Source organism: Billgrantia sp. Q4P2, from assembly GCF_052806135.1.
Genome location: NZ_JBRBAI010000002.1, coordinates 223869 through 281414 on the forward strand (window position 1 = coordinate 223869; position 57546 = coordinate 281414).

Annotated in this window: 50 protein-coding genes (2 of these 50 running past the window's edge); 16 read left to right on the forward strand and 34 right to left on the reverse strand. The window is 64.0% G+C overall.

From position 1 onward, the window contains the following. From ACUY1T_RS03885 to ACUY1T_RS03935, 11 genes are all read right to left on the reverse strand, one after another. Nucleotides 1-869 carry the 5' portion of a glycosyltransferase family 2 protein gene (locus ACUY1T_RS03885; RefSeq protein WP_446020414.1) on the reverse strand. Its footprint begins 82 nt before the window's first position, so 869 of the gene's 951 nt are visible here — the first part of the coding sequence; its start codon is at nt 867-869; its stop codon lies off the left edge, out of view. A 437-nt stretch (nt 870-1306) separates the two neighbouring features. After that, complete coding sequence (gene sthA, locus ACUY1T_RS03890) at nt 1307-2698, reverse strand: Si-specific NAD(P)(+) transhydrogenase (RefSeq protein WP_446020415.1); 1392 nt, start codon at nt 2696-2698, stop codon at nt 1307-1309. A 51-nt stretch (nt 2699-2749) separates the two neighbouring features. After that, nucleotides 2750-3016 carry a (Na+)-NQR maturation NqrM gene (nqrM, locus tag ACUY1T_RS03895; protein WP_446020416.1) on the reverse strand — a complete coding sequence of 89 codons (267 nt, stop codon included), beginning with the start codon at nt 3014-3016 and terminating at the stop codon, nt 2750-2752. A gap of 19 nt (nt 3017-3035) precedes the next feature. Continuing rightward, the gene (locus tag ACUY1T_RS03900) at nt 3036-3812 is read right to left on the reverse strand and encodes a hypothetical protein (RefSeq protein WP_446020417.1); all 777 of its coding nucleotides are present in this window, start codon (nt 3810-3812) and stop codon (nt 3036-3038) included. After that, nucleotides 3809-5041 (reverse strand): NADH:ubiquinone reductase (Na(+)-transporting) subunit F, encoded by a 1233-nt coding sequence (nqrF, locus tag ACUY1T_RS03905; RefSeq protein WP_446020418.1) that lies wholly within the window; start codon nt 5039-5041, stop codon nt 3809-3811. Before nqrF ends, ACUY1T_RS03900 begins: the two co-directional genes overlap by 4 nt. A 68-nt stretch (nt 5042-5109) precedes the next feature. After that, nucleotides 5110-5727 carry an NADH:ubiquinone reductase (Na(+)-transporting) subunit E gene (nqrE, locus tag ACUY1T_RS03910; RefSeq protein ID WP_446020419.1) on the reverse strand — a complete coding sequence of 206 codons (618 nt, stop codon included), beginning with the start codon at nt 5725-5727 and terminating at the stop codon, nt 5110-5112. Next, nucleotides 5728-6396: an NADH:ubiquinone reductase (Na(+)-transporting) subunit D gene (locus ACUY1T_RS03915; RefSeq protein ID WP_446020420.1), complete on the reverse strand. Its 669-nt coding sequence runs from the start codon at nt 6394-6396 to the stop codon at nt 5728-5730. A gap of 11 nt (nt 6397-6407) precedes the next feature. Continuing rightward, entirely contained in the window at nt 6408-7220 is an 813-nt protein-coding gene (locus ACUY1T_RS03920) for a Na(+)-translocating NADH-quinone reductase subunit C (protein WP_446020421.1), read from the reverse strand. Beyond that, nucleotides 7220-8446 (reverse strand): NADH:ubiquinone reductase (Na(+)-transporting) subunit B, encoded by a 1227-nt coding sequence (locus ACUY1T_RS03925; RefSeq protein WP_446020422.1) that lies wholly within the window; start codon nt 8444-8446, stop codon nt 7220-7222. Before ACUY1T_RS03925 ends, ACUY1T_RS03920 begins: the two co-directional genes overlap by 1 nt. Further along, nucleotides 8446-9795, reverse strand: coding sequence for a Na(+)-translocating NADH-quinone reductase subunit A (locus ACUY1T_RS03930; RefSeq protein ID WP_446020423.1), 1350 nt, complete (start codon nt 9793-9795; stop codon nt 8446-8448). Before ACUY1T_RS03930 ends, ACUY1T_RS03925 begins: the two co-directional genes overlap by 1 nt. 363 nt (nt 9796-10158) lie before the next feature. Beyond that, entirely contained in the window at nt 10159-11622 is a 1464-nt protein-coding gene (locus ACUY1T_RS03935) for a glyceraldehyde-3-phosphate dehydrogenase (protein ID WP_446020424.1), read from the reverse strand. A gap of 233 nt (nt 11623-11855) precedes the next feature. Between ACUY1T_RS03935 and mfd the strand changes: the two genes are divergently transcribed. Together mfd and ACUY1T_RS03945 are read left to right on the forward strand one after the other, a co-directional pair. Next, complete coding sequence (gene mfd, locus ACUY1T_RS03940; RefSeq protein WP_446020425.1) at nt 11856-15305, forward strand: transcription-repair coupling factor; 3450 nt, start codon at nt 11856-11858, stop codon at nt 15303-15305. A gap of 197 nt (nt 15306-15502) precedes the next feature. Next, a complete protein-coding gene (locus ACUY1T_RS03945) occupies nt 15503-16588 on the forward strand; it encodes a L,D-transpeptidase family protein (protein WP_446020426.1) in 1086 nt (361 codons plus the stop codon). Nucleotides 16589-16699: 111 nt separating this feature from the next. On the opposite strand, the gene ACUY1T_RS03950 is transcribed toward ACUY1T_RS03945, so the two are convergent. The 8 genes from ACUY1T_RS03950 to ACUY1T_RS03985 form a co-directional block, all read right to left on the reverse strand. Continuing rightward, nucleotides 16700-16963 (reverse strand): Lpp/OprI family alanine-zipper lipoprotein, encoded by a 264-nt coding sequence (locus ACUY1T_RS03950; RefSeq protein ID WP_010629080.1) that lies wholly within the window; start codon nt 16961-16963, stop codon nt 16700-16702. 191 nt (nt 16964-17154) lie between these two features. Next, nucleotides 17155-17769, reverse strand: coding sequence for a L,D-transpeptidase family protein (locus ACUY1T_RS03955; protein ID WP_446020427.1), 615 nt, complete (start codon nt 17767-17769; stop codon nt 17155-17157). Nucleotides 17770-18020: 251 nt separating this feature from the next. Further along, nucleotides 18021-19265, reverse strand: coding sequence for a GspE/PulE family protein (locus tag ACUY1T_RS03960; protein ID WP_446020428.1), 1245 nt, complete (start codon nt 19263-19265; stop codon nt 18021-18023). Between the two features lie 173 nt (nt 19266-19438). Beyond that, a complete protein-coding gene (locus ACUY1T_RS03965) occupies nt 19439-19870 on the reverse strand; it encodes a hypothetical protein (protein ID WP_446020429.1) in 432 nt (143 codons plus the stop codon). 272 nt (nt 19871-20142) lie between these two features. Continuing rightward, on the reverse strand, nt 20143-20607 hold the full coding sequence (locus ACUY1T_RS03970; protein ID WP_446020430.1) for a DUF6586 family protein: 465 nt from the start codon (nt 20605-20607) through the stop codon (nt 20143-20145). After that, a complete protein-coding gene (gene topA, locus ACUY1T_RS03975; protein WP_446020431.1) occupies nt 20604-23231 on the reverse strand; it encodes a type I DNA topoisomerase in 2628 nt (875 codons plus the stop codon). The genes ACUY1T_RS03970 and topA overlap by 4 nt, the downstream gene beginning before the upstream one ends. Before the next feature lie 274 nt (nt 23232-23505). Beyond that, the gene (locus ACUY1T_RS03980; protein ID WP_446020432.1) at nt 23506-25977 is read right to left on the reverse strand and encodes a DUF3141 domain-containing protein; all 2472 of its coding nucleotides are present in this window, start codon (nt 25975-25977) and stop codon (nt 23506-23508) included. A gap of 135 nt (nt 25978-26112) precedes the next feature. Further along, the gene (locus tag ACUY1T_RS03985) at nt 26113-27147 is read right to left on the reverse strand and encodes an ATP-binding protein (protein WP_446020433.1); all 1035 of its coding nucleotides are present in this window, start codon (nt 27145-27147) and stop codon (nt 26113-26115) included. Nucleotides 27148-27179: 32 nt separating this feature from the next. Between ACUY1T_RS03985 and ACUY1T_RS03990 the strand changes: the two genes are divergently transcribed. After that, nucleotides 27180-28193, forward strand: coding sequence for a LysR family transcriptional regulator (locus ACUY1T_RS03990; protein WP_446020434.1), 1014 nt, complete (start codon nt 27180-27182; stop codon nt 28191-28193). 171 nt (nt 28194-28364) lie between these two features. Continuing rightward, complete coding sequence (lipA, locus tag ACUY1T_RS03995) at nt 28365-29417, forward strand: lipoyl synthase (protein WP_446020435.1); 1053 nt, start codon at nt 28365-28367, stop codon at nt 29415-29417. Between the two features lie 97 nt (nt 29418-29514). Here lipA and lipB read toward each other — a convergent pair whose 3' ends face one another. The 11 genes from lipB to ACUY1T_RS04050 all read right to left on the reverse strand — a co-directional run bounded on the left by lipB (nt 29515) and on the right by ACUY1T_RS04050 (nt 39974). Then, complete coding sequence (gene lipB / locus ACUY1T_RS04000) at nt 29515-30210, reverse strand: lipoyl(octanoyl) transferase LipB (RefSeq protein WP_446020436.1); 696 nt, start codon at nt 30208-30210, stop codon at nt 29515-29517. A 1-nt stretch (nt 30211) separates the two neighbouring features. Next, complete coding sequence (locus ACUY1T_RS04005; RefSeq protein ID WP_446020437.1) at nt 30212-30520, reverse strand: HP0495 family protein; 309 nt, start codon at nt 30518-30520, stop codon at nt 30212-30214. 85 nt (nt 30521-30605) lie between these two features. After that, the gene (locus ACUY1T_RS04010; RefSeq protein ID WP_446020744.1) at nt 30606-31811 is read right to left on the reverse strand and encodes a D-alanyl-D-alanine carboxypeptidase family protein; all 1206 of its coding nucleotides are present in this window, start codon (nt 31809-31811) and stop codon (nt 30606-30608) included. Nucleotides 31812-31864: 53 nt separating this feature from the next. Beyond that, nucleotides 31865-32854, reverse strand: a complete 990-nt coding sequence (locus ACUY1T_RS04015; protein ID WP_446020438.1) for a septal ring lytic transglycosylase RlpA family protein — start codon at nt 32852-32854, stop codon at nt 31865-31867. Then, complete coding sequence (gene mltB, locus ACUY1T_RS04020; RefSeq protein ID WP_446020439.1) at nt 32851-33918, reverse strand: lytic murein transglycosylase B; 1068 nt, start codon at nt 33916-33918, stop codon at nt 32851-32853. Before mltB ends, ACUY1T_RS04015 begins: the two co-directional genes overlap by 4 nt. Nucleotides 33919-33968: 50 nt before the next feature. Continuing rightward, nucleotides 33969-35132: a rod shape-determining protein RodA gene (gene rodA / locus ACUY1T_RS04025; protein ID WP_446020440.1), complete on the reverse strand. Its 1164-nt coding sequence runs from the start codon at nt 35130-35132 to the stop codon at nt 33969-33971. Continuing rightward, nucleotides 35133-37040 carry a penicillin-binding protein 2 gene (gene mrdA / locus ACUY1T_RS04030; RefSeq protein WP_446020441.1) on the reverse strand — a complete coding sequence of 636 codons (1908 nt, stop codon included), beginning with the start codon at nt 37038-37040 and terminating at the stop codon, nt 35133-35135. It lies immediately after the preceding gene. A 42-nt stretch (nt 37041-37082) separates the two neighbouring features. Further along, on the reverse strand, nt 37083-37550 hold the full coding sequence (gene rlmH / locus ACUY1T_RS04035; RefSeq protein ID WP_446020442.1) for a 23S rRNA (pseudouridine(1915)-N(3))-methyltransferase RlmH: 468 nt from the start codon (nt 37548-37550) through the stop codon (nt 37083-37085). Further along, nucleotides 37547-37909 (reverse strand): ribosome silencing factor, encoded by a 363-nt coding sequence (gene rsfS / locus ACUY1T_RS04040; protein WP_446020443.1) that lies wholly within the window; start codon nt 37907-37909, stop codon nt 37547-37549. The genes rlmH and rsfS overlap by 4 nt, the downstream gene beginning before the upstream one ends. A gap of 65 nt (nt 37910-37974) precedes the next feature. Further along, nucleotides 37975-38604 (reverse strand): nicotinate-nucleotide adenylyltransferase, encoded by a 630-nt coding sequence (gene nadD / locus ACUY1T_RS04045; protein ID WP_446020746.1) that lies wholly within the window; start codon nt 38602-38604, stop codon nt 37975-37977. 68 nt (nt 38605-38672) lie between these two features. Further along, a complete protein-coding gene (locus ACUY1T_RS04050; RefSeq protein ID WP_446020444.1) occupies nt 38673-39974 on the reverse strand; it encodes a glutamate-5-semialdehyde dehydrogenase in 1302 nt (433 codons plus the stop codon). Between the two features lie 90 nt (nt 39975-40064). Between ACUY1T_RS04050 and ACUY1T_RS04055 the strand changes: the two genes are divergently transcribed. The 3 genes from ACUY1T_RS04055 to ACUY1T_RS04065 are packed head-to-tail and all read left to right on the forward strand — an operon-like array spanning nt 40065 to nt 43303. Continuing rightward, a complete protein-coding gene (locus tag ACUY1T_RS04055) occupies nt 40065-40934 on the forward strand; it encodes a hypothetical protein (RefSeq protein ID WP_446020445.1) in 870 nt (289 codons plus the stop codon). Continuing rightward, nucleotides 40927-41859 carry a diguanylate cyclase domain-containing protein gene (locus ACUY1T_RS04060; protein WP_446020446.1) on the forward strand — a complete coding sequence of 311 codons (933 nt, stop codon included), beginning with the start codon at nt 40927-40929 and terminating at the stop codon, nt 41857-41859. Before ACUY1T_RS04055 ends, ACUY1T_RS04060 begins: the two co-directional genes overlap by 8 nt. A gap of 43 nt (nt 41860-41902) precedes the next feature. Beyond that, nucleotides 41903-43303 (forward strand): bifunctional DedA family/phosphatase PAP2 family protein, encoded by a 1401-nt coding sequence (locus ACUY1T_RS04065; protein WP_446020447.1) that lies wholly within the window; start codon nt 41903-41905, stop codon nt 43301-43303. A gap of 22 nt (nt 43304-43325) precedes the next feature. Here the strand turns inward: ACUY1T_RS04065 and ACUY1T_RS04070 are convergent, their stop codons facing one another. From ACUY1T_RS04070 to mpl, 3 genes are all read right to left on the reverse strand, one after another. Next, complete coding sequence (locus ACUY1T_RS04070; RefSeq protein ID WP_446020448.1) at nt 43326-43949, reverse strand: LysE family translocator; 624 nt, start codon at nt 43947-43949, stop codon at nt 43326-43328. A 75-nt stretch (nt 43950-44024) separates the two neighbouring features. After that, nucleotides 44025-44642, reverse strand: coding sequence for a flavin prenyltransferase UbiX (locus tag ACUY1T_RS04075; RefSeq protein ID WP_446020449.1), 618 nt, complete (start codon nt 44640-44642; stop codon nt 44025-44027). Beyond that, a complete protein-coding gene (mpl, locus tag ACUY1T_RS04080; RefSeq protein ID WP_446020450.1) occupies nt 44635-46014 on the reverse strand; it encodes a UDP-N-acetylmuramate:L-alanyl-gamma-D-glutamyl-meso-diaminopimelate ligase in 1380 nt (459 codons plus the stop codon). Before mpl ends, ACUY1T_RS04075 begins: the two co-directional genes overlap by 8 nt. Before the next feature lie 182 nt (nt 46015-46196). Here mpl and ACUY1T_RS04085 point away from each other — a divergent pair, with 182 nt between their 5' ends. Continuing rightward, nucleotides 46197-47456 carry a 6-phosphofructokinase gene (locus ACUY1T_RS04085; RefSeq protein WP_446020451.1) on the forward strand — a complete coding sequence of 420 codons (1260 nt, stop codon included), beginning with the start codon at nt 46197-46199 and terminating at the stop codon, nt 47454-47456. A 75-nt stretch (nt 47457-47531) separates the two neighbouring features. Here ACUY1T_RS04085 and ACUY1T_RS04090 read toward each other — a convergent pair whose 3' ends face one another. Continuing rightward, nucleotides 47532-49187 (reverse strand): protein kinase domain-containing protein, encoded by a 1656-nt coding sequence (locus tag ACUY1T_RS04090; protein WP_446020748.1) that lies wholly within the window; start codon nt 49185-49187, stop codon nt 47532-47534. A gap of 310 nt (nt 49188-49497) precedes the next feature. Here ACUY1T_RS04090 and ppa point away from each other — a divergent pair, with 310 nt between their 5' ends. The 8 genes from ppa to purH form a co-directional block, all read left to right on the forward strand. After that, nucleotides 49498-50028 carry an inorganic diphosphatase gene (gene ppa, locus ACUY1T_RS04095; protein ID WP_446020452.1) on the forward strand — a complete coding sequence of 177 codons (531 nt, stop codon included), beginning with the start codon at nt 49498-49500 and terminating at the stop codon, nt 50026-50028. A 233-nt stretch (nt 50029-50261) separates the two neighbouring features. Then, the gene (dsbD, locus tag ACUY1T_RS04100) at nt 50262-52100 is read left to right on the forward strand and encodes a protein-disulfide reductase DsbD (protein ID WP_446020749.1); all 1839 of its coding nucleotides are present in this window, start codon (nt 50262-50264) and stop codon (nt 52098-52100) included. 210 nt (nt 52101-52310) lie between these two features. Then, nucleotides 52311-52775 (forward strand): acetyl-CoA carboxylase biotin carboxyl carrier protein, encoded by a 465-nt coding sequence (accB, locus tag ACUY1T_RS04105; protein ID WP_446020453.1) that lies wholly within the window; start codon nt 52311-52313, stop codon nt 52773-52775. Between the two features lie 27 nt (nt 52776-52802). Beyond that, on the forward strand, nt 52803-54143 hold the full coding sequence (gene accC, locus ACUY1T_RS04110; protein WP_446020454.1) for an acetyl-CoA carboxylase biotin carboxylase subunit: 1341 nt from the start codon (nt 52803-52805) through the stop codon (nt 54141-54143). Between the two features lie 77 nt (nt 54144-54220). Further along, nucleotides 54221-55135 carry a 50S ribosomal protein L11 methyltransferase gene (gene prmA, locus ACUY1T_RS04115; RefSeq protein WP_446020455.1) on the forward strand — a complete coding sequence of 305 codons (915 nt, stop codon included), beginning with the start codon at nt 54221-54223 and terminating at the stop codon, nt 55133-55135. Between the two features lie 76 nt (nt 55136-55211). Continuing rightward, the gene (dusB, locus tag ACUY1T_RS04120) at nt 55212-56255 is read left to right on the forward strand and encodes a tRNA dihydrouridine synthase DusB (RefSeq protein ID WP_446020456.1); all 1044 of its coding nucleotides are present in this window, start codon (nt 55212-55214) and stop codon (nt 56253-56255) included. Continuing rightward, nucleotides 56252-56590 (forward strand): DNA-binding transcriptional regulator Fis, encoded by a 339-nt coding sequence (fis, locus tag ACUY1T_RS04125; RefSeq protein ID WP_446020457.1) that lies wholly within the window; start codon nt 56252-56254, stop codon nt 56588-56590. The genes dusB and fis overlap by 4 nt, the downstream gene beginning before the upstream one ends. Nucleotides 56591-56664: 74 nt before the next feature. After that, nucleotides 56665-57546: the 5' portion of a bifunctional phosphoribosylaminoimidazolecarboxamide formyltransferase/IMP cyclohydrolase gene (gene purH / locus ACUY1T_RS04130; protein ID WP_446020458.1), read on the forward strand. It continues 699 nt past the right edge of the window; the window shows 882 of its 1581 coding nt (coding positions 1-882); the start codon lies at nt 56665-56667; its stop codon lies off the right edge, out of view.

The following is a 57546-nucleotide window of genomic DNA, read 5'->3' on the forward strand; positions in this document are numbered from 1 at the left end:
CTGAAGGATAAGGCCTCAAGATGGAGAGCTTTGATATCCTCGGCAATCGCCATACCGTGGCGTTTCTTCTCTACCCCCCATGAAATCAGCTTCCGATTGATGGCCTTCTTGGCATAATAGACCTCCTTCCATGTCAGGTCGTGAGGCAACCCTTCCAGAGCGTCTCTTGCAGGGTGAGTATTGACGAGGTTGCTCAGATTATTGCTGATTCCGCAATTATCTATCTTCCAATGGCTCGTAACTTTACGGTTGTAATGGGTCCTGCGCATCGAAGCCAATGTGCGAATCCAGTAATAGACATCGCCTCCTCTTCGATAGATACCCTCTGGAAAACCTCCGCTATCCAGGAAGAACTGTCTTTCTATGCAGGCTCCATTCATATGAATATAATCGGAGCGCGCGAATAGCTCGAGGCCTTGCTGCCGGGTTAGCTCTCCATGATGAGGAAAAGCGATCGCCGGGTGAACGGTATCGCCCCACTGCTTTGCATAGGCATTGACATAAAGATTGATCTCACGGGCTTCGGTGCTCTTCATACTGGCATGGAATTCCGCCAGATGATCATCCGCACACCAATCATCTGCATCTTGAAAGACCAGCCACTTTCCCCGCGCCATACTCGCGCCATGATTTCTCGCCGCATACCCACCGGGACCAGGTCGATCTCGACGATATAGGCGAATCCTGCCCTGATCCCGGTGGCGCTCGAGCAATTCCCACGATCCATCGGTCGAGCCATCGTCGACGGCAATGATTTCTAAATTGGCGTAACGTTGGGCATAGAGAGACTCGAGCGCTTCTTCCAAATACTTGGCCTTGTTGTAAACAGGCACCACAACCGAGAAGAAGGGATTGATCTCATGCTCCATGGGTCGACTCCCAAGCAGAATATCCATGGACACAAAGCGAAACATACCCAGAGCCAAGCCACGCTACCGCCCAGGAGTCTGGGGGGCTTTCTCCGTGCCGTTTTCCATCCTTGTTTCACACCGAGCGACAACAATGATCTCGGAGCCTGCCTCTGCCAATAAAGCAGTCATCACAGTTACACAAGATCACATATATCGATCACGGCTGCGTATATCATTTTTCTGATATATTTTTGTCATCTTCCCGCAACCTTTAAGGACGATAGAAAACCATGTCGCGGAGCAAGGAAGCCAACTCCATGCTGTCGCATAGCGGGTGAGAAAAAATGAAAGAAAAGGAGACAAAAATCAGACACACATAGCGAAAACGCCGGTCTTTCGACCGGCGCGGAATGAGAAGAATTGATGCTTAAAACAGGAGAAAAGTAAGGAGAAAGTCAGAAGACCCGATTCAGGCCATTCTGGGCAGCGACCCGATAGGCCTCGGCCATGGTGGGGTAGTTGAATGTCGTGTTGACAAAATACTTGAGAGTGTTGGCTTCACCCTTCTGCTGCATGATCGCCTGGCCGATATGAACGATCTCGGAGGCCTGGTCGCCGAAGCAGTGAATGCCGTATATCTCCAACGTATCCTGATGGAACAGGATCTTGAGCATGCCTACCGTATCGCCGGTGATCTGGGCACGGGCAGTGTCCTTGAAGAACGCCTGGGCCACTTCGTAGGGCACCTTGGCTTCGGTGAGCTCACGTTCGCTGCGCCCGAAGGAGCTTATCTCGGGGATGGTATAGATACCCGTCGGCACCTCGTTGACAAAGCGGTAGTCCCGCTCGAGCAACTCGTCGCAGGCATTCAGCCCCTGGTCGTAGGCGGCGCTTGCCAGGCTCGGCCAGCCGATGACATCGCCAGCGGCGTAGATGTGGGGTATGACGGTACGGTAATGATCGTCGACCTGCAACTGGCCGCGGCCGTTGGCCTCCAGGCCAATATTCTCCAGGCCCAGCTCATCGGTATTGCCGGTGCGGCCGTTGGCCCACAGGAAGGCATCGGCGCGCAGTTTCTTGCCCGACTTGAGATAGACCACGACCCCCGATTCATCCCCTTCGACGCGCTCGTATTCCTCGTTGTGGCGAATCAACACGCCGTGCTTGCGCAGGTGATAGGAGAGCGCGTCGGATATCTCGTCGTCGAGGAACGACAACAGCCGATCGCGACTGTTGATCAGATCGACCTTGACGCCGAGCCCCGAGAAAATCGAGGCATACTCGCAGCCGATCACGCCCGCACCGAAGATGACCAGCGTGCGCGGCGTATGCGACAGGCTGAGGATAGTGTCGGAATCGTAGATGCGCGGATGGCGGAAGTTGATGTCAGCCGGTCGGTAGGGGCGCGAGCCGGTGGCAATGATGACCTTCTGTGCCACCAGCTCTTCCAGCGCCTCCTGGCGATCGCGTACCAGCAGGGTGTGTTCGTCCTTGAAGCGCGCCACACCGCTGTAGAGATCGATGCGATTGCGGGCATAGAACTTGGTGCGCATCTCGACCTGCTGGTCGATGGTGATACGTGAGCGCTCCATCACCCTGGGGAAGGAGAACCAGCGCGGCTCGCCGATATCGCGGAACATGCGGTTGGTATTGAACTGCATGATCTGCTTGACCTGATGACGCAGTGCCTTGGAGGGAATGGTGCCCCAGTGTGTGCAGTTGCCCCCAAGGACCGGCTGCTTCTCCACTACCGCAACCCGCTTGCCGTGCTTGGCGGCATTGATGGCGGCACTCTCGCCGGCGGGCCCTGTGCCAATTACCACCACGTCATAGTTATGGACTGCCATGAGCTCTCGCGTCTCCTTTCCCTTGTCGTGTAAGTCGTCCGGCTCCCGTGCTCAGCGCTTGGTAGCGTCATAACCCAGATCAGCGCCACGACTCTCGTCGCTCGAGCGACGTGCACTGACCCGCCCACCGCTGCGCTTGCGGTTCTCCTCCTCGCAAACCTCATCCTTGCCGCCACAAATGTCGCAACCTTCCTTGAGGCCAAGCCGGTTGAGCCCGCCACAGGAGCCAGCGATGGGCTTGCGCCCTGCGATCACGCCAATGGCCATGGCAGCCATGATCAACAGCATGAAGCCCAGAACGACGAGAAAAGTAGTCATGTGGTCACACTCCTTGCGGCTACGACTCGAACCATGGCTCGAGGGCCGCGGTATGATGGATTTCGATACCCTGTGGTGTCTTGACAACAACCCTGGCAGCACTATCCATGACTTCAGCCAGGTGCACTGCATCCTCCGGGGTGGCATGCATCAGTCGGCTGGCCTGCCGCATGGCCTCACTGGCACTCGGTGCCACGACACTCACGGCCAGCGGCGTCGTCAACGTGACCAGCGGCACTCCATTCTGCTGCGCAAAGCGATGTACCAGTGCGGCATCCTGCAGGCGTATGTGCCGGCCGCCTTCCGGATCGGGCAGGCCAGCCCTCTCCAATGACAGGCGCCAGCTCCCCGCCGGGGGCATACCTTGAGCGCGCACGACTCCCCCCACTTCGATCATCATGGCCGCAGGAGCGAAGCGATGGCCGTCGAGCCAAAGCGTCAGCCGGTCGACGGCAAGCGCATGTGTCGCGCGGTCCACTTCATGCTGCAGTATCGACGTGGACAGCCAGAACCAGCCAAAGGCAGCTTCGAGCGCGGCGATGAAGCCACTGCGCTGCCGATCGAGACTTGCCAGTTCACCTTGTATGCCGGCTTCGAGTTCAGCGGCCTGCTCATGGTCGAGATCGGCATACAGGGTGATGTGGTAGCCCGTACCCAGGGCCGAGCCCTGGTAGAGATGCTCATTGGCCCGGTCACGGCAAGCGCTGAGCGCCATGGCCACTAGCATCAGGAGAAGGAGCCGGGCCGGCCCACTGAGGGCCAGCCCGGAGAATCGCCCGAGGGCGAAGGGGGTCATCCGCCAAAGTCATCCAGCAGGATGTTTTCGGGTTCGACACCCAGATCGAGCAGCATCTTGATGACGGATGCGTTCATCATGGGCGGCCCGCACATGTAGTACTCACAGTCCTCGGGAGCCGGATGGTCCTTGAGGTAGTTCTCGTACAGCACGTTGTGGATGAACCCGGTCGGCCCAGTCCAGTTGTCCTCGGGCTGTGGGTCGGAGAGTGCCAGGTGCCACTCGAAGTTGGAGTGCTCCTCGGCCAGCTTGTCGTACTCGTCGTTGTAGAAGGTCTCGCGCCAGGAACGAGCACCGTACCAGAAGGTGATCTTGCGCTTGGAATCAAGACGCTTGAGCTGGTCGAAGATATGGCTGCGCATCGGCGCCATCCCTGCACCGCCACCGACGAACACCATCTCGGCATCGGTATCCTTGGCGAAGAATTCGCCGAAGGGCCCCATCACCGTGACCTTGTCGCCCGGCTTCAGGTTGAAGACGTAGGTCGACATCAGGCCCGGCGGATGGCTGGTACCGGGAGGCGGCGTGGCGATGCGGATGTTGAACTTGAGGATGCCCTTCTCTTCCGGGTAGTTCGCCATGGAGTAGGCGCGGATCACTTCCTCGGTGTTCTTGTGGGAGATCTTGAACAGGTCGAACTTCTCCCAGTCGCCACGGTACTCCTCCTCGATATCGAAGTCGGAGAACTTGATGTCGTAGGGTGGGGCCACCAGCTGCACGTAACCGCCGGCGCGGAAATCGACGTTCTCGCCCTCGGGCAGCTTGAGGTTGAGTTCCTTGATGAAGGTCGCCACGTTGGGGTTGGCGATGACCTCGCACTCCCACTTCTTGACGCCGAAGACTTCTTCGGGCACCTCGATCTTCATGTCCTGCTTCACCGGCACCTGGCAGGAAAGACGCCATCCGTCCTTCTTCTCGCGCATGGTGAAGTGGGACTCCTCGGTCGGCAGGATGGCCCCGCCGCCCTCTTCCACCCGGCACTTGCACTGGGCGCAGGAGCCGCCGCCACCGCAAGCGGAGGAAAGGAAGATACCGTTGGCCGCCAGGGTATTGAGCAGTTTGCCGCCGGCCTGGGTGGTGATGGTGTGCTCCGGGTCGCCGTTGACCTCGATGGTCACGTCGCCGGTGCTGACGAGCTTGCTGCGGGCGGCCAGTATCACCAGCACGAGGCCGATGACGACCACGGTGAACATGAACACACCGAGCAAGATGACAGTTGTTCCAACCATGTCGGTTTCCTATTTGCTGTGTAACCTGTTGTCCGGCGGCGCGGGCACCGCCGGAAACTCACCTTGGCTCAGAGCTGGATGCCCGAGAAGGACATGAAGCCCAGCGACATCAGGCCCACGGTGATGAAGGTAATGCCCAGACCCTGCAGGCCACCCGGCACGTCACTGTACTTGAGCCGCTCGCGAATACCCGCCAAGGCGGTGATCGCAAGTGCCCAGCCCACGCCGGAACCAAAGCCATAGACCACGGATTCACCGAAGCCGTAGTTACGCTCGACCATGAACAGTACGCCACCCAGGATGGCGCAGTTCACGGTGATCAGCGGCAGGAACACGCCCAGCGCGTTGTAGAGCACCGGCACGTACTTGTCGAGGAACATCTCGAGGATCTGCACCAGCGCCGCGATGACGCCGATATAGGAGAGCAGCCCCAGGAACGACAGGTCGATGTTCTCGGCGCCGGCAATGCCGGTCCAGGTCAGCGCACCCTCGGCCAACAGCGCATTGAAGATCACGTTGTTCACCGGCACCGAAATGGTCAACACCACGATCACCGCGATGCCAAGACCGAAGGCCGCCGAAACCTTCTTGGACACGGCCAGGAAGGTACACATACCCAGGAAGAACGCCAGCGCCAGGTTCTCGACGAAGACCGAGGCGACGAACAGGCTGATATAGTGTTCCATTTACACGGCCTCCTTCGGCTTGGTGTTTTCCTTCATCTTGAACTCGTTCGCCTCGACCTGCTCCGGATGGGTGGAGCGCAGCGCCCAGATGATCAGGCCGATGATGAAAAACGCCGACGGCGGCAGCAACAGCAGGCCGTTGGGCACGTACCAGCCACCCTCCTGCACCGTTTGCAGTACGGTAAAGCCGAAGATGCTGCCCGAGCCGAACAGCTCGCGGAAGAAGCCCACGGTCATCAGGATGAAGCCGTAGCCCAGGCCGTTGCCGATGCCGTCCAGGAAGGAGAGCCCTGGGCTGTTCTGCATGGCAAAGCCTTCGGCACGCCCCATCACGATGCAGTTGGTGATGATCAAGCCGACGAACACCGAGAGCTGCTTGGACATCTCGTAGGCGAACGCCTTGAGCACCTGATCGACCACGATCACCAGCGAGGCGATGATGGTCATCTGCACGATGATACGAATCGACGAGGGGATGTGATGCCGAATCAGCGAGACGAACAGGTTGGCGAAGGCCGTCACGAAGATCACGGCCAAGGTCATGACCAGCGACACGCTCATGCTGGTCGTCACCGCCAGCGCCGAACAGATGCCGAGCACCTGCAGGGCGATGGGGTTGTTGTTGAAGATCGGGGTCGTCAGGACGCCCTTGGGAGTCACAGCGGACATAGTCAGGCTCCTTAAGCTTCAGCTTCGAGTTCGACGTCGGCTTCCTGAACTTCGTCCGGGTCGACGCCCGCACGGAATCTCGCCAGGTACTCACCGAAGCCTTCCGGGCTCAACCAGAACTGCAGCATGTTGGTGACACCGTTGGAGGTCAGGGTAGCACCCGACAGGCCATCCACCTGATGCTCGCCAGTACCGGCACCACGAGCGACACGAATTGCGGGGGTCACGCTCTCTTCATCCGGGAAGATTTGCTTGCCTTCCCACTGGGCCTGCCAGCGCGGGTTGTTGACCTCCGCACCGAGCCCCGGCGTTTCGCTATGCTCGTAGTAGGTGATGCCGACGATGGTATTGCCGTCGCCTTCGATAGACATGTAGCCGCGCATCAGCCCCCACAGGCCCTGGCCGCGGATCGGCAGGATGATCTGCTCGGGGTCGTCGGGATCGCCTACCAGGTAGACGGTGGCATAGTTCTCGACCCGGGCCAGACCGGCGATGTCACGATCCCCTGACAGCGTGCGCCCGGTGGCCGGGTCGCGTGCCGCCTGGAAGTGATCGAAGGTCTGCGGATCGAACTCGTCGGTGTATTCACCGCTGCGCATGTCCACCACCCGCGGCGTGATTTCGCCAAAGGCGGCTTCGACGTTCATGCCCGGCTGGTAGAGGTTGGCTACCCGCAGGATATTGGTCTTGCGGTCGAGTTCCTCGTTGAGCTGCTGCATGGGCCGCAATGCTACCGCGGCGGTGGACACGATGACCGAACACACGATGCAAAGTGCGAACGCCACCGTGAGGATCTTCTTGATGGAGTTATTGCTCTGTGCCATCAGGCAGTCTCCTCGGCCGGCACACCAGTCCGCTTGAGGCGGCGCTTGATGTTGGCCTGTACAAAGAAGTGATCGATCAGCGGCGCAAACAGGTTGGCGAACAGGATCGCCAGCATGATGCCTTCAGGAAACGCCGGGTTCACCACGCGGATCAGCACGGTCATCACACCGATCAGGACACCGAAGATCAGGCGGCCCTGGTTGGTCATGGAGGCGGACACCGGATCGGTGGCCATGAACACCATGCCGAAGGCGAAGCCGCCGATGACCAGATGCCAGTACCATGGCATGGCGAACATCGGGTTGGTCTCGGAGCCGATCAGGTTGAACAGTGCACTGGTGGCCACCATGCCAAGGAAGACGCCGAGCATGATTCGCCACGAGGCGATCTTGGTCCACAGCAGCACTGCAGCACCGAGGAAGATCGCCAGCGTCGAGACCTCGCCGACGGAGCCAGGCACGAAGCCGATGAAGGCATCCCACCAGCTGTACTGCGAAGTCAGCTCGGCCATGTTCTCCTGGAAGGCAATGGAGAGCGGGGTCGCGCCGGTATAGCCATCGGCTGCCACCCACACCGCATCACCCGAGATCTGCGCCGGATAGGCGAAGTAGAGGAAGGCACGACCGGTCAGCGCCGGGTTGAGGAAGTTCTTGCCGGTACCACCGAAGATCTCCTTGCCGATCACCACGCCGAAGGTAATGCCGAGCGCTACCTGCCACAGCGGAATGGTAGCCGGCAGAATCAGGGCGTAGAGCACGGAGGTGACGAAGAAGCCCTCGTTGACCTCATGCCCGCGCTTGACGGCAAAGACCACTTCCCAGAACCCGCCGACGACGAACGTCACCAGGTAGATGGGCAGGAAGTAGGTGGCACCGAGCACGAAGTTGGCCCACAGGCTGTCCGGGTTGTGGCCGCTGGCGAGGACCATCATGATCGCCTCGCGCCAGCCATCCATGGAGGCATAGCCGTCGGCAATCGCCGTATTCGCCATCCAGCCGGCGTTCCACATGCCGAAGAACATGGCCGGGAAGGTGCACAGCCACACGGTGATCATGATGCGCTTCAGGTCGATGCCATCGCGCACGTGGGCCGTGGTCTTGGTCACGCTGGGGGGCGAATAGAAAATGGTGTCCACCGCCTCATACAACGGATACCACTTCTCGTACTTGCCACCCTTGTGGAAATGCGGTTCGAGATTGTCGAGTGTCTGTCGGATACCCATCATCAGGCCTCTTTCTCGATCATGGTGAGGTTGTCACGCAGGATGGGACCGTACTCGTACTTGCCCGGGCACACATAGGTGCACAGCGCCAGGTCCTCTTCATCCAGCTCCAGGCACCCGAGCTGCATGGCCACCTCGATGTCACCGACGATCAGCGTGCGCAGCAATTGGGTCGGCAGAATATCCAACGGCATCACTTCCTCGTAGACGCCCACCGGCACCATGGCCCGCTCGGAGCCGTTGGTGGAGGTATTGGGCGCATAGTTGGAGAGCCCCTTGAACTTCGACAGGTAGATCCCCAACACGGAGTGGCGATTGCTGCCCGGCGACATCCAGCCCATGAAGGCGCGCTTGTTGCCTTCTTCGAGCAGGCTGATCTGGTTGTGGAAGCGGCCCAGATAGCGCAGACCGCCTTCTGCCGTGAACCCGGAGAATACCGAACCGGAGATCACGCGCGTATCTTCGGGTTGGAGGATTTCCCCGGCCAACAGTTCCTCAGTGCTGGCCCCGATCCGCGTGCGCAGCAGACGCGGTTTCTCGGCACGGGGGCCGCCCACGGCCACGACCCGGCTGACGTCGATACGCCCTTCGGCGAACAGCTTGCCGAAGGCGATCACGTCCTGATAGCCGATGTGCCAGACCTTCCTGTGCAGCGCAACCGGCGACAGGTAGTGAATGTGAGTGCCGACGAGGCCGGCCGGGTGAGGGCCACCGAAGGTCTCTACCTGCACGCCTGCCACGTCGCCGCCAGGAATCCGCGCGTCGGGCGCAGTACACAGGAAGACCTTACCCTGGGTTAGACTCGACAGCACCTTGAGTCCATCCTCGAAGGCTTCGGCCTGCTCGTTGATGATCTCGGCGGGATCGGCACACAGAGGATGAGTGTCGATGGCGGTGACGAAAATGTCGGCCGGCTCGCTGTCAATGGCAGGGCTGCGCGAGAAGGGACGCGTGCGCAGCGCCGTCCACAGACCCGACTCGACCAGCTGGTCGACGATGACCTGGCGCTCGAGGGAGCCGAGCTTGTCACGCCCATGAGCCGTGAACTCGATCGCTTCTTCGTTCTCGTCGACCTGGATGACGACGGAGAGCAGCTTGCGCTTCTCGCCACGGTTGATGGCGACGACTTCGCCGGCAGCCGGTGCCGTGAAGCGCACGCCCTCGTTCTTCTTGTCGGTAAAGAGGAGTTGGCCCAGTTTCACCTTGTCCCCTTCCCGGACCTCCATGGTCGGCTTCATGCCGACGTAGTCGGTGCCCAGGACAGCCACGTGACGCACGGGTCGCGCATTCTCGATGCGCGGCTCGGGCGTCCCCATGATGGGGAGATCCAGGCCTTTCTTGACTTCGATCATAGTCTCGCCCAGTTGATGGATCGGAAATGCGAAGGAAAGGGGTTCGAATGGATTCGAATTCTTGTTGAGTCAGTACGTTACCAGTCAGGCCCGAAGGCACTTCGGACCACCCCGAAAAAATCCACAGTATTATAAAGACAAGCGCGACCAAAGGCCACACGGCCTAAGGTCGCAAAAGCGGGCACAAAACCGCTCTACGCCTGGCTTCGACTGGGTTCAATTGGCGTTGAAAGGCGCTCGTTACAGGCCTTTCCGACAGCCCGAACGAATCGGGCCGGCATCACGACGACACCGGCCCGAATGACACGAAAGTGACGCAGATCAGAGGTTCCCGACCCATGAGGTCGGGAATGAGACCCAGGCTCAGGCCTGGGCGCGCGGCAGTTTGAGGAAGTGCACGTTGGAGATGTGCTGGAGGATGCGCACTACCTGGCAGCTGTAGCCGAACTCATTGTCGTACCAGACGTAGAGCACCGCCTGCTTGCCGCTGGCGATGGTCGCCTTGGCGTCGACGATACCGGCATGACGGTTGCCGACGAAGTCGGACGACACCACCTCGGGCGAATCGACGTAGTCGATCTGCTTCTGGTAGGAAGAGTCGATCGACATGCGGCGCAGGTAGTCGTTGAGCGCCTCGGCATCGGTCTCGCGCCCCAGGGTCAGATTGAGGATCGCCATGGAGACGTTGGGGATCGGCACGCGAATGGCGTTGCCGGTGAGCTTGCCGGAGAGTTCCGGCAGCGCCTTGGCCACCGCCTTGGCGGCACCGGTCTCGGTCAGCACCATGTTGAGCGGCGCACTGCGCCCGCGGCGATCGCCCTTGTGGTAGTTGTCGATCAGGTTCTGGTCGTTGGTGTAGGCGTGCACCGTCTCGACGTGACCGCACTCGATACCGTATTCGTCGTTGAGCACCTTGAGCACCGGCACGATGGCGTTGGTGGTACACGAGGCTGCCGACAGGATGGTGTCTTCCTCGGCAATATCGCCGTGGTTGATACCGAATACGATGTTCTTGATGTTGCCCTTGCCCGGTGCGGTGAGGAGCGCCTTGGAGATCCCCTTGCACTCGAGGTGCTGGCCAAGGCCCTCTTCGTCGCGCCAGATACCGGTATTGTCGACCACCACGGCGTTGTCGATGCCGTAGGCGGTATAATCGATATCGCTCGGCTTGTCGGCGTAGATCACCTGGATCACGTTGCCGTTGGCAGTGATCGTGCGCGCCTCGTAGTCGACGCTGATGGTGCCATCGAACGGGCCATGGACCGAGTCGCGACGCAACAGGCTCGCCCGCTTCTCCAGGTCCTTGGCGATGTCGCCCCGGCCACGCACGACGATGGCACGCAGGCGCAACAGGTTGCCGCCACCGGCCTTCTCCACCAGCACCCGCGCCAGCAGGCGGCCGATGCGCCCGAAGCCATAGAGCACCACGTCCTTGGAGTGACCGTTGTTGCCGCTCGGATCATGGGCGTCGACGATCTCGGCGAGTTCTTCACGCAGGAAAGCCTTGGCGTCGCCGCCGCCGCGCTTCTTGAAGGCCACGCCCAGCTTGCCCACGTCGACGTGAGCCGGCCCCAGGTTGAGTTCGATCATGGCCTGGACCAGCGGCAGGGTATCCTGCACCGAGAGTTCGGTGCCCTCAACCTTCCTGACGAAACGGTGGTCCTTCAGGATACGGATCACCGAGCGGTTGAACAGCGAACGCCCGTAGAGGGTGGTGACCACGTTGTTGTGACGGTAAAGGCTGCCGATCAGCGGGATCATCTGTTCGGCAAGCGCCTGATTGTCGTGCCAATCCTGAAAGACGGTCTCGAGGGGTTGCTGACTCACGTGAAGCCTCACTGGTAGTCGAAAATTCTTCGTCATTATCCCGTTCGCGCTTCGCCGGGGCAATCGAAGGATAGTCGCAGGCGCTGTAGGGGGATTACAGAAAACACGGGTTGACTACAAGCATCGCATCAGGCTGGTATGATCCCTCACCTACCCGCCGCCCCTTTCCAGGCCCGTACGAACGGCCTTGACGGCAGCACACACGACGACCGACGAAACGTCCCGACGACACCATGCCCAAATTCTCGCCGCTCGATCCGCCCCTCCCGACGGGGACTCGCGACACCCTCTACTGGCAGACACCGCCGGGCAGTTCGGCTGCCCTGGCGCTGGCCCATCTGGCCGGCGACGCGCCATTGCTGGTGATCACACCGGATACCGCCAGCGCACAGCAGCTGGAGAACGACCTGGGCTTCTTCGCCAGCGTACCGGTGCTGCCCTTTCCCGACTGGGAAACACTGCCCTACGACAGTTTCTCTCCGCACCAGGACATCGTCTCGGAGCGACTACGGACGCTGCGCCGGCTCCAGGATGGCGAACACGGTATCGTGCTGGTACCGATCAATACCTTGATGCAGCGACTCCCCCCGGTCGAGTACATCGCCGGGCGGGTACTCACCCTCGAGGTAGGCATGCGACTGGATCGTGAGGGCTTTCGCGAAAGCCTGTCTCGCGCCGGCTATCGCGCCGTGGAAACGGTCTACGAGCCAGGCGAGTACGCCTTGCGGGGAGCGCTGATCGATCTCTATCCCATGGGCAGCGAAAGCCCGCTGCGCATCGACCTGTTCGACGATGAGGTCGATACCCTGCGTCGCTTCGACCCCGACACCCAGCGCAGCCAGGACAAGGTCGAGCGGGTAGAGCTGCTGCCGGCACACGAATATTCCCTATCGCGTTCGGCCATCGCCTGTTTCCGCGAAGGCTTCGAGACCCTGTTCGATGTCGACCCGCGCCAGTGTCCGCTGTATGTCGATGCGCTCAAGGGCATCCCCTCCCCTGGCCTGGAGCAGTACCTGCCACTGTTCTTCGAAGAGACCGCCACGCTGTTCGAGCACTTGGCCGAGGGCACTCGAGTGGCGCTGCTACCCGACACCTTCGCTGCCGCCGAGCACCACTGGGAGGCCATCGAGAGCCGCTATGAAAACCTCGGCGTCGACCCCACCCGGCCCCTGTTGCCACCGCATCGGGCATTCGTGCCGGTGGCCGAGGTGTTCGCAGCGATCAAGCGCCACCCGCGAGTAGAGTTGACCGCCGACCCCGAACATCGCCACGCCCGTGAGGTTGCCGCCATTGCGCTGCCCGAAGTGGCAATCAACGCCCGGGCCAGGCAGCCGCTGGCAGCACTCGAGCGTTTCCTGGAACAGCATGGCGACACCCGGGTACTGTTCGTCGCCGAATCGCGCGGTCGCCGCGAGGCGCTGGAGGAGATGCTGGCCCCCTTGCACCTCGAACTCCCCCATGCCGAGGGGTTCGACGCCTTTCGCCAGGGCAATGCACGCATGGCGCTTACCGAAGGCGAGCTCAGTGCGGGGCTGTGGCTGGAGCAGCCCAGCCTTGCCGTGATCAGCGAGACCGAGCTGTTCGGGGACGTGGTCCGCCAGAGCCGGCGACGCGAGAAGGCCACGGATACCAACGAGCTGGCCATCCGTCATCTTGCCGAACTGCGCCCCGGTGCCCCGGTGGTGCACCAGACCCATGGCGTGGGGCGCTACCGAGGCCTGGAGCGGCTGGAGGCTGGCGGCCAGGCGGCAGAGTTCGTTGCCCTGGAGTACGCCGATAGCGCCAAGCTCTACGTGCCGGTCGATAATCTGCACCTGATCTCGCGCTACGCCGGTGTCGATGACGAACTCGCCCCGCTGCACCGGCTCGGCTCCGAACAGTGGGACAAGGCTCGGCGCAAGGCGGCGGAGAAGATCCGCGATACCGCCGCCGAACTGCTCGACGTCTACGCCCGCCGCGAAGCCCGGGAAGGCTTTGCCTGTGCGCCACCCGACGCGGAGTACGCTCGCTTCGCCGCCAGCTTCCCGTTCGAGGAGACCCCCGACCAGCGTGCCGCCATTGCCGCGGTGATCGGCGACATGACCGCTCCCCGCCCCATGGACCGCGTGGTATGCGGCGATGTCGGCTTCGGCAAGACCGAGGTTGCCATGCGTGCGGCGTTTCTCGCCGTGCACTCGGAGCGCCAGGTGGTAGTGCTGGTACCCACCACCCTGCTCGCCCGGCAGCACTACGAGAATTTTCGTGACCGCTTCGCCGATACCGCGGTGCAGATCGAGCTGGTCTCGCGCTTCACCGCCGGCAAGGGCCAGGCGGCTTCGCTCAAGCGCATCGAAAACGGCCAGGCCGACATCGTCATCGGCACCCACAAACTGCTGTCGAAATCGATGAAGCTGCCCAACATGGGACTTCTCATCATCGACGAGGAGCACCGCTTCGGCGTCGGTCAGAAGGAGCGCCTCAAGGAGCTGCGCGCCGAGGTCGACATCCTCACTCTCACCGCCACCCCGATCCCACGCACGCTCAATATGGCCATGAGCGGCATCCGCGACCTGTCGATCATCGCCACGCCACCGGCTCGCCGGCTGTCGGTGAAGACCTTCGTCCAGCAGCGCGACGAATCGATCATCAAGGAGGCGATCCTGCGCGAGATCCTGCGCGGCGGCCAGGTCTACTACTTGCACAACGAGGTCAGGACCATCGAGACCGCCGCCGAGACGATCCGCGCCCTGGTCCCCGATGCACGCGTCGCGGTGGCCCACGGCCAACTGCCCGAGCGAGCGCTGGAGCGGGTGATGTCCGACTTCTACCACAAGCGCTACAACGTGCTGGTCTGCTCGACCATCATCGAGACCGGCATCGACGTGCCCAGCGCCAACACCATCGTCATCGAACGCGCCGACAAGTTCGGCCTGGCCCAGCTTCACCAACTGCGCGGGCGCGTGGGCAGAAGCCACCACCAGGCTTACGCCTACCTGCTTGCCCCACCGCCCCGGGTCATCACCAAGGACGCCGTCAAGCGTCTTGAAGCCATCAGCGCCGCCGAGGATCTCGGCGCCGGCTTCACCCTGGCCAGCCACGACATGGAGATTCGCGGCGCCGGTGAACTGCTTGGCGAGGAGCAGAGCGGCCAGATGGAAGCCATCGGCTATACCCTCTACATGGAGATGCTCGACCGTGCGGTGGCCGCCATCCGCGCCGGCAAGACGCCCAACATCGAATCCCCGCTGAGCGATGGCGTCGAGGTCAGTCTCAACCTCCCGGCCCTGATCCCCGACGACTACCTGCCCGACGTGCAGCAGCGCCTGGTGATGTACAAGCGCATCGCCAGCGCCGCCGACGAGGCCGAACTCAAGGAGTTGCAGGTGGAGATGATCGATCGCTTCGGCCTGCTGCCGGCGGCAGTCAAGACCCTGATGCGCCAGACCCGCCTGCGCCAGCGGGCCGAACGTCTCGGCATCGTGCGCCTGGAGGCCGGCACGGCGCGCGGCCGGGTGATCTTTGGCGGCCAGACCCGAGTCGATCCACTGGTACTGGTCAAGATGATCCAGACGCAGCCACAGCGCTATCGCCTCGACGGCGCCGACACCCTGCGCTTCGAAGCGGACATGGAAACGGAGGACGCCCGCTTCCAGGCCGTGGAACAACTGCTCGACGCGCTCAACCGCAAGACCCAGGCCGCCTGAACAAAATGAGGCCCGCCGGGCACCAGGGCTCCCGCAATGATAGGGAACGCTATACTATGCACAGGTGTCTTATCGCAGCCTCGACACCCACCCGGCGCCGCCCGACCGATCGGGGGCGCATGACCGTCGCCGAGCGCGAGCTGATGTCAGGAATATTCCGCTCGCCAAGCGACCTTACGACGAGATCATGACGTAAAATGAAGAACCCGACACTGGCCAGGCGTATTGGCCTGGGCGCTGCCCTGTTTGGCCTTGCCGCCCTGTTGGCGACTACGGCCCTTGCCGAGGAAGACGGCTCCAGCCCTCCCCAGGAGCTGCCCCGAGGCCATTACCACCTCCCCGATGAGGGCAACGTGATCGGCGAGGCCTATACGGTCGTCGTCGAGGAAGGCGACACCCTGATCGACATCGGCCGCCGTCACAACGCCGGCTATGAAGAGATGCGCATGGCGAATCCCGAGGTGAGCCTCTGGGCACCCCACCCCGGTACCGAGGTGGTCATCCCGGCCCAGCACATCTTGCCGGATGCACCGCGGGAAGGCCTCGTGGTCAACCTCTCGGAGCTGCGCCTGTACTACTATTCGCGCCCCGGTATCGTCGAAACCTACCCCATTAGTATCGGTCGCGATGGCTTTGCCACACCGGTGGGCGTGACCCGAACCACCGTCAAGGTGAAGGACCCCCATTGGTCACCGCCGCGCTCCATGCGCGAAGAAGCGGCCGCCCGTGGCGAGCCGGCTCCCGCCGTGGTACCGCCGGGCCCCGACAACCCCTTGGGCCGTCACGCCATCCTCCTCGGCCTGCCCAGCTATCTGATTCACGGCACCAACAGGCCCGATGGCGTCGGCATGCGTGCCAGCCGCGGCTGTATCCGCATGTTCCCCGAGGACATCGAATCGCTCTACGAGCGCGTGCCCAGCGGTACCCAGGTCAACATCATCGACCAGCCGTTCAAGGTCGCCTGGTCGGCGGATGGCGTTCTCTATGCGCAATCCTTCCCCTTGCTAGAGGAGAACGTGGGCACCTTCGAGCCGATTCTCAATGCCATGGAAGTGGTAGCCAATGCCTTCGGCGAAGAGCGCCCCCCGATCGACTATGCCCAGCTGCGCCGGGTGGTGGAAAACCCCGATGGCCGCCTGGTCTCGTTGTTGCAGGTCGCCGAAGAGGAGCCGGCCCCATCGACCGATCCCCATGGCGAAGAGCTCAACGAGGGGCTGTTCTCTGAAATCGAACTCAGCCAGGTTTCCGGCCTGTTCCTGGAACTCGAGGCCTTCCGGCGCTAGAGCTTTCGACCGGACACAGCGGCACCGCCCCAACGAGAAAACCCCGCCGAAGCGGGGTTTTCTCGTTGCAGAACCGCCATCGCCCGAGAGCGATGTTGGCACTCGGCAGAATTACTTCTGCATGGAGCGCTGGAACATGCGGTTCATTTCCTCGCGGTTCTGCTCGGACATCTGCAGAGCCGCCTGGGCGTCACGCTGAGCCTGGTTAGCAGTGTTTTGCGCCTGAGTGGCGATGCTGCGAGCTTCTGCAGCGTCGGCCTGAGCGGCTTCAGCAGTCTGGCGAACCTCGTCCAGAGCAGCGTTGGTAGCACAACCAGCCAGGATGGCCATAGAAGCAGCAGCGGCGGTCAGCTTCAGGGTGGTCTTCAGAGTCATGATGTTCTCCTTGAGTCTTCCTTGGTACTGCACAGTTAGTACAGCGGCGTTAATGTTGCCTGTGATCCAGGCTCCCCTGCTCAGTGCAGGATTCTTGCAGCGACTGCTGCCAAGCACAGGAGTCAAACGCTGTTTTATAATAACACACGGCGCTTGTCCATAGCTCGAAACGTCCCTTGCGTATCTTGAGCCTAGCGGATGACGACGCGAGTGCCAATGTCGATTAGCTCGGAAAGCCTTTCGATCTGCTCATCGGTCACCGCCACGCACCCTTGGGTCCAGTGATAGCTCGCATGAACCTCCGGGTCCCCCCTACCGACGCCATGAATACCGATGAAGCCCCCCAGCACGGTTTGCTGGGGCGGATAACCGTGGTGCCGGTAGTAGGCGAAATAATCTGCGTAATCCTGCTCCGTGTAAAGCCCTGATTCCAACGCCATGCGCGCATGCGAGGGCGTGGGATAGTCCAGACCCACGAAAATGTGCCAGTCACTCTCCCAATTGAAGCGATTGACGCGAAACTCGCCCTTCGGCGTCACGTTGCCGCCCTGGGTTCGCATCACACCGGCACCGGATCGACCCAGCGAAATGGGTGCGAAGCGTTCGAGAAGCAGATTGCCGCGATAGATGCTCAATGCGGCCTCACGGTCGTCGACGAGGATCCATACCTCTTCGGTATGACGAGGAACGTGGGCACGCGCCAGCATGGACTCTATCAGGTTGGCCTGGGCCTCGCGCCCCATCAGCAGAGTGAAGGGCGCCAACAGGGCAAGTTGGCCAAAGCGGCGGCGGGAAACGGATCTCATCGGCTCCTCATGGGCAGATCGGTACGCTACAGGCGTTTTATAACGTATCGATTGACGACTGTCAGTTCGCTTAACGTAACCAAGCCTTGCGGTGTGCATGACGACTGTCATTGGCCTTGCCCAAGGCTACCGACTGCTGAGAAGAATAGGCAGCCATTGGAGCTTTGCCAGCCATCCCAATGCGCACAATTAGCTTGTGCACTAGTTTATGGCGAGTCTTAAAATGCCACCTCTGCAAACGATGTTGGAACTCAAGCCGACAGGATTGCGCCCATACGGAACACTTCCCGCAAGTTGGTGATGCCCTGCTCGGCCTTGGCCAGCCCGTCGACCAGCATCAGGCTGATGCCACGTTCGAGCAGGCTGCGGCGCAGCTCGGACTCATCGGCATGGCGCAGGATCCGGGCATGGTCCTCGGGGGTGAGCTGCCAGATTTCAAACACGCCGATACGGCCGCGAAAACCCAGGCCATCGCATTGTGGACACCCCTTGGCGCTCCAGGTGAGCGCTGGCGGCGCCCGACCGATCGCCTCCAGCCATTCACGGTCGCGCCGGTCGGGGGGCACCTGCTCGCGACAGTGCTGACACAGGCGGCGTACCAGCCGCTGGGCAACGATCAGCCCCAGATTGGCACTGATTTCACTGTCGGCAAGGCCGAGCTGTCGCATCGAGGTCACTACCCCTACGGCGTCGCGACTATGCAAAGTGCCCATCAACGAGCGGCCGCTGCTGGTCACGCTCAGGGCCGCAAGGGCAGACTCGTGGTCACGAATTTCACCGATGAGCACATAGTCGGGATCGAGCCGTAGAAGCGAACGAGTCCCGTTGGCAAAATCCAGCCCATGGTCGAGATCCACCTGGATCTGGTTGACCCCGGGGATGCTGTACTCCACGGGGTTTTCCAGAGTGATAACGTGGCTGTCGGTCAGCTGCAGTTGGCCAAGCAGCGTGTAGAGCGTCGTGGTCTTGCCTGCGCCAGTCGGCCCGGCCACCAGCAGCATGCTGCCCGTGGCATCCATCCAGCGTCTTATGCCCAGCGCACCCTCCTCGCCGATACCCAGTGACACGATATCGTCGAAGGTCTGTGGCGGCGCCAGGAAGCGAACTGCGAGCTTCTCTCCCGCCATGCAATGCACCGCCGTGACGCGAAGGGTGATCTCCTCTTCGCCGTTCTCCTCACGCGACCAACTGAAACTCCCTTCGGCGGTGGCCAGGGATGGCACCGGATTGAGCTTGGACAACACCTTGAACTGGTTGACCAGGCGCGCCCCTTGCGCCACATCGATGCGCAGCGCATCGACGATACGCCCATCGATACGCAGACGGATTCGGTAGCCATCCTGCCCGGGGTCCAGATGCACGTCAGTGGCCCTGGACCGCAGGGCATCGTCGAGTAGTGCGAATGCCTCGAGCGTGGTGCCGCTCGGATACTGCCCCACCGCCAACAACGGCAGCAATGAAGGCAACAAGTGGCGCTTGTAGGACTCCTCCGACACGATCAGCTCCTCCCTGATGGATCCTCGGCGGAACTCGGCCGATGGAGGCAGTCTAGCCCATGAGCGGCTCACCGCAGCCCGGTGTCACGGCCCCCCAATGCATGACACCCCCGGCAGGTTAACCTGCCGGGGGTGCTTGTCGTCGTCACGCTTCGGGGCCCGACCCTACCGCGCTATGCGCTGCGCTCCACGGTGAAGATGCTCTGCAGCTTGTCCTTCTTGCCGTAGATATGCACCGTAGTCTCGTCGAAGGGGAAATGATCGCGGTATTGGCTGCTGTTGTTGAAGCGCGGCTTGTGGGCGTTGATCATGGCCGCGGCAAGGCGTTCGCGGTTGGCATGCCCGGCCAGGCCGACGGAGTACCAGAGTTCCTCGTCCGGCTGCAGGAACGCCTGCCACTTGGCTTGATCCGCATGATGCTCGAGGCCATAGCGCGCGCTGCGATGCTCGCCGACGTAGAGCAGCTCCTGTATTTCCATCTGCTCGGTTTCCGGATCGCGCGCGGCGCGGAAGACACAGAAGATCCCCGACTCGTCCGGAGCCTCGCGCAATTGGTCTTGCGTCCAATAGCCCAGCATCTTGGGGGAGAGTAGCTGATCCGACATGGGACCTCCTCAATCATCTTCCAGTCGTTGCTTATCACGAGCGATGCATCGCACCTCGACGGCTTGGCCCGCCGGGAACGCTTCGAAGCAATGCTCTTGCGTCGCTGCCGTCGGCCAGATCGACTCGATACGCATTGAGTCCCTGCAGGCTCCTGTGCGAGGCGTAAGCCGAAACGAGCAGCCAGGGCGGCTCCTTGCTTTCATCCTAGCCAAACCCCGCCGTCATCGCCTGACGTATATCAAACGAAAGTGATAAACAGCCAACCGAAGAGCTACCACTCCTCGCTGGTTTCGCGCAGCGAGGCGATTTCTTGCTTGGCCTCGCGCAGGCAGGCGCGCAGCTCATCACCCAGCGCAGCACCGCTGCCTACCGCGATGAGCCCAGGCTGGGAAGGATTGCGGCGGCGCGCCACGCCGGCACTGTCGTGCAGCGCTTCGAAGCGTTGCAGCAACCAGCCAAGCCAGCTCTCGGGGTGACTCGCCAACTCGCGCAAGCGGTGGAGCTCGGCAACACCGGCTCCCTCTGGGCCCAGCAGCTCGCGCCAGTCATGGCGCTCGAGCCGGGCATGTTCGGTCACCTCACGCAACAGCGACTCCAACGCCAGCTCGGTCAGCGCCAGCGCGGCCTCTTCGCTGGCCATCCGCCGCGCTTCGGCGTGCTCGTCCTTGCCCGGAGCGATATCGAGGATCAATTCGGCCTGATAGAGCAATTGGTTGGTACGGGCTCGTGGGCTCACTTGTGCTTGTCCTCCACCTGCCACCTACCGTTAGCGTAGGTCGCCCGCCAGCCGGTTGCCTTGCCCTCCTCCTCGGTCATCACGAACTGCTCCTTGCTCTTGCGCGAGTAGCGGATCTGGGCCGGACGTCCTTCGGAATCTTCGCTGGGCGCATCGAGCAGGTAGCGGTACTTATCGGGCAGTTCATCGGCATGGACCTTCAACTCGCGAACCAGCGGCGGGCGCGTCTCGCGGTTGCGCGGGAACTTGCTGGCGGCCAGGAACAGGCCGCTGGCACCGTCACGCAGCACGTAATGGTCCTCGACCTTCTGGCACTCCAGCTCCGGCATCGGAATGGGATCCATCTTCGGCGGTGCCACCTCGCCGCTGCGCAGCAGCTTGCGAGTGTTCTTGCACGCCTCATTGGTACAGCCGAAGTACTTGCCGAAGCGGCCGGACTTCAGCTGCATCTCGCTGCCGCACTTGTCGCACTCGATGGTTGGCCCCTCATAGCCCTTGATACGGAACTTGCCCTGCTCGATCTCGTAGCCGTCGCAGTCGGGGCTGTTGCCGCAGATATGCAGCTTGCGGTTCTCGTCGATCAGGTAGCTGTCCATCGCCGTGCCACACTTCGGGCAGCGGTGCTTGGCACGCAGTGCCTGGGCCTCGGCCTCTTCGCCGGCATCGGCAGGCACGGCTTCGTCGCCGGGCAGCAGGTCGATGGTGGTCTTGCAGCGCTCCTTGGGCGGCAGGTTATAACCGGAACAGCCCAGGAACACGCCGGTGGAGGCGGTGCGAATCTGCATCTTGCGGCCACAGGTGGGACAGTCGATGTCGGTGGGCACCGGCTGGTTGGGGCGCATCCCCTCCTCGCTCTCGGCGGCCTCCAGCTCCTCGCGGAACTCGCCATAGAAGGCGTCGAGCAGCTCGCGCCAGTTGCGCTCGCCCTCGGCCACTTCGTCGAGGCTATCCTCCATGCGCGCGGTGAAGGAGTAATCCATCAGATCGGGGAAGGACTCCTTGAGCCGCTCGGTGACGATATCCCCCAGCTTCTCGGCATAGAAGCGCCGGTTCTCCAGCTTGACGTAGCCCCGGTCCTGGATGGTGGAAATGATCGAGGCATAGGTGGACGGGCGACCGATCCCGCGCTTCTCCAGCTCCTTGACCAGGCTCGCCTCGGTGTAACGGGCCGGCGGCTTGGTGAAGTGCTGCTGGGGGTCGAGCGCCTCGAGCTGCATCGGCGTGCCCTCGGCAAGGTCCGGCAGCGCCTGGTCTTCGTTCTTGCCGGCCGGCTTCAACACCCGGGTGTAGCCATCGAATTTCAGCACCCGCCCCTTCGCCCGGAGTTCGTAGCCACCGGCTTCCACGGTCAGGGTACTGGACAAATACTCGGCCGGTGTCATCTGGCAGGCCACGAACTGGCGCCAGATCAGGTCATAGAGGCGTTCGGCATCGCGCTCCATGCCGGCCAGGTCGACGGCGCGGCGATTCACGTCGGAGGGACGGATCGCCTCGTGGGCCTCCTGGGCGCCCTCCTTGCTCGAATAGCGATTGGGCGACTCGGGCAGGTAGCGCTTGCCGTACTCCTGCTCGATGTGCTCACGCGCCATCGCCACCGCATCCTGGGAAAGATTGGTCGAGTCGGTACGCATGTAGGTGATGTAGCCCGCCTCGTAGAGACGCTGGGCCAGGGTCATGGTCTTCTTCACCGAGAAACCCAGGCGGCCGCTGGCGGCCTGCTGCAGGGTCGAGGTGATGAAGGGAGCCCCGGGCTTCGAACGCGTGGGCTTGTCTTCCCTGGCGGTGATGGCAAGCGACGCCTGGCGCAGGCGCTCGATGCGCTCGAGTGTCTCGGCCTCGGACGTGGGCCGGAACGCCTTGCCGTCCTGGCGCACCAGCTCGAAGCGAACCGGCTCGCCCTCGCTCGACACCAGATCGGCGTGTACGTCCCAGAACTCCTCGGGTACGAAGGCACGGATTTCACGTTCACGCTCGACGATCAGGCGCACCGCCACCGACTGCACCCGGCCAGCGGAGAGCCCGCGGGCGATCTTCGCCCACAGCAGCGGCGAGAGCATGAAACCCACCACCCGGTCGAGGAAACGTCGCGCCTGCTGCGCTTCGACGCGGGGAATATTGAGGCTGCCAGGCTCCTTGAACGCCTCCTTGATGGCGTTCTTGGTGATCTCGTTGAACACCACGCGGCGATAGCGTTCGTCGTCACCACCAATGGTCTCCTTGAGATGCCAGGCGATGGCCTCCCCCTCGCGATCGAGATCGGTCGCGAGATAGACGGTATCGGCCTTCTCGGCGAGCTTCTGCAGCTCGGAGACGACCTTTTCCTTGCCGGGCAGAATCTCGTAGTGAGCTTTCCAGCCATGCTCGGGGTCGATACCCATGCGCCGGATGAGCTGTTCCTTGGCCTTGTGTTTCCTGTATTCGGCCTTTTCGTCGGGCGACATCTTGCGCGTCGCCGCTGCCTGGCGCGCGCGCTCCTTGGGATCGGAGGCCGCTTTGCCCGAGCCGCTCGTCGGCAGGTCACGAATATGACCCACGCTCGACTTCACGATGAAGTCGTTGCCGAGATACTTGTTGATCGTCTTGGCCTTGGCCGGCGACTCGACGATGACCAATGACTTGCCCATAGTGCTCCATATTCTGCACGGCGAGGTTCTTGAGCCCCAGCTGACGGTTCCGGCCCGCCTTTCCTCGGCGGACGATCCTCGCGGGGTGAAAAATCCGCTTACCCTACCCCAGCAACCCTTTTCGCGCCAGTCGCTTCCGCCATGGCGGCAGTAAAGCAACAATGTGAAAGTAGCATCAAGTCGGTCATACCGTCGTTGCGACGACACGATTACCCAACGACCAGCGCCCCTGCCGGGAAGGCAGAGGCGCTGGAGCATCGTTACAACCTTTCACTCAACGCTTGTGTGGCTTTCGCGAAGCGCCCGGCTTGCTGTCCGCCTTGCTCGTGGGGGCATCGGAGTAACTCTCGGCTTGAGATTTTGAGGCCTGTTTCCGCACCTTACCGGCCGACGCCTTCGCGCTGGCGGAACGCCTGGGCCGATCGGGCTTGGGGGTTTCGGACTCGGCCTTGAGCAGGTTTGCCACTTCGCGGCGAGCAGCAGTCTCGGCCTTGGCCCCCGTCGCCACCTCGTCGTGAAGCTCGACTAATGCCTGGCGGCGGTCCGCCGGCTCGACCCGCTCCAGCGCCTCGCCGAACAGTTCCCGAATGCGCTCGTAGCGCTTGCGAACTTGCGCGGAAAGCTCGCCGCTGGCCGCCAGCACATGCTCGATATGCTCCAGGGAAGCACGGATCTCGTCGCCCCCCTCGCCCGCAAGTAGCTGGGGTATCGCCGCCAGCGCCGCCTCACGATCGAGCTTGAGGATGAAGAACTGCTCACGCACCAGGTGCTTGAAGTCCGACAGGCTGCTGCCCGGCTCCAGCTCGGCGCGCGAGGCCCGCAGGCGCTTGAAGTTGCGCTCATCGGTCGTGGGGGCTCCGCCCAGCACGTGGATCACCGAGCGCATCACCGCCTCGTGGATGCCACCCTCGGCCACGCGTTGGCGCAGTTCATCCTGGCGCCGCTCTAGGAAGCGGCGATGCTCCGGCTCGCTGCCGGGCTGACGACGGTGCACGTGGGCATCGCCACCCAGCCCGACCAGGGCCTGTAGCAGGGGCTGGCCATATACCGCCAGGAACGTGTGCTCGATACTTTGATCGCGAATCTCGCGCCAGGTATCCAGCCCACGGGATATCTGCTCGGAAACGGCCCTCTCCATGGTACGCAGGATATTGTCTTCGCTGACCGGATGGCGATCCTCCCGGACCCATTCGGCCAGCACCGGTAGCGGTACGGAGAAGGGGTTGCGATCGGACAGCAGCTTGTAGCCCAGGCGAATCGGGTGCATGCGGCGCATGAGTCGCGCCGCCTCGGGAGTGATTACCGCACGAATCCAGGGCTGAACGAACTGGCGATAGAGCCCCAGGTTGATCTCCGAAATACGCGCCACGGTGGCAAAGCGCGTGTCGTCGTCCTCGCGATGGTGCAGCACGTCCCGATTGAGCCCCTCGATGGAGCGCGCCTTGAACTCGAGCAGGTAGTCGCGCTCGAGCAGTTCGGCATCGTCCCGCTCCTTGGCACTGGTCACCGTGGTCTCATAGAGCCCCGGTGGCAGCACGTCGATGTAGTCGATGTTGGCGGTGAACTCGGCATGTTCCTTGCGCGACACGCTGCCCGACACGAAGATGCCCAGGTGGCCTGTGCTGTCGTGCACGCAATAGACGATGGTCTGCTCGCTGGCGATGATATCGTCGGTGTCGTCATACAGATCGCGCACCCAGCCCAGCGCCTGCGGCGGTGGCGTGATGTCGTCGCCCTGGGAGCAGAACACCACCACTGGCGAGCGCACGTTGCGCAGGTCGATGCGACGACCGTCCGAAGTGACCAACTGCGCGGTGGAGAGCCGATTGCCGACGAACAGGTTGTCGACGATGTACTGGATCTCCTCGCCGCCCAGCACCACATGACCGCCCCACCAGCGCTCGAAATTGAGATAGCGCTCGGCTTCGGTATCGACGTTGGCGTAGAGGCGATACTGCTTGTCCCACCAGGTATTGGCGGGATTGAGGCGTTCGAAGTTCTGCACCAGCAGGGCACCATCGAACAGGCCGTCACCCAGGTCGCTGGCCAGGGTCGTCATCCAGCTACCACCGGTCATGCCACCGGTATAGCGCATGGGGGCCTTGCCCCGCTCGCCAGCCCAGTAGGAGAGTGGCGCTCCGGCAATCAGGATCGGCCCGAAACAGTCGGGCTCGAGCGAGGCAGCCATCATGATCTGCCAGCCTGCCTGACAGTTCCCCACCACCATGGGTTTCTCGCACGATTCCGGATGACTCTCGATCACTCGGCGCAGGAAGGCGATCTCCGCCTCCACCACATCCTCGACCGTCTGGCCAGGCTCGGGATAAGGCAGAAAGCCGATGAAGTAGCAGGGGTGGCCGGCACGCAGGGCGACGCCGATTTCGCTGTCGGGCTTGAAGCCGCCGATGCCGGGACCGTGTCCGGCCCGCGGGTCGACGACCACGAAGGGACGCGCCTCGAGATCGACCTCGACATCGGGCGGAGGCAGGATACGCATCAGTTCGTAGTTGACCGGCCGTGGCAGGTTGCGGCCGTCCATTACCACCTCGGCATCGAAGCCGAGCACGTTGGGCTTGGTCTTCTCGATGTGTTCGAGATACTGGTTGCCACGTTCGCGCATCACATCCATGTACAGCACGCTGCGCTCGACGGCATCTCGCCAGTAGTCGAAGGCGGCACGGCCGAAACCGAATGGGTCCAGGAAGCCGAGGGCTTCTTTGGTGGGTGTCGGCAAGAGTGTGTTCATGTTCGGCTCCAGTTTTCTCCGATGATGAATGTAGCGACATCGGGAGGAGTGAAAATGCTGCAATGCAACAAGCATAGTACGCCCTGCGGCTCCTCGACGCAGCCGTTTTGTCGATTTTTTGTGGCGAAAGAGCACTCAGCCGTTTTCACCAACATCGCCCTCCACACTTGCTGAGCCGCCATGCCACTCGGCCAGCGCGCGGCGTTCGCGACGGCTGGCTTCTGCCCCATCCCGCCCCCAGGTCAACAGCCGCACATCGGCCTCAACGCCAACCTGGGAGGGGCGGTCGAGCCTGACGCCCGGGCCACCAGCCAACTGCCCCGCTACCGAAGAGAGCAGGCGCCAACGTGCCTGGCCTGGCCGCCCCGGCCCATGCCCCATGTGTCCGACCCGAGGGCGCCTGAGCCGTTCACCCGCCACCAGGCGAATCTGTTCTACTGCCAGGTCGAGACCGCTCAAGACCTCGGCCAGCCCCTCGTAGCCCGTCAGGCCAGGGCGCATGCCAACGAAACCCAACCGGTTGTCAGCCAGCGAAAAGCTCAGCGTTGCCAGGCCAACCAGTCCGAGCGAGCGAGCTCCCCGCACGGCCAGCTGTCCCAGGTAGGCACGCTGCTCCGGCGTCAACCGTTCGCTTGGCGCCATGGCGAAACCCTCGCCGAGCAGTTCATGCTCGACCAGGGCAAGCGCCTGGCCGCGACAGTCGGCCAACACTGGCAGATGTACCCGCGGCGCCTGCGCCGACGTCTCGCCCAGGGGCAGCCCCGCCTCACGCATCAACTGACGGACGGCCCCGTCGTCGCACATGGCGGCGACGAGCGTCTCCCGCGGGCCGATGAAGGCCAGCCCGGCACGCGCACAGCCACGGGCGAGAAGCCACTGCTCCTCGGCTGACGCTTCCCCCGGATGCACGGCGTCGCAGCCCAGCCGCCGGGCACGCTCCACCAGGGCATCGCCGGCCACACCAGCGCTGTCGTACCAGGCCAGCTCGAGTTCGGTGCAGGCCTGGCCGGCACGCAGCGCAGTCAGCCCGCGCCCCGCCAACATGACTCCACGCCAGCCTCCCTGGCGCAGGGCATCGATATAGGGGGCAGACGACGGCTGCGGTTGCTTGCCAAGGCTGCCGGCATGACCCTGCCCGTCGGCAGTGATAGCATGAAAGGGCTTTTTCAACGGGCCTCCCGACCCTTTTAACGGATTGATCGATGACGACGCCTAGCCTGCTGAACCGCCTGACCTTTCGCCAGCTGCAGGTGTTCCAGGCCGTGCATGGCCAGCAGTCCTACTCCCGGGCCGCCGAACGACTGGGCCTGACCCAGCCGGCGGTCAGCGCACAGATCCGCCAGCTCGAACAGGCCCTGGGTCAACCGCTGTTCAAGTACACCGGCAAGACCCTGCACGTGCTGCCGGCAGCCGATGCGCTGGCGGCGTCGACTCAGGCCATATTCGGCCAGGTCTCGCGCCTGCAGATGGCGCTATCGGACATGGACGGCACGATTTCCGGGGAACTCAACCTGGCAGCCGTCTCGACGGCCCAGTACGTGGTGCCACATCTGATCGCCCGCTTCCGCGCTCATTACCCCAACGTTCAGGTACGGCTGCAGGTATGCAACCGCAGCCAGGCATTGGAGCGGCTGGCGGCCCGTCGCGACGATCTGGTGATCATGGCGATGGTCCCCGAGGACGACGACAACCTGGTGTTCATGCCGTTCCTGGAAAACGAACTGATTCCCATCGTCTGGCCCGGCCATCCGCTGCTCGAGGCACCCTCTCCCACCCTCGAGGACCTGGCCCGGCACTACCTGCTGATGCGCGAGTCGGGTTCGGGCGTGCGCACCGCCTTCGAGCAGCTTGCCGCCGAACAGGACGTCGCGCTTCAGCATACCATGGAGCTGGGGACCAACGAGGCGATCAAGCAAGGCGTGATGGCGCACCTGGGCGTGACGGTGCTGCCGCGGCTGGCCGTACGCCTGGAACTCGGTGCGGGGCTGCTGGCCGAATTGACCCTGCCGGGCTTCCCCCTGCGTCGCTCCTGGTGCACGGTCTACCCTAGGGACCGCTTCCCTACTCCGGTGACCGAACTGTTTCTGCGCTTCGTACGCGAGCGGCTTGGCGAGATCGAAGCGCATTTCAAGGCATCGCCACAGCCGATGCCGGATCACGGCGTGGTCTGTCTGCCGATACCTCCCGGGGGAGAGCTTTCCCAGGGGCTTGCATAGCGCAGCACCGGCCCCCACCGCTGTGCCTGGCAGGCGCGGGTATGATAGATTACGGGCCTGCGACCATCGTATCAATTGCTGGCCATGCAGGCTGGTGCTGTCCCGGAACGCGACGTTCCCCGGCACCACGGCATGGTCGTGGCAGCCGCCGAGTGGAGGGGCTCACACCCTATGAGCGACAACACCTCAAAACGCGTGCCGAGCGGCGCGAAATTCCGCACCGAGCATGGCTTTGCGGCCATCAAGGACGGTATCAAGCAGCGCAGCCAGGCCGAGGAGCGCCCTGAGCCGGGACGCAAGCCGCAATGGCTGCGCGCCCAGATCCCCGGCGGCGGCCGCTTCGAGGCGGTAAAGCGCAACGTCAATGAGCATCGCCTGAGTACCGTTTGCGCCGAGTCCCACTGCCCCAACATGGGCGAGTGCTGGAGCAACGGTACGGCCACCATCATGCTGATGGGCTCGGTGTGCACCCGCGCCTGCCGCTTCTGTGCCGTCGATACCGGCAACCCACGTGGCTGGCTGGACAACGAGGAACCGGCCAATACCGCCAAGTCGGTGGAGCTGATGGGGCTGCGCTACGTGGTACTGACCTCGGTCGATCGCGACGACCTGGCCGATGGCGGCGCCGCCCACTATGCCGAGTGCATCCGGGCGATCAAGGCCAATACCCCGGCGGTGGTGGTCGAGGCGCTGACGCCGGATTTCGACGGCGACCCAGCCGCCATCGAGCGAGTGGTCGACTCCGGCCTCGAGGTATTCGCCCAGAATGTCGAAACGGTGGAGCGGCTGACCCACTACGTGCGCGACCCGCGCGCCGGTTACCGCAAGACCCTCGACGTGCTGGCCCATGCCAAGCGGTATCGCCCCGACGTGCTGACCAAGACCAGCCTGATGCTGGGGCTCGGTGAGACGGACGAAGAAATACTCGCGACCTTCGATGACTTACGCGCCATCGACGTGGATATCGTCACCCTCGGCCAGTACCTGCGCCCCACCCGCAACCACCTGCCGGTGGAGCGCTGGGTGACGCCGGACGAGTTCGAGCGCTATCGTCGGCTGGGCCTGGAGAAGGGCTTCATGGAGGTGGCATCCGGCCCCTTGGTGCGTTCCAGCTACCGCGCCGACCGGGTGTTCGAGAAGAACAACCTGGGCCTGGCTGCGCCGGCCGAGATACCGGGCCAGGCACCCGACCCCAACCGCATCCAAGCGGTCAACGTCGGCTGAAACAAGCCACAACCCAGTAGCCCGTCATGACGAAGGCGACCTCCCCGGTCGCCTTCTTCGTTGCTACCTGCCCGCCGCAGATACTGGCGGGCATAGATCAATCGGTATCCACCTCCAAGGAGGCTGGCCACTTCAACTCTGATTCTTCGACCGATTCCAGGCTTCGCTCCAGTCGCTGTGCCAGGCATTCGGCAAGCCGCATGCCGACCTGTTCGGTAGAAGGCGACCCAGTGACCAGGTCGGCCAGGCGCGTCATGGCCATGCCGGCATAGCCACAGGGGTTGATGCGCTGGAACGGGGCCAGGTCGGCGTCGACATTGAGCGCCACGCCGTGATAGCTCGCGCCACGCCGAATGCGCAGGCCCAGCGAGGCGATCTTGGCCTCGCCGACGTAGACTCCGGGCGCATCCGGACGCGCGTGGGCCTTGACGCCATGTTCGGCCAACACGGCAACGACGGCATTCTCGAGCGCCGAGACCAGATCGCGAACGCCTAGCCGGACCCGGCGCACGTCAAGCAACGGATAGAGTACGACCTGCCCTGGCCCGTGATAAGTCACCTGCCCGCCACGATCCGTCTGCACCACTGGAATATCGCCCGGCATCAGCAGATGCTCGGGCTTGCCCGCCTGCCCCTGGGTAAAAACCGGTTCGTGCTCCACCAGCCAGAACTGATCCGGCGTCGCCTCGTCGCGGCTGTCGGTCAGTTCCCGCATGGCCTGCCATACCGGCAAATAGGGGCGGCGCCCCAGACGCAGCAACGCAATTGGCGCACCAGCGCCCTGCCCGGCCAACCTACACCACCATGTGCACGCGCCCGGTCGCCTTGAGCTCGGCGAACAGCGCCTTGAGCTGGGCTTCTCCGGTGGCACGCAGGGTCAGCCGCACCGACTGAAAGCGGGCATTACGGCTCTCCACCACTTCGATACTGGTTGCATCGAAGTCGGCATCATGGCGCAGCACCACCTGACACACGGTAGCGGTGAAATCCTCGGCAGCATCGCCCACCACCTTGATCGGGTAATCGCAAGGAAAGGTGATCGTCGGCGCCGACGTATTTGCCGCCGTTGGCTGACGCAGGTCACGCAGTTTATTGTCTGACATGGCTCTCTACAGGTCTCGAAGGTAATTTCCGAGTATTTTACTCAACTATTTCTCGTCGACCAAGCCCGCACCGATCCAGCCGCGTCTAGAACCAGCCGCCGAGCAAGTTGCTGAAGAAGCGCCGCACCTGGTCGAACAGCCGCTTGAACAGCCCCCCTTCCTCGATCGACTCGAGGGCCACCAGCGCCTGCTCGCCCACGACCTCATCACCGAGACGTACTTCCAGCGTGCCCACACGGTCGCCGAGGCTGATCGGTGCGGTGAGATCCTGGCGAATGTCCAGCCGCGCGCTGAGTTCCTGATTGCGCGCGCGCGGCAGCGTCATGGCCACGTCATGGTCGACGCCGACACGCAGCTCGTTCTTCTCGCCCCCCCAGATACGCGGGGTATTCAGTACCGCCCCCTGGTCATAGAGCTTGAGCGTCTCGTAGTAGCGGAAGCCATAGCTGAGCAGTTTCTGGGTCTCCTGGGCGCGAGACTCCTCCGAGCTGGTCCCCATCACTACCGAGATCAGACGCATGTCGTCGCGCGTGGCGGATGCCACCAGGCCATAGCCGGCCTCGGTCGTCCAGCCCGTCTTGAGGCCATCCACGGTCGGGTCGCGCCACAGCAGGCGGTTGCGGTTGGGCTGGCGAATGTCGTTATAGGTGAAGTATTTCTCGGAATAGACGGCGTAGTGCTCGGGATAGTCGTTGATGATGTACTGCGACAGTATCGCCATATCCCGTGCGGAAGAGTACTGCTCGGGATGCGGCAAGCCGGTGGCGTTGGCGTAGTTGGTGTTGTGCATGCCCAGACGCGATGCATGCTGGTTCATCATGTCGGCGAAGGGGGCCTCACCACCCGCCAGGTGCTCGGCCACGGCGACACTGGCATCGTTGCCTGATGCGATGATAATGCCGTGCAGCAGGTCACGGATCGAGACCTCGGTATTGACCTCGATGAACATCTTGGAGCCCCCGGTACGCCAGGCGTTCTCGCTGATGCGCACCTTGTCGTCCAGGTTGATGTTGCCACGATTCAATTCGCGCTCGACCAGGTAGGCGGTCATCAGCTTGGTCAGGCTGGCCGGCGGCAGGCGCTCGTCGGCATTGTGCTCTACCAGCACCCTGCCGCTGTCGGCATCCATGAGAATCCAGGAGTTCGCCGCGATCTGCGGTGGCGCCGGAATCATCGTCTGAGGCTGGGGCGTGGGCACCGCCTGGGCCAGCGCCTGTGAAACGACCAGCAGCAGGCTGAACAGCGTCAACGGTAGAATCCGTGAGCGGAAACGGGAAAGCAGCACTCGCATGGGCATGGTTCTCTTCGCTACGTCGAGAAGGGTCAAGGGAATAAGCGCGCCGTTCAATCGGCGCCGTTGACGATAAAGGCTTGGTCGAAACCGGCACGTCTCAGCTCGTCGCGAACGGGTTCGACCTGCCCGGCATGTGCCAGGGGGCCGACCTGGACCCGGTACATGCCGGTGGCATCCGCAACCCGCACGGGGTGGGACAGCTCACGCTCCAGGCGAGCCTTGAGCGCCCGTGCGTTGTCGGCCGAGCCCAGCGCGGCGATCTGCAGGTAGATCGGCATTGCATCGCTTTCGCGCTGGCCGTTGCTTTCCGCAGCACCGGAGGCAGGTGCTGCGGAGCGCACCGGTGAGCTGTCGGCCTGACTTGCCGTGACGGTTCGCGACGAGGAGCCGGCCGCCGGTTGGACAGCGGCCGAAGTCGTCCGGTTCGTTCCGTTGCCGCCATTTTCTGCCAGCCAGACCACGGGGTCGATCGCTTCGACCTTCACCCTGCCCGTACCGCGGTCGAGAATGTCGAGCCTTGCCGCGGCCGCATAGGAGAGATCGATCTCGCGATCGTTGTGAAAGGGGCCGCGATCGTTGACTCGCACGATCACCGAGCGGCCATTGTCCAGGCTAGTGACACGGGCGTAGGTGGGCAGCGGCAAGGAACGATGTGCTGCGCTCATCTTGTACATGTCGTAGATCTCGCCATTGGACGTGGCATAGCCGTGGAATTTCTCGCCGTACCAGGAGGCCGTGCCCTGCCGCGCATAGCCGCGGGCATCCGGTAGCACCTGATAGGTCTTGCCCCACACCTCGTAGACGGGACGGTTGCCACCCCGCGAGGGCGACTCCACGCGTGGCACGGCATCGGGAATCTGGCTGACATCGGGCGGATTCTCCGGGTAGGCATCACCGCTCATGGCATAGCGCTGCCCCCCCGTCGAGGCCCCGGCGGGAGCCGTGGACGCACCGTCCCGCTGCGACGGGGTGCTCGAACCGCTGCCGGCACAGCCCGCCAGCAGCGTCATCACGGCCAGAACCAACCACAGCACTTTCACAGCGAACCCTCCTGCTCGGCAGCCACGGATGCGGACAGCGGGAAAGGCTCCAGGTCGCGAGAATCCGCTATCGCTTCGGCCAGCTCGGTCACGGCCATGGCATAGAGATGGCTATGGTTGTAACGGGTGATGACGTAGAAGTTCTCATGCCCCAGGCGGTAGCGCCAGGCTGTATCGTCCATCTCCAGGGCTAGCGGAATGACCTTCGTCGTCGCATCGAGTTCTGCCTCGGGCAAGATTCCGGCACGCTCCAGCTCAGCCAGATCGAGATAGGGACGCTGGGTACGGTTGAAGTCGACCCCCCCGGGGGGCGTATCAGGGCCGTCGGCCTCGGCATAGATGGGTTCGTCACGGCGCCAGCCATGCTCGGCGAAATAGTTGCCCACGCTGCCGATGGCATCGACCGGGTTGGCCCACAGGTCGCGCTGCCCGTCGCCGTCGAAATCCACCGCATAGGCGCGGTAGCTGGTGGGAATGAACTGGGGATAGCCCATGGCACCGGCATAGGACCCCATGAGGCTACCGGGCTCTACCTCCTGTTCATGGGCGATCTCGAGAAAGGCTGCCAGTTCACCGCGAAAGAAGTTGCCCCGTACCGGATGGTGAAAGGCAAGCGTGGCCAGGGAGTCGATGACGCGGTGACGCCCGGTAAAACGGCCGTAGCTGGTCTCGACGCCGATGATGGCGGCAATGATTTCCGGCGGCACACCGTACTCGCGCTGGGCACGAGCGAAGGCGTCCTCGTGAGCCTCGATGAAGGCGACACCGCGGGCGATTCGCTCTGGCTGCAGGAATATCTCGCGATACTCGTCCCAGCGCAGCCGGCGCTCCGCCGCTCCCTCCATGGCGTCGAGTACGCCCTGCTGGAAAGCGGCTTCATGCAGTGCCGTCTCCAGCCAGTCGCGCTCGATGCCGCGTCCCGCGAGCTCTTCCAGCAACTGCCTGGCCCCTTCGTGCTCCGTAGGGGAAAAATCCGCGGCATGAAGAGCCGGCGCCAGCAGCCATAGGCCCGTTGCCGCCAGCGCGGCTCCGCCGACCCCTTTCCACTTTCTCAATGGCATCATGCTTGCGCCACTCCTTGACTGGGGCCATGTCGTGGGGCCCGCCCTGGCGGCTATCGCGGCAGCAGCCGACGGTGCCCATGAATGGACATGAGAATACCGAATCCCGCCAGCAAGGTCACGCTGGAGGTCCCACCATAGCTGACCAGCGGGAGGGGTACACCGACCACTGGAAGTATGCCGCTTACCATGCCCACGTTGACGAAGACGTAGATGAAGAAGGTGAGGATGATGCTGCCCCCCAACAGCCGCCCAAAGGTATCGTGCGAAGCAGCGGCAAGCCACAGCCCGCGAACCACGATCAAGAGATAGAGCAGCAATACCAGCAGCATGCCCACCAGGCCGAACTCTTCGCCAAGCACCGCCACGATGAAGTCGGTATGCCGCTCGGGGAGGAATTCGAGCTGGGACTGGGTTCCCTGCAGCCAGCCCTTGCCCCACAGGCCGCCACTGCCGATGGCCGTGGTCGACTGGATGATGTTCCAACCGGCGCCCAGAGGATCGCTTTCCGGGTTGAGGAAGGTGAGTACCCGCTGACGCTGGTAGTTGTGCAGATTCATCCACAGCAGTGGCAACGCCGAGGCGGCGACAATCGAAAGAAAGACGATGAAGCGCCAGGAGAGCCCTGCCAACAGCACCACGAAGACCCCGGCACAGCCCACCAGCAGCGAGGTACCCAGGTCCGGCTGCTTGGCAATCAACACGACGGGCAAGCCAAGCAGCAGGGCGCACACCAGCAGATCTTTCCAGCGAGGCGGTAACTGGCGCCGGCTGAGCCACGCCGCCAGCATCAGTGGCATGGCCAGCTTCATCAACTCGGAAGGCTGGAATCGAATCACGCCGGGAATCACCAGCCAGCGTTGCGCCCCCATGCCAACGTCGCCGACGAGTTCCACCGCCACCAGCATCAACAGGCCAACACCGTAGACCAGTGGTGCCCAGCGCAGCAGGGTAGCGGGAGGAAGTTGAGCCAATACCACCATCACCACGGTCGCCACCAGAAAACGCGTACCCTGCGCCAGGACGACCTCGAAGCGCTGTCCGCTGGCGCTGTAGAGCACCCCGAGACCTGCCACCAGCAGCACCAGCAACAGCAACAGCAGCCAGGGATCGAGATGTGTTCGCTCCCAGAAGCTCTTGCGGCGTGAGATACCGCTTTCCGGCGCCCGTACCGGCCGGGCTCGCAGCCCTTTGGTCAGCCCTGTCAATGGCATCATTCAATTCCCCGCCACGGTACCGTTGTCGTTCTCCATTGCCTCGCGTACCTCCTCGACATCGGGCGCGTCCTCTTCCAGCAGCCAGGCATCGGTCATGGCCCGTGCCAGATGCGCCGCATGGGTACTGCCGCCGCCAGCGTTCTCCACGATCACGGCCACGGCGATCTGAGGGTCCTCCAGCGGAGCAAAGGCCATGAACAGCGCGTGGTCGCGCAGCCTCTCGGCCAGCTCCTCGGCGTTGTACTTCTGGTCCTGCCCCAGCGAGAAGACCTGGGCGGTGCCGGACTTGCCGCCCATGCGGTATTCGAGCCCCACCCCAGTGCGCCTGGCCGTACCCTCGTGCCCGGTAAGGACCTTCTCCATACCGGAGAAGACCCGATCCCACCAGCCCTCATTGCTGATGACGATATCGTCGGGAGTGTCCGGTAGCCGCGCAGGCACCGGCTCGTCACCGATCCGGCTTGCCAGGCGCGGCCTTACCCATTGGCCGCGGTTGGCAAGCACGGCGGTGGCCGTTGCCAGCTGCAACGGGGTGACCTGCCAGTAGCCTTGGCCGATACCGACCGAGAGCGTTTCGCCGGGATACCAGGGCTGGTTGAAACGCGCCCGCTTCCAGTCCCGCGACGGCATCAATGCCCCACTCTCGCCGAACACGTCATGGCCGACGCGCTGGCCGAAACCGAAGGCGCTCATCTGTTCGTGCAGACGGTCGATGCCCATCTCGTGGGCGAGAGAATAATAGTAGGTGTTGTTGGAGACGGCGATGGAGCGCTCCATATCGACGCGCCCATGCCCCCAACGCAGCCAGTTGCGATAGCGCCGGCTGTCGTTGGGCAGTTGATAGAACCCGGGGTCATTGATCGTTCGGTCGGGGGTGACCACTCCCTCGGCCAGGCCGGCCAGGGCGAGAAAGGGCTTGATGGTGGAGCCCGGCGGATACTGGCCGCGAATCGCACGATTGAACAGGGGTAGGTCGATGTCCTCCTGCAGCGCACGATAGGAAGCGAAGTCGATGCCGGTAACGAACTGATTGCTGTCGAATCCGGGCGCGGACACCATGGCCAGGATCTCACCGGTCTTGGGCGCAATGGCGACGATGGAACCGCGCCTGCCATCGAGCAGCTCATAGGCCAGGTGCTGCAGCTCTCTGTCGAGGGTCAGGGTCAGGTTCTTGCCGGGTACCGGATCGGTGCGCCCAAGCTCGCGCAGCACCCGCCCCCGCGCATTGGTCTCGACCTGGCGCAGCCCAGCCTCGCCGTGCAGCACGTCTTCGTAGAAGCGCTCCACCCCGGTCTTGCCGATGAAGTGAGTGCCGGCATAGCGGCCGGGGTCGAGCGTCTTGACCTCTTCGGCATTGATGCGTCCCACATAGCCCAGGGCATGGGCCATGATGTGGGAATCCGGGTAGTAGCGCAGCAGTTGGGCCTCGACCTCGACCCCCGGCAGGCGATGCCGGTTGATCGCCAGGCGGGCAATCTGTATCTCGTCGAGATCGCTCATCAGCAGCGCCGGCTGAAACGGCCGCTGGGGCTGGCGCGCGCGCAGGCGAAAGCCCTCGGCCTCTTCCGGGGCGAGCTCCAGCAGCTCCTCGAGCCGATCCAGGGTGGCATCGAGGTCGTCGACCCGCTCGCGCGTCAGGGTCAGGTTATAAGTGGGGCGATTCTCGGCCAGCAGAACGCCGTTGCGGTCGTAGATCAGCCCTCGTGTCGGCGGCAATGGCTCCACCCGCACACGATTCTTCTCGGAACGGGTGGTGTAGACCTCGTGCTGGACGACCTGCAGGTACACCAGCCGCCCGGCCAAGAGGCCGGTCAAGAGCAGGATCGTCAAAACGGCCAGGAACGCACGCACGCGAAAGATACGCAGTTCCTGCTCGGGGTTCTTCAGGGTCTCACGGCGGTCGCGCATGCCGGAAATGGTCTCGACTCTTGGTTGTCGTAAAGCCGCCGTTCAGCGGTGGTAGGGATGTCCCACCATCAGGGTCCAGGCACGATAAAGCTGTTCGGCAAGGATCACCCTGACCAGCGGGTGCGGAAGGGTCAACGGCGACAGCGACCAGCGCCGATCGGCAGAGGCGGAGAGCTCCGGCGCCAGTCCGTCCGGTCCGCCTACCAACAACACCACATCGCGTCCCGCGAGGCGCCAGCTCTCAGCCTCCTGCGCCAGGCGTTCGGTGCTCCAGGCCTTGCCGCCGACCTCGAGCGCGACCGTGAGCTCATCACCGCGCAACCGCTCGCGAATCCGCTTGGCCTCGAGTGCCATGGCCCTGGCCGTGTCGGCATTCTTGCCTCGCTGGCCGGGAGCGATCTCCTCGATCTCCAGCGCGAAGTCGCGTGGCAAGCGCTTGCGATACTCTTCGACGCCGTCGTTGACCCAGCCAGGCATGCGCGTACCGACCGCCAGCAGGCGGATCCTCATGCGCCACCATGCTCCTGCTGCTGCTCCGAATCGCTCGGCAAATCGGCCCACAGCCGTTCCAGGTCGTATAGCTGGCGGGTCTCGGGGAGCATGACATGGACGACCAGATCGCCCAGGTCCACCAGCACCCAATCGGACCCGGGCTGTCCCTCCACGCCCAGCGGCTGGATACCCTTGGCCTTGGCCTGCTGGACCACGTGATTGGCAAGCGCGGCAACGTGGCGCGTGGAGGTGCCGCTGGCCACGATCATCAGGTCGGTCACGCTGGTCAGCCGGGACACGTCCAGCTGTGCAACGTCCTTGGCCTTGAGATCATCCAACGCCTCTACTACCAGAGTCTTGAGCGAATCGTTCTGCATAGCCCCTCATCAACGGGAAGTCTTGGTCGCGCCATTGTAGCCTCTTGGGCAGCCGCTGGCAGCGCTCAACGACGTCGATAAAGCAAGTTGGCGAGAATTTTCTCTTCAACGGCTTCGGGCAGCAGAAAGCGGACACTGCGATCCGACGCCAGGCGTTGACGAATCTCGCTCGCCGATATCGCCATGCGCGTTGGCAGCGCAAGCCGCAGCAGGCTGCCCGCCGGGCGCTGCATCAATGCACCGGGGCTATCGACTTCACGCCCCTCGATCAGTTCGGCCAGGGCGGCCGGCAACGAGGCTTCGAAGTCGGGGCGATCGATCACCACCAGATGGGCCAATTCGAACAGGCGCTGCGGCGAGTGCCAGTCGGCCAGGCGCAGGAAGGCGTCATGACCCAGCGCCATGACGAGCCTTGCCTGGGCGCCATACTCCCTGCGCAGGCTGGCCAGGGTATCGGCGCTGTACGATGGCCCGTCGCGCTCCAGTTCCCGAGGGTCGGCGACGAGCCCTGGCGTATCGCCGATGCCCAGCCGCAGCAACGCCAGGCGCTCCTCGGGCGTGACCTGGGGGGTTCCGCGCAGAGGCGGCACCTTGGCCGGCACCATGTGAACCCGGTCCAGCTCCAGGACCTCGAGCAGCTCTACGGCACTGCGCAGATGCCCCAGGTGAACGGGGTCGAAGGTGCCACCCAGCATGGCCACCCGTGGCGGCTCCAACGGGGCTACGGCGCGCCGGGCCGGCAGCGCGCTGGTCTGATGCGAGGTCACCGGCGAACCTGGCCGTCGCCCAGCACCACGTACTTGCGGGTAGTCAGCCCCTCGAGCCCCACCGGCCCCCGAGCGTGCAGCTTGTCGGTAGAGATGCCGATTTCGGCGCCCAGACCATACTCGAAGCCATCGGCGAAGCGGGTCGAGGCATTGACGATCACCGAGCTGGAATCGACCTCGGCCATGAAGCGACGTGCCAGCCCGTAGTCGTCGGTGACGATGGCATCGGTATGGTGCGAACCGTAGCGCTCGATGTGCTCGATGGCGGCGTCGATGCCATCGACCACGCGAACCGCCAGTATCGGCGCCAGGTATTCGGCATGCCAATCGTCCTCGCTCGCGGCGGCAATGCCAGCGAGAATGGCCTGGGCACGCTCGCAGCCACGCAGCTCGACGCCGTGCTCGGCATAGGCTTCGGCCAGCAGCGGCAACAGCTCCGCGGCAACGGGCGCATCGATGAGCAGCGTCTCCATGGTGTTGCAGGTACCATAGCGCTGCGTCTTGGCATTGACCGCTATCGCCAGCGCCTTCTCGGGGTCCGCCGTGGCATCGATATAGACGTGGCATACTCCGTCCAGATGCTTGATCACCGGTACCCGCGCTTCGCGCGATATACGCTCGATCAAGGACTTGCCACCGCGGGGGATGATCACGTCGACGTACTCCGGCATGGCAATCAGTTGCCCTACCGCCGCGCGATCGGTGGTGGCCACCACCTGTACGGCATCTTCCGGCAGCCCGGCCACCCGCAGCCCCTCGCGGATGCAGGCGGCAATCGCAGCGTTGGAGTCGCGCGCCTCGGAGCCACCACGCAGGATGCTCGCATTGCCCGACTTCAGGCACAGGCTGGCGGCCTCCAGGGTCACGTTGGGCCGCGATTCATAGATGATGCCGATCACACCGAGCGGCACCCGCATCTGGCCCACCTGGATGCCGCTGGGGCGAAACCGCAGCCCGTCGATCTCGCCGACGGGATCGGGTAGTGCCGCAACCTGCTGCAACCCCTCCACCATGGCGTCGAGCCGGCCATCGTCCAGCGCCAGACGATCCAGCAGTGCGGGCTCCAGGCCGTTGTCACGACCGCGCGCCAGATCGGCGGCGTTGGCGGCCAGCACATCGCTGCGGCGATGCTGGAGCTGCTCGGCCATTGCCAACAGGGCGCGGTTCTTGTCGCCCGTGACGGCACGGCGCATATGAGTGGCGGCGACACGTGCCGCCTGGCCAAGGCGGTTCATATAGGCGACGACATCACCCACCGCGGCATCGGTGCGTTCGGTTTGGGAGGCGTGAGCGGACATGCTGAATGAAGTTCTCCTGGGCAGAGCGCCACATGGCGCTACGGGCGTTATACTGGCGCGACACCAAGTCGAACTCCATAGTAAGGCACCATGCAGAGCAAGTACAAAGTCGGGCTGATGCGCCTGAACCTGTGGGCCGCAGCGCTGCTACTGATCCTGCTGGCGTACCTGTCGGAACGGTTGTCCAGCGCCCTGTTGCTGGTTCTGACCAGCGTCTGGCTGATGGTAACGGCCAGCCTGCTCGAAATGAGCCATCGGCGCCCCGCTACCGTGCCCTGGCAATTGCTGCCCAGCTTGCTGCTGGCCGGCCTGCTTGCCGCCGATCCGGAACGCCACGCGCTGTGGCTGTGGGTCTGGCCCGCCCTGCTGATGCTGCCCCAGCCCGGCTGGGTACTGGCCCTCACCTGCGCACTGGCGACGCTGACCTGGTGGATGCTGGCGGATTTGCTGGGGATCGAGCAGACGCTGTTCTCCGGCCTGGTATTGCTGCCATTGATGCTGCTCGGCCTGGCGCGCAACCGCCATTTGCTGCCGACACACTCTGCCGCGCGTCAGCGCATGCGCCTGGTGCCGGGGCTCCCGCTTTGGAGCGGCCAGCAGCTTGCCACCGACCTGCGCCGTGAGCGCGCACGCTGCCGGCGCGAAGGCGTTCACGCCGAACTGATGCTGCTGCGCACATCACGTCGCCAGCTCTGGCCACTGGCCCAGGATCTGTGTCGCCTGACCCACGAGTTCGAGAACTGCTATCGCCTCGACCACCGCACCTTGGCTACGCTGTTGCTCAGCCGGGACGGCAAGCAGGCCGGCGAACGGCGCCGCACGCTACTCAAGGGGCTGCGCCCCAACGCCAAGGTCCGCTTCGCCTCGCTGAGCGATCTCGGCACGCTCGAGGAGGCGGTCCAGCGTTTCGAGCGTCAGCGCGAGGACCTGCTGGTCGAGCCGGGGAGCGCACATGGCTGACGACAACCGCAACCACACGGCTCGTATCGTCGTTGCCTATGCCATCTCCACCCTCCTGCTGGGGGGCTATTCGATCTGGCGCTATCTGATGGGCGACTACAATCGCATCCTGCTGCCGGCTTCTCTCGCCCTGGTCATGCTGGTGGCCTGCCTGATGTGTATTGCCCGCGCCAGCCAGGCGCGGCTGTCGGCCTACCTGGCGCTGATCGTCGGCTACTTGATGCTGGCCCTGGAGCTGCCATGGCTCGACGAGTCGGGGATCATGTGGCTCGGGTTCGCCCCCCTGCTCACGGTACTGCTGCTGCCGCTCGCCTCCGCCATGCTGCTCAATCTGCTGCTGGCCCCCGTCTGGCTCCTGCTCAGCGATTCCCAGTTGGACGTGCACCTGGCACTGAGCTATGTCGCCATGGCACTGGTGGCTGCCCTGGTGCCATGGGAACAGCGCCGCCAGCAGGCGCTGCTGGATGCCACCAACCCGCGCGACCCCCACTGTAACGCCCTGGCGCGCGAAGCCCTGCACGAGTTGCTGGCCAGCGAGTATCAGCGCACCCAGTTCCTCGGTCAGCCCTTTGCCGTGCTGACGCTTCACCTGCCCCAACTGGAAATGGCCAGCGAGCAGTTTGGCAACCGGGCGCGTCAGTCCCTGCTCGATGCGTTCTGCCTGGCCGTCAACCGCTGCTCACGACGCCACGATTTCCTCGGCCGGCAGGGCACCTCCACCTTCTGGCTGGTACTGCCGGACACCAGCCAGAGCGGCGCCCAGATGGTACAGCAGCGCATCGAGCAGGCGTTGGAAACCACGGTCCTGGTGGACACCGGCCCGCTGCGGGCGGCCATCGCCCACTGCCAGCGTCTTCCGGGAGAGAGCTGGCCACGCTTCGAGCAGCGCCTGCTCACCATGGCACGACACCTCAGCGGCAGCTGAAAGGACCGCTGAGCACAGGAGCTGGTAACCAAGGAGTCGATGCTTGAGCTTGACCGAAACCCTGCTGCAACTTGCCCCGCCCCCCGAGATGCTGCTCCTCATCGTGGGCGCCATCGCCTTGGTCGAGTCGCTGGCCCTGGTGGGCCTGCTGCTGCCCGGGGTGGTCCTGATCACGGCGGCAGCCTCATTGGCAGGCCATCAGGACATGGCCGTGACCTCCCTGCTGCTGGCGGCGTTCATCGGTGCCATCCTGGGTGACGGCATCAGCTTTGCCCTGGGCTATACCCAGCGCGAGCGAGTCACTCGGCTGTGGCCATTGTCGCGTCATCCGGAGTGGCTGGCGCGCGGCGCACGCTTCTTCCAGCGCTACGGCAGCCTATCGGTATTCTTCGGGCGTTTCGTCGGCCCGGTGCGCCCCGTGATCCCGCTTATCGCCGGCATGTTGCACATGTCACCGCGGGCCTTTCTCTGGGCCAATCTGGCATCGGCAGCGCTCTGGGCCCCGGCCTATGTCTTGCCGGGATACCTGCTGGGACAGACCTGGCAGCAGTTGCTGACGTTTCCCGCCGGGTTCGAGCAGCTGTTGATCGCGGTGGGCGTTGCCGTACTCGTACTGGTAGTGGCCTTTTCGTGGCTGCGCCAGCAGGTAAGCCGGTCAGGTCGCGTGTACCGCCTGCTGGCGCGAGCCGCAAGACGCTATCCGCTGCTGCGCCGGGCGTGGCTGAAGCAAAGCTGGCGCCGCGGTGAAGTGCCCTTGGCAAGTTGGCTGTTGCTGATCTTCTCCCTGGGCGGGCTTTCGGGGCTGACCATCGCCGTCATTCGCCAGCGCGGCCCCTTTCCCATTGATTTACAGATCCAGGCCCTGTTCGACGGCCTGGTCGTGCCGTCCCTGCCCGAGGTGAGCCAGCTCCTGGCACGCATCGGGGACATGTATGGCATCCTGGCGCTGGTACTGCCCTGGGGGCTATGGCTGCTGGCCAGGCGCCACATGAGCGCCCTTGCCCACATAGCCGCCGGGCTCGGTGGTATCGCCCTGCTCAACACCTTGGGTAAGGCGCTGATCGGCCGGCCGCGCCCGGACACACCGGACTACCTCACCGGTTCACTGGCCTATCCCAGCGCCCACGCCTCCTCCGCCGTGGTGCTGTATGGCCTGGCTGCCGCCTTCGTCGCCCAGGAACTGCCCTATCACCGACGCTTCTGGGTCTACTGGCTGGCCATCGCCCTGACCCTGCCCATGGCGCTGTCGCGCCTGGTCATTGGCGTACACTGGTTTACCGACCTGCTTGGCGGTGGGCTGCTGGGGCTGGTGGTCTGCGCGCTGGTGCGCCTGGCCTGGCAGCGCAAGCCGCGCGCTTCGCTCACCCCCTGCCCTTGGCTAGCCCTGGCCGTCGCTTCGCTGATTCTGCTCGCCACACGGGTGGCCTTGCTCCCCCCCGTGTAACTGCATCGCGCCATGGTGCGATTCAACCAAGCGCCAGCCATAGCCCAACGCCTACCATCAGCGTACCGGCAATGCGGTTGAGCAGCCTCACGTTGCCGCTCTCGCCAAGCACCCGGCGCAGGCCACGCCCGCCGGCGGCATACAGCAACAGGCTCAGGAACTCGATGGTGAGGATCACCGCGACCAGCACGCTCAACTGCCCCGTCAGTGGACGCGAGGCATCGAGGAAAGGTGGCAGCAGGGCGACGAAGAAGGCCCAGCCCTTGGGGTTGGCCACCGCCGTGACGAAGCCCTGCAGCACCAGTTGGCCGCGCGAGGCCGGCGCCAGCTCGATGCTCTCGAGCGGAATGGCCATGCGTCCTCGGGAGCGCCACATCATGACCCCCAGATAGCCGAGATAGGCGCCGCCGACCCACTTGAACAGAGCGAAGAGCTCAGGCTGGCGCAGCATCAGGGTGGCCACGCCGGCCCCAGCGGCGGTAGCCACCAGACCGACACCGACGAGTTCGCCCACCATCATCCACAGGGTACGTTTCACCCCCTGGGTCATGCCCAGCACCATCGACAGGGTCATGCACATGCCCGGCGTCAGCGAGACGAACAGAAAGGTCGGCACGAAGACCGACAGCAGCGATAGCTTGATCATGGAGGCGCCTCGTTCTTGGTACTCAGGCTGTCAGGCAGGAATGACGTGCAGATGACGCTGGCTAATGAATGCCCCTTACTCCCCCCAACGAGGCATCAGCCGGTGCTCGATGTCGAGCTGGTTGAGTATGCGCGCCACGATGAAGTCGACGAGGTCGTCTACCGTCGCAGGCCGGTGGTAGAAGCCCGGCGCCGCCGGCAGGATCACCGCCCCCATGCGGGCAAGGCTCAGCATATGCTCGAGATGTATCGTCGACAGCGGCGTCTCGCGCGGCACCAGGATCAGCTTGCGCCGCTCCTTGAGCGCCACGTCGGCGGCACGCTCGATCAAGTTGTTGCTGGCACCCGTCGCCACCGCCGACAGCGTGCCGGTGGAACAGGGACAGATCACCATGGCGGACGGCGCGCCCGAGCCCGACGCCACCGGCGCCATCCAGTCCTCGCGCCCGAAACAACGGATCTGGCCGGGAGCGGCCCCGCTGCGCTCGATGAGCGCCTGGGCCAATCGCTCGGGCCGCGCCGGCAAGCTGGCATCGGTTTCGGTCTCGATGACCAGATGGGCGGCCTTGGAAACCAACACCCACACTTCATGACCTGCCGCGGCCAGCGCATCGATCAGGCGCAGACCGTACTGGGCACCGGAGGCCCCGGTGATCGCCACCGTGACCGGGGGAGAGAAAGCCGGCTCAGCCATGGGCCACCTCGAGTGCCGCCAGCAGCTTCTCGTGGATGCCGCCGAAGCCGCCATTGGACATCACCACGATACGGTCGTGCGGGCGCGCCTCGGCCACCAGCGCCGCCACCAGCGTGTCGATGTCTTCTTCGAGCCGTGCCGGCACGGGGCTGGCCTCCACCACCGGCTGCAGCGACCAGTCGAGGCCCGACGGCTGGTACCAGAAGACCCGATCGGCGGCAGCCACGCTTGCCGCCAACCGCTCACGCAGCGCCCCCAGACGCATGGTATTGGAGCGCGGCTCGATCACCGCCAGCAGGCGGCCACGCGGCGTGGCGGCACGCAGCCCCTCGAGGGTGGCGGCGAAGGCCGTGGGATGATGCGCGAAATCGTCGATGACCTGGATGCCGGCCACCTCGCCGCGCACCTCCTGGCGACGACGCGGCGTCTCGAAGCGAGAGAGTGCCGCACAGCCCCGCGCCAGATCGACACCGCAGGCATGCGCCGCAGCCAATGCCGCCAGGGCGTTGCGCGCATTGTGGGTGCCGGTCAGCGGCCAGTCGACCACGGCGTCCTCGTTCACTTCGCCTTGCTGGTGGATGACTCGAAAGCGTGAGGCGTCGTCACGCTCCAGCACCAGCCGCCACGGGCTCGCGGCATTGCTGCCGAAGCGCTCCACCGGCGTCCAGCAGCCCATCTCCAGCACCCGGTCCAGCGCCGGCTCGCCGTCGGCCACCAGCAGCCGGCCGCGCCCCGGCACGGTACGCACGAGATGATGGAACTGCCGTTCGATGGCGGCCAGGTCGGCAAAGATATCGGCATGATCGAACTCGAGATTGCCGAGAATCGCGATGTCGGGACGGTAGTGAACGAACTTCGAGCGCTTATCGAAGAAGGCGGTGTCGTACTCGTCGGCCTCGACCACGAAGGGCGCGCCGGCAGCGCCGAGTCGCGCCGACACGCCGAAGTTGCGCGGCACGCCGCCGATCAGGAAGCCCGGCTCGAGCCCGGCCGACTCCAGCAGCCAGGCAGCCAGGCTCGCCGTGGTGGTCTTGCCATGGGTGCCAGCCGCGGCAATCACTTGCCGGCCCGGCAACACGTGCTCGGCCAGCCACTGCGGGCCGGAAATGTAGGGCATGCCCTGGTCGAGCAGCGCTTCCACCTCGGGGTTGCCTCGCGACAGCGCATTGCCGACTACCACCAGATCGGGGCGCGGCGTCAGGTTGGTCGCAGCATAGCCTTCATACAGGCCGATGCCGGCCTCTTCGAGCTGGGTACTCATCGGCGGATAGACGCCTGAATCCGAGCCAGTGACGGTATGCCCCAGATCGCGCGCCAGCAGGGCCAGGCTACCCATGAAGGTGCCGCAAATACCGAGAATATGAAGGTGCATGGAGTTCCGACCTTTTATCGCCAGGTAGAGCTGACGGGCAGTGCCCGCCGGAAAGGAACCGGCAGACTAGCACGGCCCGGAGGCGCCTCTCCAGCGACGTGCAGGTTCGGCGCCTTTCGTCTAAAATGTCTCGCCTTGTCGTGAAGCATGAAATGGACATTTCCCAGGAGCCCATAAGCCCCATGGCCCAGCATAACGCCTTCTATGCCCAGTCTGGCGGTGTTACCGCCGTGATCAACGCCAGCGCCTGCGGCGTGATCGAAGCCTGCCGCCAACACTCCGATCGCATTGGCAAGGTCTATGCCGGACACAACGGTATCATCGGCGCTCTGACCGAGGACCTGATCGACGTGACCCAGGAGTCGGACGAGGCAATCGCCGCCCTGCGTCATACGCCCGGCGGCGCCTTTGGCTCCTGCCGCTACAAGCTCAAGGACATCGAGAGCCATCGCGCCCAGTACGAGCGGCTGATCGAGGTCTTCAAGGCCCATGACATCCGCTACTTCTTCTACAACGGCGGTGGCGACAGCGCCGACACCTGCCTGAAGGTCTCGCAGCTCTCCGAGAAAATGGGCTATCCGCTGACCGCGATCCACGTTCCCAAGACCGTGGACAACGACCTGCCGATCACCGACAACTCGCCGGGCTTCGGCAGCGTGGCCAAGTACATCGCCACCTCCACGCTGGAAGCCTCCCTCGATATCGCCTCCATGTGTGCCACTTCGACCAAGGTGTTCGTGCTCGAGGTAATGGGCCGCCACGCCGGCTGGATCGCTGCCGCCGGAGCCTTGGCAGGTGAAGGCGAAGGCCAGCCCCCTCATCTGGTGATCTTCCCAGAGGTGCCCTTCGAGCGCGGCAAGATCATGGCTCGCGTCGAGGAGTGCGTGGAGAAGTATGGCTACTGCGTGATCGTGGTCTCCGAGGGAGCCCGCTACGAAGACGGCACCTTCCTTGCCGATTCGGGCAATACCGACGCCTTCGGCCATCGCCAGCTGGGTGGCGTGGCGCCGACGCTGGCCGGCATGGTCAAGCAGGACCTCGGTTACAAGTACCACTGGGCGGTGGCCGACTACCTGCAGCGAGCGGCGCGCCACCTGGCTTCACGCACCGACGTGGAACAGGCCTATGCCGTGGGCCAGCAGGCGGTGGAACTGGCCGTCGCTGGCAAGAATGCCATGATGCCGGCCATCAAGCGGATCAGCGACGAGCCCTACGAGTGGCGCATCGAGTCCGCCCCCCTGGCCGAGGTGGCCAATCGCGAGAAGTTCATGCCGCGCGAGTATATCCGGGAGGACGGCTTCGGCATCACTGACGCCTGTCGCCGTTATCTGTCGCCGCTGATCCAGGGCGAAGACTACCCCCCGTTCGAGAACGGACTGCCCAAGGTGGCGAAGCTCAAGCTGACCAAGGTCGAACGTAAACTGCCCGAATTCAAGCTCTGAGCCGTAGCCAACCGCTTGACGAAGCCCTCGCTCCGGCGAGGGCTTCGTCGTTTTGGATACCCACATCGCAACCACTCACCGCAGCAGCCACGAAAGTACCAGCAGCAATAACAGAATCCCGGCCACACCTTGCCAGAAATTGGCCGGCTCACGCAGGAAGCGGCGCGGATCGTGACGCACCGGCCTGCCTCGGCCATCCTGATGTCGAAGCGCATAGAGGAGTTCGGACATACGCCGGAAGCGCAAGGAACGCTGGGGATCCAGAGCCCGGCGCAGGGTATCGTCGAGCTGAGGCGTGATCTCGGGATTGTGTAGCCTGGCACTCCGGTAGCTCAGCTGCTCGAGGTCGGTATGGCTGCGCAGCCGATCCGGACTCAGCTCATAAGGCAACTCTGCGGTCAGCAGCCAGTAGATCGTCGAGGCCAGCGAATACTGGTCGCTGCGCCGGCCAACGCTGTCGTCCAGCGCATATTCCGGCGCGCTGTGTTCGGACAAGCCGGTCTGGCGGGCCAGTTCGCGTGAGCGCCGATGGCCGTCCAGGTCACGCATGTGACAGGCACTGAAGTCGGTCAAGACCACCTGGCCATGGGTGTCGATCAGGATATTGTCGGGGTGGATGCGCTGGTGCAGCACCTCGCGATGATGCAGGGCCTGGACCGCCTTGCCCAGTTGCACCGCGATATCCAGGCGCTGGGCCAGGCTGGCCTGGGGATGGCGCAGCGCCCACTCGGTCAGCGTCGTGCCTTCCACATAGGCCATCAAGTAATAGAGGTAGCGCCGCGGGCGTGAGGACTCCATGACCCGGGCCACGAATGGCGACTTGACCCGCTCCACCACCCACTGCTGCAACAGGAAGTGTTCCAGGTAGGCATTGCGGTTGGAGAGTTCGGGGCTCGGCGCCTTCATCACCATTTCGCGCTCGGTGCGGCTATCGCGAACCCGGTAGACCCGTGACTGGGCGGTGCGCGACAGCACCTCCTGCACTTCCAGACCGTCGATGCGCTCTCCCGGGGAGAGTTCAGGCGGAATCGGCAGGTCACCGTAGATGCGGCTGGGGTGATCCTGCTCCACTTCGGGCAACTGGTCGATGCGCACCAGCTGGAAGCAGAACTGGTCGGCACCATAGCCGCGCTCCTGGGCTCGTTCCCGCGCTGCCGCTGCCAGCCGCTCGCAGGCCGCATCGAGATCGCTGGCATCCAAGCGAATCAGGCCCACGTAGTCGGATGGCATCAAGGTGCCGCGCACCGCCTGGGTGGTGAACAGGAAGATGTCGCCCTGCTTCAGGGGGAGCTGCATGTAATCGATGTCGATGCTGCCATCCAGCCCCAAGGCACGCGACGGATAGCGATAGCCGCCCAGATCGGTAATATGGTCGCGGGTGAGCTGCTCGAACTCGGCACCGCGCAGGCGGAAGACCAGGGTATCCCCCATGTGGAACAGGTGTGCCTCGCGCCCGCGATAGACCATGGCGGAGAGGGAGGCGACATAGCTGCCACCCTCGATGAAGGTGCTCTGGCTGTAACACCAACCGTTGAGCGCTCGCAGTACGCGCGTGGCCGAGGTCTTGACGTCCCAATGATCCGGCGTGGAAAAGTAGTCGGCCAGGAAGCCCCTTACGCTGAGGTCGCCGGCCTGCTTGGCGATGGCATTGCGCGAGCTGGTATCGCTGATCACCGCGCAGGCGCCCTTGGCGGCAGACTGGGCGGCCTGGCTGGGGATGCGTACCGACATGGAGCTGCGATGGTGCCGCCGGTCCGGCGCCACGAAGGCCTGCCCGACGCTCAACGCGAGCCGATTGGCTGGCAAGATGCGCTCCTTCAAGATATCGCCACTGATCACCGCTTGCTCCGCATGGCTGGCCGAACCGCCCGACGTCGGCCATCATACACGGTTGTGGCCGACTCAACCTGTCAACCAAAGCCCAAGTCGGCCAACCGCCGCCCTACTCTCACCTATGTCGCATTGGTAATCATCGGGCCTGGTCCGTATAATTCTGCCCATTTTGCGGTGTCTCCACTTTTCGCCAACGAAGGAAGCGACGATGAACTTCGACCACATCCCTGCCGGCAAGGATCTTCCCAACGACGTCTACGTCGCCATCGAGATCCCCGCCAACCACGCTCCGATCAAGTACGAGATCGACAAGGAGATGGGCGCCCTTCTGGTTGACCGCTTCATGGCCACCCCGATGTTCTATCCGGCCAACTACGGCTTCATCCCTCACACCCTGGCCGACGACGGCGACCCGCTCGATGCCCTGGTGGTCACGCCCTACCCGGTTCAGGCCGGCAGCATCATCCGCGCTCGCCCGGTCGGCATCCTCAACATGACCGACGAAGCCGGCGAGGATGCCAAGCTGGTATGCGTGCCCCACGCCAAGCTGACCACGCTCTATGACGACGTTCAGGAAGTCACCGACCTGCCCGAGCTGCTGCGCCAGCAGATCGCTCACTTCTTCGAGAATTACAAGGATCTCGAGAAGGGCAAGTGGGTGAAGGTGGAATCCTGGGAGGGCGCCGACGCCGCGCGCAAGGCCATCGAGAAATCCGTGGCCGCCTACGAAAAGGCGTGAGCCAGGCCGAGCCGTGTCGAGACGGGCCGTCCCTCGGGGCGGCCCGTTCGTTTTCCTGCGACACCAGGGCGCACTCGTAAGGTTCTAACGTTGCCGTCGACTGAGTTATTCTGGAACTCGGCGTTTCGCTAACGGATCACTCCAAGCGAGTACCGCGACCGCTCATGAGCGCCGACTATCGACCGCTTCCGTTTACCAGAGGGTTTCCTGCGTTGACTAGCCGTCATCTCGCCATGCGCCTGATCTGCTGCCTGCTGCTGTGGTTGCCGCTGGCCGCCCAGGCCCAATGGTTCTCCTCCTCTTCCAGCGGTCAGAGCGACTTCCTGCCGGTCATGGAGGCCTTCCAGCCGAGCGCCTGGCATGATGGCGAAACGCTCTACATCGGCTTCGAGAACGCTGAAGGCTATTACCTCTATCGTCACCAGTTCGGTGTCGAGAGTCGTGACGGCGCGCTCCAGATCGGCGAGCCCACCCTTCCCGCGGGCGAATTCAAGAGCGACGAATTTCTCGGCGACGTCTACGTCTTCTACGACCGAGTAGTCTTCGAGGCGCCGCTACAGGGCACTGCCGAAGGGCCGCTGGACATCACCGTGCGCTTCCAGGGCTGCGCCGATGCCGGGCTCTGCTATCCCCCGGAGCGGGTCGAGCTGCAGGCTCCCGCCAGCGCCATGCCGGCGGCCTTCGCTGGCTGGCAAGAGGGCGGCGGCGCGGATGGTCCGGGTGACGCCACTACCTCCCCTGCCACGCCGCCACCCGCCCTGCAGAGCCAGGACGGCCGCTTCAGCAGCCTGATCGGTGAAGCCAGCCTGCCACTGGCCCTGGGCCTGTTCTTCCTCGCCGGGCTGGGGCTGACCTTTACCCCTTGCGTACTGCCGATGGTGCCGATCCTCTCATCGATCATCGTCGGTCAGAATCCAACTCGACCGCGCGCCTTCGCCCTCTCCGCCAGTTATGTCAGCGGCATGGCGCTCACCTACGCCCTGGTCGGTGTGTTGATGGGCCTGTTCGGCGCCGGCCTCAATTTGCAGGCTCACTTGCAATCCGCGCCCGTACTGATCGCTTTTGCGCTGCTTTTCGTGCTCTTCGCGCTGGCCATGTTCGGCACCTTCGACCTGCGCCTGACGCCGCGCCTGGCAGGGCGCATCGATGCCTGGCAGGCCCGTGCCCAACGCAGCGGGCCACTGGGCCTTGCCGGCGCCGGCGCACTGTCGGTACTGGTGGTTTCGCCCTGTGTATCGGCACCGCTGGCCGGTGCCCTGGTCTTCATCTCCTCTACCGGCGATGCGCTGATGGGTGGCGCCGCCCTGCTGGCCCTGGGCCTGGGCATGGGGGTGCCGCTGCTGCTGGTCGGCACCTTCGGCGCCACCGCCCTGCCACGCAGCGGTGCATGGATGAACGGCGTCAAGATCGCCTTCGGCATCCTGCTGCTCGGCGTGGCGGTATGGCTGGTGGAGCGCCTGCTCCCACCCGCTGTCAGCCTGCTGCTGTGGGCCGCGCTGGCGATCGGTAGCGCACTGGCATTGGGCGCCCTGTCGCTCAACCTGGCCCAGGGCTGGGCTCGGGTACGCCAGGCCATCGGCCTGCTGCTGCTGGCCTGGGGCATTGCCCTGGTGTTCGGCGCCGCCATGGGCGGCAACGACCCGCTGCGCCCCCTGGCATCGTTTACCTCCGGCCCGGGTAGCGTCGAGAGCGTCGAAATCACCACGGTGGAGGATCTCGAGGCGCTGCGAGGCACGCTGCGAGAACGTGCAGATCAAGGCCAGCCTGCCTTCGTGCACTTCACCGCGGACTGGTGTATCTCGTGCAAGCAGATGGAGCGCCAGGTATATCCCACTCCCCAGGTCGCCGAGCCGCTGTCGCATTTCACCCGTATCAATGTCGACGTGACGCGCAGCGACGCCACCAGCCGCGCGCTGCTCGACCACTTCGGTCTGTTCGGCCCGCCGAGCCTGCTATTCTTCAGCGGGGAAGAAGAGATCCGCGAAGCCCGTATCCAAGGCGAAGTCAGGGCTGGCGAACTTGCCAGCCACCTGCAGGACCTGCTCGACTGGTTGGAGCAGCAACGCAGCTGATTCGCTACCCGCCGCCGCAACAGATGGGCAATCGAACAGCGTTCCCCGACCGGCTGGACATCCCCAGCGATTTTAGGCACACTCCGCCAACAACGCTTATCAAGGCCGATAGAGGCGTCAATATTCGCCATCTTGCCGCGATCTATCGAAAGTTGGCCTGGGTTGACAGCGCCCTGGCCCACTGCCATCCACCACCGGTCGAGACTCAATATGGATATCCGTAAGGTCAAGAAACTGATCGAGCTGCTGGAAGAATCCAACATCAGCGAAATCGAGATTCAGGAAGGCGAAGAATCGGTGCGTATCAGCCGCCACCCCAATGGTGTCAGCTGGCCCCAGCCCCCCGCGCCGCAGTTTGCCGCCCCACAGGCAGCGCCCAGCCAGACCGCACCGGCACCCGCCGCCGGGCCTGCCGAGGAAGCCCCGGCGACCACCTACCAGGGCCACGCCCTGACTTCGCCGATGGTCGGCACCTTCTACCGTAGCCCGGCTCCCGGCTCGAAGGCGTTCGTGGAAGTGGGGCAGAGCGTCAAGAAGGGCGAGACCGTGTGTATCGTCGAAGCCATGAAGATGATGAACCAGATCGAAGCCGATCGTGACGGCGTGATCGAGGCGATCCTGGTCGAGGACGGCGAACCGGTCGAATTCGACCAGCCGATGCTCATCATTTCCTGATCTTTCACCGACACTGGCGGACTCCCTATGCTGGACAAGGTTCTCATCGCCAACCGTGGCGAGATCGCCCTGCGAATCCTGCGTGCCTGCAAGGAGCTGGGCATCAAGACGGTCGCGGTGCACTCCAAGGCCGACCGTGAACTGATGCACGTACGCTTGGCCGACGAGGCCGTGTGCATCGGACCGGCCCCTTCGGCCCAGTCCTATCTCAACATTCCGGCGCTGATCAGTGCCGCCGAGGTCACCGACTCCAGCGCCATTCACCCCGGCTACGGCTTTCTTTCCGAGAATGCCAATTTTGCCGAGCAGGTGGAGCGCTCCGGGTTCGTGTTCATCGGCCCGCGCGCCGAGACCATTCGCCTGATGGGCGACAAGGTCAGCGCCATCGAAGCCATGAAGAAGGCCGGCGTACCCACGGTTCCCGGCTCGGACGGCCCGCTGGGCGATGACGAGGGCGACAACATCACCACTGCCCGGCGTATCGGCTACCCGGTGATCATCAAGGCTGCCGCCGGCGGCGGCGGGCGCGGCATGCGCGTGGTACACACCGAAGGTCACCTGCTGTCGGCGATCAACGTGACCCGCACCGAGGCGCACTCGGCCTTCGGTGACGGCACGGTCTACATGGAGAAGTTCCTCGAACGGCCTCGCCACGTCGAGGTCCAGGTGCTGGCCGATGGCCAGGGCAATGCCATCCATCTGTACGACCGTGACTGCTCGCTGCAGCGGCGTCACCAGAAGGTACTGGAGGAGGCCCCCGCCCCCGGCATCGATCCCGAGGCCCGGGCCAAGGTGCTCGAGGCGTGTCGCGAGGCGTGCATCGAGATCGACTATCGCGGTGCCGGTACCTTCGAGTTTCTCTACGAAGACGGCCAGTTCTTCTTCATCGAGATGAACACCCGCGTGCAGGTGGAGCATCCCGTCACCGAGATGGTGACCGGTATCGACATCGTCCGCGAGCAGCTGCGCATCGCCTCGGGTCTGCCCCTGTCGATCCGCCAGGAAGACGTCAAGCTCAACGGCCATGCCTTCGAGTGTCGCATCAACGCCGAGGACCCGCGCACCTTCATGCCCTCTCCCGGCAAGGTCACCCTCTACCATCCCCCGGGTGGGCTCGGGGTGCGCATGGATTCGCATATCTATACCGGCTATACCGTACCGCCCCACTACGACTCGCTGATCGGCAAGCTGATCACCTGGGGCGACAGCCGGGAAATCGCCCTCACGCGGATGCGCAACGGGCTCGATGAACTGCTGGTGGAAGGCATCAAGACCAACACCGATCTGCACAAGGACCTGGTCCGCGACGCCAATTTCCAGCAGGGCGGTGTCAACATCCATTACCTAGAGAAGAAGCTCGGTTCCTAGCAAATTCGCAGATCCGAGAATCGCTCCCGGCGGGGTGGCCACGGCCACCCCGCATGCGTCATGCACAGGAGATTGCCATGCCCTGGCTACAACTCAAGGCCCGCATCGCCCCGGAGCAGGCCGAACTGCTCGAGGAGCTGCTGCTGGCCGAAGGTGCCACTGCCATTACCTTGCAGGACGCTCATGACGATCCGGTCTTCGAGCCCGAGCGCGGCACCACGCCGCTGTGGAACGAGACGGTGCTGACGGGGCTCTACGACGACCTCGAAGGGCTCGATGCCATGCTCGAGCGCCTGGCTGCGGCCTGGGCCGAGACCCTGCCCGACGAACCCTGCCCGGTCATCGAACACGAGCTGCTGGCCGATCGCGACTGGGAACGTGAGTGGATGGAGGATTTCCAGCCGCTGCGCATGGGTCAGCGGCTATGGATCGTGCCCAGTTGGCATCAACCTCCCGACCCCAATGCCGTCAACCTGCACCTGGACCCAGGCCTGGCCTTCGGCACCGGCACCCACCCCACCACAGCGCTGTGCCTCGAGTGGCTCGACACGCTGGCCTTGACGGGCGATCTCGACGGCGTCGAGATGCTCGACGTGGGCTGCGGCTCCGGCATCCTTGCCATCGCCGCGCTCAAGCTGGGGGCAGCGCTCGCCACCGGCACCGACATCGACCCCCAGGCGCTTCAGGCCAGCCGCGACAACGCCGAGCGCAACGACATCGCGGAGCACGAACTGACGCTGCGCTATCCCGAACAATTGGATGCCGGACGACGCTTCCCGCTGGTGGTGGCCAACATCCTGGCAGGCCCCCTGGTGGAACTGGCACCGATGATTGCCGGCCATGTGGCCCCCGGCGGCCGGCTAGCCCTGTCGGGCATTCTCGAGCGGCAGGCCGACGAGGTGATCGATGCCTACCGTGACCAGGGATTGATCATGGACGAACCACGGATTCGCGAAGGCTGGGTCCGGCTCAGCGGGCGCCGGCCGGCCTGAGACTCGCGCTTTGCCACCTTCACCCTGCCCCTTCGGGGGCGTATGATATGCAACCCCGAGTTCACTGATCCGTCTCATGACCGATAGTCGCCCGCTGCCACAGATCGGCCGGCACCGCCTGCCCAATCGAGTCATCCTGGCCCCCATGGCCGGCGTGACCGACCGTCCGTTTCGCCAGCTCTGCCGCCGCCTGGGAGCGGGGCTGGTGGTAGGCGAGATGGTCACTTCGGACCCGGCACTTTGGCATACGCGCAAGTCGCGCCAGCGCATGGACCACCGTGGCGAACCCGGCCCCCGAGCCGTGCAGATCGCCGGCGGTGACGCTGCCATGCTGGCCGAGGCGGCACGCCTCAACGCCGACCAGGGGGCCGAGATCATCGACATCAACATGGGCTGCCCGGCCAAGAAGGTCTGCAACAAGGCCGCCGGATCGGCCCTGCTGCGCGACGAAACCCTGGTGGCCGAAATCCTCGAGGCGGTGGTGGCGGCGGTCGAGGTCCCGGTAACGCTGAAGATCCGTACCGGCTGGTGCGCCGATAGCAACAACGGTGTGCGCGTAGCGCGGCTGGCGGAAGCCGCCGGCATCCAGGCGCTGGCGGTGCATGGCCGTCATCGCCAGCAACGCTATCAGGGCGAAGCCGAGTACGACACCATTGCCGCCATCAAGCAGGCCGTGCGCATCCCGGTATTCGCCAATGGCGATATCGACTCTCCACGCAAGGCGGCCCAGGTTCTGGACTATACTGGTGCGGATGCGGTGATGGTCGGTCGCGGCGCCCAGGGCAACCCCTGGATCTTTCGCGAGATCGACCACTACCTGCGCCATGGGCGCAGCTGCCCTTCACCCGAGCCAGACGAAAGGGCCAGCGTATTGCGGGGGCACTTGCACGCCCTGCATGAATTCTATGGCGACTACATGGGGGTGCGAATCGCGCGCAAGCACCTCGGCTGGTACCTTGCCAGCGACCGTCGCTTCAGCGCCGGCCGACAGCGCGATCTGCGGGCAGCCTTCAACGCCCTGGAGCAGCCCGACGAACAGTATGACTTCATCGACGACCTTTTCCGCCCGGAGGGTAAAGCCGACCTTTCCTGGGCATCGAATGGAATCAGTGCCGCATGAATCGTGAAGCCTTCAATCGCAACGCCGATCTGCCAGAGCTGGAAGCCAGCTCCTGTGCCGGCCTGCCGGAGCTCGACAGCCCCTCCCTGCCATCGGACACGTTGGCGGAGCAGCCGCTGCGTGAGGCCGTAGATGCCGCCATGCGACGCTATTTCGATCATCTCGATGGCGGCACCGTGACCGACCTCTACGCCATGGTGATGGCAGAGGTCGAATCGCCGCTGCTGGCAAGCGTGCTCGAGTATACCCAGGGCAACCAGACTCGCGCCGCCGAGATGCTTGGCCTCAACCGCGGCACGCTACGCAAGAAGCTCAAGCAGCACGACCTGATCTGAACCCGGCCGGCTTGGCGCTCCCCCGCCACCCGGCCGGCTTACCTCCACTTCCCGACATAGAGTTGCTCCTCATCATGGCCCAAGCCTCCCCCACCCCGGTACGCCGCGCGCTGATCAGCGTCTCCGACAAGACCGGCATCGTCGACTTCGCCCGCGGACTGTCCGGACACGGTGTCGAACTGCTCTCCACCGGCGGCACTTTCCGCCTGCTGCAGGAGAACGGCATTGCCGTGACCGAGGTGTCCGAGCACACCGGCTTCCCCGAGATCATGGACGGTCGCGTCAAGACCCTGCACCCGAAGATCCACGGCGGCATCCTGGGGCGTCGCGGCCAGGACGATGGCGTCATGGCCGAGCATGGCATCGCGCCCATCGACATGGTGGTGGTCAATCTCTACCCCTTCGCCCAGACCGTGGCCAAGCCGGACTGCTCCCTCGAGGATGCGATCGAGAACATCGACATCGGCGGCCCAACCATGGTGCGTGCCTGCGCCAAGAACCACGCCCATACCACCATCGTGGTGGATGCCGGCGACTACGCCCGGGTACTGGCTGAAATCGCCTCCAACGACGGCGCGGTAAGCGACGCCACGCGTTTCGACCTGGCGGTGAAGGCCTTCGAACATACCGCCGGCTACGATGCCGCCATTGCCGACTACCTGGGCCAACGGGTACCGGGCGGCGAGGATGGGTTCCCGCGCACCTACAACGTACAGTTCGTCAAGAAGCAGGCCATGCGCTACGGCGAGAACCCGCACCAGAGCGCAGCGTTCTACGTCGAGGCCGACGCCAGCGAAGCCAGTGTGGCCACCGCCCGCCAGCTGCAGGGCAAGGAACTGTCGTTCAACAACGTGGCCGACACCGACGCTGCCTTCGAGTGCGTCAAGAGCTTCACCGACACCGCCTGCGTGATCGTCAAGCATGCCAACCCCTGCGGCGTGGCGGTCGGAGCTACT

Excerpts from the sequence above, each read along its gene's own strand:
- dsbD (WP_446020749.1), top strand. The coding sequence starts at position 50,262 with ATGCGCCTGATCTGCTGCCTGCTGCTGTGGTTGCCGCTGGCCGCCCAG.
- nqrE (WP_446020419.1), bottom strand. The coding sequence starts at position 5,727 with ATGGAACACTATATCAGCCTGTTCGTCGCCTCGGTCTTCGTCGAGAAC.
- ACUY1T_RS03950 (WP_010629080.1), bottom strand. The coding sequence starts at position 16,963 with ATGACTCTGAAGACCACCCTGAAGCTGACCGCCGCTGCTGCTTCTATG.
- nqrM (WP_446020416.1), bottom strand. The coding sequence starts at position 3,016 with ATGACTACTTTTCTCGTCGTTCTGGGCTTCATGCTGTTGATCATGGCT.
- rlmH (WP_446020442.1), bottom strand. The coding sequence starts at position 37,550 with ATGAGGATCCGCCTGCTGGCGGTCGGTACGCGCATGCCTGGCTGGGTC.
- rodA (WP_446020440.1), bottom strand. The coding sequence starts at position 35,132 with ATGATGCCATTGACAGGGCTGACCAAAGGGCTGCGAGCCCGGCCGGTA.
- ACUY1T_RS03930 (WP_446020423.1), bottom strand. The coding sequence starts at position 9,795 with ATGATCGAAGTCAAGAAAGGCCTGGATCTCCCCATCATGGGGACGCCC.
- prmA (WP_446020455.1), top strand. The coding sequence starts at position 54,221 with ATGCCCTGGCTACAACTCAAGGCCCGCATCGCCCCGGAGCAGGCCGAA.
- nadD (WP_446020746.1), bottom strand. The coding sequence starts at position 38,604 with ATGCTGGGTGGCACCTTCGACCCCGTTCACCTGGGGCATCTGCGCAGT.
- ACUY1T_RS03955 (WP_446020427.1), bottom strand. The coding sequence starts at position 17,769 with ATGAGATCCGTTTCCCGCCGCCGCTTTGGCCAACTTGCCCTGTTGGCG.
- ACUY1T_RS04075 (WP_446020449.1), bottom strand. The coding sequence starts at position 44,642 with ATGGCTGAGCCGGCTTTCTCTCCCCCGGTCACGGTGGCGATCACCGGG.
- ACUY1T_RS03980 (WP_446020432.1), bottom strand. The coding sequence starts at position 25,977 with ATGAACACACTCTTGCCGACACCCACCAAAGAAGCCCTCGGCTTCCTG.
- fis (WP_446020457.1), top strand. The coding sequence starts at position 56,252 with ATGAATCGTGAAGCCTTCAATCGCAACGCCGATCTGCCAGAGCTGGAA.
- mrdA (WP_446020441.1), bottom strand. The coding sequence starts at position 37,040 with ATGCGCGACCGCCGTGAGACCCTGAAGAACCCCGAGCAGGAACTGCGT.
- ACUY1T_RS03915 (WP_446020420.1), bottom strand. The coding sequence starts at position 6,396 with ATGTCCGCTGTGACTCCCAAGGGCGTCCTGACGACCCCGATCTTCAAC.
- ppa (WP_446020452.1), top strand. The coding sequence starts at position 49,498 with ATGAACTTCGACCACATCCCTGCCGGCAAGGATCTTCCCAACGACGTC.
- mltB (WP_446020439.1), bottom strand. The coding sequence starts at position 33,918 with ATGATGCCATTGAGAAAGTGGAAAGGGGTCGGCGGAGCCGCGCTGGCG.
- ACUY1T_RS04090 (WP_446020748.1), bottom strand. The coding sequence starts at position 49,187 with ATGTCGGTACGCATCCCCAGCCAGGCCGCCCAGTCTGCCGCCAAGGGC.
- ACUY1T_RS03925 (WP_446020422.1), bottom strand. The coding sequence starts at position 8,446 with ATGATGGGTATCCGACAGACACTCGACAATCTCGAACCGCATTTCCAC.
- ACUY1T_RS04050 (WP_446020444.1), bottom strand. The coding sequence starts at position 39,974 with ATGTCCGCTCACGCCTCCCAAACCGAACGCACCGATGCCGCGGTGGGT.
- ACUY1T_RS04070 (WP_446020448.1), bottom strand. The coding sequence starts at position 43,949 with ATGATCAAGCTATCGCTGCTGTCGGTCTTCGTGCCGACCTTTCTGTTC.
- ACUY1T_RS04060 (WP_446020446.1), top strand. The coding sequence starts at position 40,927 with ATGGCTGACGACAACCGCAACCACACGGCTCGTATCGTCGTTGCCTAT.
- ACUY1T_RS04010 (WP_446020744.1), bottom strand. The coding sequence starts at position 31,811 with ATGCGAGTGCTGCTTTCCCGTTTCCGCTCACGGATTCTACCGTTGACG.
- nqrF (WP_446020418.1), bottom strand. The coding sequence starts at position 5,041 with ATGGTTGGAACAACTGTCATCTTGCTCGGTGTGTTCATGTTCACCGTG.
- ACUY1T_RS03965 (WP_446020429.1), bottom strand. The coding sequence starts at position 19,870 with ATGTCGGATCAGCTACTCTCCCCCAAGATGCTGGGCTATTGGACGCAA.
- ACUY1T_RS03920 (WP_446020421.1), bottom strand. The coding sequence starts at position 7,220 with ATGGCACAGAGCAATAACTCCATCAAGAAGATCCTCACGGTGGCGTTC.
- mfd (WP_446020425.1), top strand. The coding sequence starts at position 11,856 with ATGCCCAAATTCTCGCCGCTCGATCCGCCCCTCCCGACGGGGACTCGC.
- dusB (WP_446020456.1), top strand. The coding sequence starts at position 55,212 with ATGACCGATAGTCGCCCGCTGCCACAGATCGGCCGGCACCGCCTGCCC.
- sthA (WP_446020415.1), bottom strand. The coding sequence starts at position 2,698 with ATGGCAGTCCATAACTATGACGTGGTGGTAATTGGCACAGGGCCCGCC.
- accB (WP_446020453.1), top strand. The coding sequence starts at position 52,311 with ATGGATATCCGTAAGGTCAAGAAACTGATCGAGCTGCTGGAAGAATCC.
- accC (WP_446020454.1), top strand. The coding sequence starts at position 52,803 with ATGCTGGACAAGGTTCTCATCGCCAACCGTGGCGAGATCGCCCTGCGA.
- ACUY1T_RS03945 (WP_446020426.1), top strand. The coding sequence starts at position 15,503 with ATGAAGAACCCGACACTGGCCAGGCGTATTGGCCTGGGCGCTGCCCTG.
- ACUY1T_RS03990 (WP_446020434.1), top strand. The coding sequence starts at position 27,180 with ATGACGACGCCTAGCCTGCTGAACCGCCTGACCTTTCGCCAGCTGCAG.
- lipA (WP_446020435.1), top strand. The coding sequence starts at position 28,365 with ATGAGCGACAACACCTCAAAACGCGTGCCGAGCGGCGCGAAATTCCGC.
- rsfS (WP_446020443.1), bottom strand. The coding sequence starts at position 37,909 with ATGCAGAACGATTCGCTCAAGACTCTGGTAGTAGAGGCGTTGGATGAT.
- ACUY1T_RS04085 (WP_446020451.1), top strand. The coding sequence starts at position 46,197 with ATGGCCCAGCATAACGCCTTCTATGCCCAGTCTGGCGGTGTTACCGCC.
- ACUY1T_RS04055 (WP_446020445.1), top strand. The coding sequence starts at position 40,065 with ATGCAGAGCAAGTACAAAGTCGGGCTGATGCGCCTGAACCTGTGGGCC.
- mpl (WP_446020450.1), bottom strand. The coding sequence starts at position 46,014 with ATGCACCTTCATATTCTCGGTATTTGCGGCACCTTCATGGGTAGCCTG.
- ACUY1T_RS03900 (WP_446020417.1), bottom strand. The coding sequence starts at position 3,812 with ATGACCCCCTTCGCCCTCGGGCGATTCTCCGGGCTGGCCCTCAGTGGG.
- ACUY1T_RS04005 (WP_446020437.1), bottom strand. The coding sequence starts at position 30,520 with ATGTCAGACAATAAACTGCGTGACCTGCGTCAGCCAACGGCGGCAAAT.
- topA (WP_446020431.1), bottom strand. The coding sequence starts at position 23,231 with ATGGGCAAGTCATTGGTCATCGTCGAGTCGCCGGCCAAGGCCAAGACG.